Source organism: Kitasatospora sp. NPDC043949, assembly GCF_056435365.1.
The window spans coordinates 55,830-113,249 of record NZ_JBWKEQ010000016.1; the positions used below are offsets into that span (position 1 = coordinate 55,830).

Consider the following 57,420-nt stretch of genomic DNA (forward strand, 5'->3'; position numbering starts at 1 on the left):
CGGACGTCCTCGCCCGGGCCCGCAACCTGGTCGATCCGGTCCTGCGGGCCGCCGTCGACTCACTGCCCGGCGCGATGCGCAAGGTCGCCGGCTACCACTTCGGCTGGTGGGAGGCGGACGGCTCGCCCGTCGAGGCCCCCTCCGGCAAGGCGATCCGGCCCGCCATGGTCCTCGCCGCCGCCCAGGCGCTCGGCGGCACGGCCGCCGAGGCCACCGCCGCGGCCGCCGCCGTCGAGCTGGTGCACAACTTCACGCTGCTCCACGACGACGTCATCGACCGGGACGAGACGCGCCGCCACCGGCCCACCGCCTGGCGGGTGTTCGGCACCACCGAGGCCATCCTGGCCGGGGACGCCATGCACTCGCTGGCACTGCGCCTGCTCGCCGAGGACGCCCACCCGGCCGCCCGCAGTTCGGTCCGCCGGCTCACCGACTGCGTGGTCGAGCTGTGCGAGGGCCAGCAGATCGACTGCGCCTTCGAGCAGCGCAGCGACGTCTCGCTCGCCGAGTGCCTGGCGATGGCGGAGGCCAAGACCGGCGCCCTGCTCGGCGCCGCCTGCGCGATGGGCGCCCTGTACGGCGGCGGGTCGGAGGAGGCCGTGCAGGCGATGGACGGCTTCGGCCGGGAGATCGGCCTGGCGTTCCAGCTGATCGACGACCTGATCGGCATCTGGGGCGATCCGGCGGTGACCGGCAAACCGGTGGGCGCGGACCTGGTCGCCCGGAAGAAGTCGCTGCCGGTGGTCGCGGCGCTGGGCTCCGGCACCCCCGAGGGGGCCCGGCTCGCCGGGCTGTACGCCCTCGAACGCCAGCTCAGCCCTGAGGAGTTGGCACAGTGCGCGGCGTCCGTCGAAGGCGCCGGCGGCCGCGGCTGGGCGCAGGGCGAGTCCTGCGAGCGGATGGCGGCGGCGATGGCGCAGCTGGCCACGGCCGTTCCGGAGCCGTCGGCGGCCGACGAACTGCTGGTGCTAGCCGAACTGGTCACCCGCCGCAGCCACTGACCGGTCTCGTCTGACCGGTCTCGTCCGACGGGGCTGGTCCGACCGGACTCGGCTGACCGGACTCGTCGGGAGCGGGAAGTCGGCCGGCCCGACTTCCCGCTCCGGGCCCGGAGCCGCAGCGCCGGTGGCCGGTGGCTGTCGGGCGCCCGGGAAGCGTCGGGCCACCCGACATGCTGACCCGCCCCGCCCCGCATAGCATCCCCTATGTACTCGTATGTCCAGAATTCCGGTGCGCGCCTGCGCCGCCGGCCTTCCGTGTACTGGGGAGAGCGACGAGCATGGCCAACCCGGCACTCGTGGACCCGGCCACGATCCGCGCGACCGCCGCCGAGGCCTGGATCCGTGGCTACCCGATCCTGCGGAACTATCGCACCCTGTACGCACAGGCACTGGACGACGCGGACCCGGGGTACGTCGGCGGCTTCGGCGTCTTCCGCCACCGCTCGCAGCCGTTCACCCCGGCCGACACCGACGTCGCCTCCCCCGACAACGACACACTGCACTCCTGGGCCTGGCTCGACCTGCGCGCCGAGCCGTGGGTGGTGTCCGTCCCGGCCGCGGACCGCTACTACGTCCTCCCGCTGCACGAACTCGACACCGTGTACGCCGGGTTCGTCGGTGCCCGGAGCACCGGCCAGGAGGCCGGCGACTACCTGGTGGCCGGCCCCGACTGGCAGGGCGAGCCCCCGCCCGGCGTCCGGGGAGTGCTCCGCACCGCCACCCGCCTGGTCGGCATCCTCGGCCGAACCCACCTCACCGGCGACACCCCCGCGGACGTCGCCGACCTGAAGGCCGTCCAGCAGCAGTACCGGCTGCGCCCGCTGCACGAGTACGCCGGCACCCCGGCGCCCGCCCCCGCGTCGGAGCCGGTCTGGCCGGTCTGGCGCGAGGAGGTGCTGGACACCGTCGAGTTCCTCAGCTTCCTCGACTTCCTGCTCGGCTTCTTCCCGCTCCGCGGGCCCGTCGAGCTGCCGCCCGCCGAGGTCGACCTGCGCGGCCGCCTCACCGACCTCGGCGTCGACGGGCGCGGCGAGTTCGAGCCCGCCACGCTGCCGATCGAGGTCCGGGCCGAGATCGAGCGCGGCATCGCGGACGGCCGCGCACGGCTGGAGCGCGCCGCCGCCGAATCCGAACCCACCAGCCCGGCCGCGCTCTTCGGCACCCGTGAGCGGATCGGCGGGGACTTCCTCCGACAGGCCCTCGGCGCCAGGCTCGGCCGCTACGGGCTGCCCACCGAGGAGACCTGGTGCGGCGGTTGGGCGGCGGACAGCGCGGGCAACCGGCCGCCGAACGCCAGCGACCGCGATTACGTCGTCCGCTTCGGCCTGGACGACCTGCCGCCGGCCCGGTACTTCTGGTCCGCCACCATGTACGCGCTCCCGGACCGCCTGCTGGTCGACAACACCCTGGACCGCTACGCGATCGGCGACCGCACCCCCGGCCTGGTCCGCGACCCGGACGGCGGACTCACCCTCCACCTCCGGCACAAGCGGCCCGCCGACGCCCAGCAATCCGCCAACTGGCTGCCCGCCCCGGACGGCCCGTTCACGGTCGTCGTCCGGCTCCACGGCCCGGACCGGTCCGTCCTCGACGGCCGTTGGCGCCTCCCGCCGCTCGACCCGAGCTGACCCGCAGCGCAGAAAAGCGCAGAAATCCGCACCGCAGAAATCCGCACCGCAGCGACCGCGCCGACCGGACGAAGGACACCCCGATGAACCACCCCGAGCTGGAGGCCCTGGCCGCCGACGCCTACGTCTACGGCTACCCGCTCGTCGCCGACCTCACCATGGTCGAGCGCTTCTCCAGGGGCGGCCTGGGCACCCTGCCGGCGGCGTCGTTCAACCACTTCAGCCACGCCACCCGGCTGGCCGGGCCCAAGGACCACTTCGTCTCGGTCAACAACGACACCCTCTACTCGATCGCCCAGCTCGACCTCTCCGAAGGCCCGCAGGTGCTGCGCGTCCCGGACACCGCGGGCGCCTACTACGTGCTGCAGGTCGTCGGCGCGTGGACGGACAACGTCGCCTACGTCGGCAGCCGAGCCACCGGCACCGGCGAGCAGACCTGGCTGATCGTCCCTCCCGGCTGGCACGGCACCCCGTCCGACCCGGCCCGGGTGATCGAGGCGCCGACCAGGGTGGCGACCGTCGTCGGCCGCTTCGCCTGCACCGGGCCGGACGACCTCCCCCGGGTCAAGGCCCTCCAGAAGGCCCTCACCCTGGAGCCGCTGGAGCCCGGCGGGCTGGTCGCCGGACTGCCCGAGCCCGATCCGGAGGTGCCCGAGCGGCTGGCCTTCTTCGAGCGGCTTCGGGTCTGGATGCAGGCCTTCCCGCCGGCCGGTCCTGACGTCGAGTACCAGCAGCGCTTCGCCCCGCTCGGCCTGCTCGACGAGGGCACCTCGCCGTACCGCGCGGCCGCCGCGGACTGGACCCTCGCGCTGGCCAAGGGCCTGGCCGCCGGCCGCGAACGGGTCGAGGACGCCACCCGCCCGCCCGAGGACCACCCGCCCGGCGAGTGGCGCTCGGCGCTCCACCTGTTCGACTACAACATCGACCACCTGGGCCCCGGCACCCTCGACGACCCCGAGTGGCGCATCCCCGACCGCCGCGCCGGCTACCTCAGCCGGGCCGCCGCCGCCCGGGCCGGCCTCTGGGGCAACCACGCCTACGAGGCCTCGTTCGCGATGACCTACGATGACTCCGGCGGCCGCCCGCTCAGCGGCGCGCACCGCTACACACTGCGGTTCGACCAGCCACCGCCCGCCGAGGCGTTCTGGTCCGTCACGATGTACGCGCTGCCGGACTACTACCTGGTGGACAACCCGATCGAGCGCTACGCGATCGGCGACCGCACCCCGGGCCTGGTGTACGGCGCGGACGGCTCGCTCACCCTGACGCTCCAGCACGAGCAGCCCGAGGACGAGGTGGAGGCGGCTAACTGGCTGCCCGCCCCGGTCGGCGAGTTCCGGCCGATCATCCGGCTCTACCAGCCGAAGCCGGCCGTGCTGGACGGCAGTTACCGGGTGCCGCCGATCGACCGGAGCTGACCGCCGTCGCCGCCGGGCGCGGACGTCGAGGGGGACACCGGCCGCTCAGTGCGGGGCCGGGGTCGCGGTGCCCGTCGCGGTGCCCGTCGGGGTGCCCGAGGGCGGTGGCGAGGACGGGTGCGCGGACGCCGACGCCGACGCCGACGCCGACGCCGACGCCGAGGACGACGCCGACGCCGACGACGAGGGAGCGCCGGCCGACGGCGACCCCGACGGGGACGGAGCCGCCGTGGCCGTCACCGACGGCTGCGGGGAACTGCTCGGCGGCGGGTCCGCCGTGGCCGACGCCGACGCCCCCGGTGCGGCGGGGGAGGAGGCCGAGCCGCCCCGGTTGTGCGGTCCGCCCTCCAGGGTGACGACCGCCTGCGAGGGCGGCAGCGCGATCCGGGCGGTCCAGTGCGCCGTGGGCGCGAGGTCCTCGTCCACGGTGACGGTCACGGTGATCCGCTGGCCCGGTGCGAGGGTGCCGGAGTCGCGGCTGAGCCGTAGCCAGGCGGCGTCCGTCACGGCGTGCCAGTGGATCTCGGTGGTGCCGGAGTCGGTGAGGGTGAGGATGGTCCGGCTGCCGTACTCGGCGGCCTCGACGGTGAGGAGTCCGACCGGGGCCGGTTCGGCTCCGCCCGGGCCGCCCCCGGTCGGCGCCTGTCCGACGGCGGGGGCGGGGGCGGCGACCAGGGCCGGACTGCCGATCGGGGTCGCCCCGCGGGCCGGTACCGGGACCGCCGGGCCCTGGAGGGTCAGCCGTGGAAAGGCAAGGGGCAACGTTTCTGCACCGATCACCCCGGCACCCACCGCCCCCGCACCCGCCAGCTCCATCCCCGGCACCCCCGGCAGCCCCGTGCCCGCCGGTGCGCCCGCCGTCGGCCACGGCTTCGACGGCTGCTGCCCGCCCGTCCGCCCGGCCTCCTCGACCCGCACCGTGGACACCGCGGACGCCGTCCCCGACCCGCCGCTCCGGTGCCCCGCCCACAGGGCGACCACCGGCGCCGCCAGGACGGCCGCGAGCACCCCGGTGGTCACCACCCGCCGACGCACCGCCAGTGCCCGGCCCGCGTCCGGCGCCCGGTGCCGGGGGAAGCCGCCCTGGTCGAACCGCAGCCCCGACTCGGCCGCCGGCACCGCCCCCGCCCGCCGCACCGCACCGACCGCCGACGGCAGGTGGCCGATCACCGACGGCAGGTGGGCCGCTCCGGCGCCCGGGGGCGCCGGAGCGGGGGCGGGAGCCGCCAGCAGCGGCAGCCCGGACATCCCCGCCGCGCCCTCCGTCGCCGCACCGGCCACCCGCCCCGCCGTCCCCCGGCAGGTCGGGCAGTCCACCACGTGCTGCACCAGCTCCCGGCGCAGCGCCGGGCCGAGCACCCAGTCCCGCCAGGACTCCGCCCCGGCCCCGCCGAGCCGGTCCAGTTCCGGGCAGCTGCCCACCCCGAGCACCAGCAACGCCGCCCTGGTCCTGGCCACCTCCGCCTCGGCGGCGGCGAGCAGCGCGCGGGTCCGCTCGAACGGCAGGCCCAGCACCGCCGCCACCTCGTGCGGGGTCAGCCGGTGCCGGACGGACAGCTCCAGCGCCTCGCGCTGCTCCGGGTCGGTGCCGGCCGCCTCCGGCCAGGCGAGCGAGGCCAGCTCGCGCCGCCGCCGGGCCGCCTCGGCCTCGGTCGGCTCCGCCGTGGCGTCCCGTCCGGCGCCGCCCGCGAGCCGCCGCAGGCAGCAGTACCGGGCCAGCGAGAACAGCCAGGCCCGGACCAGCCCGGGCTCGGTCAGCCGGGCGCCGTGCCGCCGTGCCAGTTCGCGGGCCTCGCGCAGGGCGCCGGTGGCCGCGTCGTGCTCGCACAGCACCGAGAGGCAGTAGGTGAACAGGCCGTCCACCTGCCGGTCGTACGCCGCCAGCACGGCGGCCGGCGGCCCTTCAGTACGCGTTGTCACCCGTCCGACGGTAGAGACGGCGGGCGGCGCACCCCGGCCGTTCGCCGTGTATGTACTTCTTTCGGGTAACAACATCGCCCATCTGTGTGGGTTTGGGCCCGGCTCCGGTGGAGCAAGGCGTTGTCGGACCCAGGCGCTACGGTGGGCCGCATGGCTGCCCGTACCAAGACCACCGCCAAGCCGCGCCCGGCGTACCGCTGCACCGAGTGCGGCAACCAGCTGCCCAAGTGGGTCGGCCGCTGCCCGGAGTGCAACGCCTGGGGCACGGTCGAGGAGTACGGCGCGGTGCCGATCCGGACGACCGCCGCGGGCCCGGTCAGCTCGCCGGCCCGTCCGATCGGCCAGGTGGACGGCCAGGTCGCGACGGCCCGCTCGACGGGCGTGCCGGAACTGGACAGGGTGCTCGGGGGCGGGCTGGTCCCCGGCGCGGTCGTCCTGCTGGCCGGCGAGCCCGGCGTCGGCAAGTCCACCCTGCTGCTGGACGTGGGGGGCAAGGCCGCCACCGACCGGCACCGCACGCTCTACGTCACCGGCGAGGAGTCGGCCGGTCAGGTCCGGCTGCGCGCCGACCGGATCAACGCGCTCTCCGAGCACCTCTACCTCGCCGCCGAGTCCGACCTCGGTGCGGTGCTCGGGCACATCGACGCGGTCAACCCCGGTCTGCTGATCCTGGACTCGGTGCAGACCATCGCCTCCGCCGAGCTGGACGGCGCCCCCGGCGGTCCGGCCCAGGTCCGCGAGGTGGCGGGCGCGCTGATCCGGGTGTCCAAGGAGCGCGGCATGGCGACGCTGCTGGTCGGCCACGTCACCAAGGACGGCCAGATCGCCGGCCCGCGCCTGCTGGAGCACCTGGTGGACGTGGTGCTCAGCTTCGAGGGGGACCGGCACGCCCGGCTGCGGCTCATCCGCGGGATCAAGAACCGCTACGGCGCCACCGACGAGGTGGGCTGCTTCGAGCTGCACGACGAGGGCATCGTCGGCCTGGCCGATCCGTCCGGCCTCTTCCTGACCAGGCGTGACAAGCCCGTCCCGGGCACCTGCCTCACCGTCACCCTGGAGGGCAAGCGCCCGCTGGTGGCGGAGGTGCAGGCGCTGATGGTGGATTCGCAGATCCCGTCCCCGCGGCGCACCACCTCGGGCCTGGAGTCGCCCCGGATCGCGATGATCCTGGCCGTGGTGGAGCGGCACGGCGGGGTGAAGCTCGGCAAGCAGGACATCTACACCGCGACGGTGGGCGGGGTGAAGCTGAGCGAGCCGTCCGCCGACCTCGCGATCGCGCTCGCGGTGGCCAGCTCCTCCTCGGACACCCCGCTGCCCAGCAACCTGGTGGCGATCGGTGAGGTCGGCCTGGCGGGCGAGGTACGGCGGGTGACGGGGGTGCAGCGGCGGCTGGCCGAGGCGCACCGGCTGGGCTTCACGCACGCCCTCGTCCCGCCGGATCCGGGCAAGGTGCCGCCGGGCATGAAGGTGGTCGAGGTGGCCGACATCGGCGAGGCGCTGCGGGCCATCCCGGGCCGCCGCCGGGCCGCCGCCAAGCCGCGTGCTGAGGCACCGTCGGCGCCGCCGGCCCCGCGCGCGGCCCGGGTCGTCGCGCACCCGGAGGAGCTGATGGAGGGCTGGGAGCCGCTCGACTCCGACGAACTGCGCTGACCCAAGCCCTGTCGATGCCGCACGCAGTTAGACTTTCCCCAGTCTCATTGGCCAGAAGGCAGTACCGAGCGGTACTGAGCGACAGAGCAACAGACCGCGGACCGGCGCACGGCGCGAGGCGCGCGGCACGGGGTCGACCGGAGGAGTCACGTGGCAGCCAGCGACCGGGGGGCGGACAAGGCCTCCCGTGAGGAGGCCCTGCTGCGGGCCTCCCTCAGTGCCATCGCACCCGGCACGGGGCTGCGCGACGGCCTGGAGCGGGTGCTCCGGGCCAACACCGGCGGCCTGATCGTGCTCGGTTTCGACAAGACGGTCGAGTCGATCTGCACCGGCGGCTTCGTCCTGGACGTCGAGTTCACCGCGACCCGGCTGCGCGAGCTGTGCAAGCTGGACGGCGCGGTGGTGCTGGACAAGGACATCACCAAGATCGTCCGGGCCGGCGTGCACCTGATGCCGGACTCCACCATCCCCACCGACGAGACCGGCACCCGCCACCGCACCGCGGAGCGGGTCAACCGGCAGACCGGCTTCCCGGTGGTGGCGGTCTCGCACTCGATGCGGCTGATCGCGATGTACGTCAACGGCACCCGCCGGGTGCTGGAGGACTCCACCACCGTCCTGTCCCGCGCCAACCAGGCGCTGGCCACCCTGGAGCGCTACAAGCTGCGGCTGGACGAGGTGGCCGGCACGCTGTCCGCGCTGGAGATCGAGGACCTGGTGACGGTCCGGGACGTCACCGCCGTCGCCCAGCGGCTGGAGATGGTCCGGCTGATCGCCACCGAGATCGCCGGCTACGTGCTGGAGCTCGGCATCGACGGCCGGCTGCTCTCGCTCCAGCTGGACGAGCTGATCGCGGGCGTGGAGCCGGAGCGCGAACTGGTCGCCCGGGACTACTTCCCGGAGCGGGCCGCCAAGAAGGGCCGGACGGTCAACGAGGTGCTGGCCGACCTGGAGGCGCTCACCCACGCCGAGCTGCTGGACCTTCAGACGGTCGCCAAGGCGCTCGGCTACTCGGGCTCCCCGGAGTCGCTGGACTCGGCGGTCTCGCCGCGCGGCTACCGGCTGCTGGCGAAGATCCCGCGCCTGCCCAACACAGTGATAGAGCGCCTGGTCGAGCACTTCGGCGGCCTGCAGAAGCTGCTCGCCGCCAGCATCGACGACCTGCAGACGGTCGAGGGCGTCGGCGAGACCCGGGCCCGCTCGGTCCGCGAGGGCCTGTCCCGGCTCGCCGAATCGTCCATCCTGGAGCGCTACGTCTGACCCGGCGCCACGTCCGGCCTGACGCACCGCCGCGCACGGCCCCCGGGGAACGCCCCGGGGGCCGTCGCGCACCCCGCCGAGTCCACCCCCGCCGAGCCATCCCGACCGGCGCGCCTCGACCAGCGCACCCGGACCAGCGCACCCTGGCCGGCCCGTGAGACGCCGAAGCCCCCGGCCGCGTCGGCCGGGGGCTTCGAGTCGAGTCGAGTCGAGTCGAGTCGAGTCGAGTCGAGTCGAGTCGAGGGGGCTCAGCTGTCCAGGCGGATCGAGGAGCGCGCCGAGACCTGGCCGCCGGAGAGCCCGGTGAGGTCGGCGACCACCAGGTAGGTGCCCGCCGCGGGGGGCGCCGGGTCGGCGGTGGCGCACTGCGGCTTGCTGCGGCTGCGGTCCCAGGTGAAGGTCTCGGTCAGGCCGTTGTTGGCCGGGATCTGCACCCAGCTGCTGCCGCGGTCGGACGGGCAGTCGCCGGAGGACCAGACCCGGTCGCCGTTGCTGGCGGTCACGGTGATCGCGGAGGCCGTCCGGCCCAGGTCCACCCGGCAGTTGGCGCCGGAGGCGTTCTTCACGGTGAGCGAGAGCCGCGGCTTGTCCTTGGGCTGGTACGAGTTCTGCGCGCTGGCCAGCTCCAGGGTGACCTGCGAGGAGACGCAGACCGGAAGCGCCATCACCTCGGGCGTGTTCACCACCGGGGCGCCGCCGCCCGAGCCGCCGGAACCGCCGGCCGCGGCGCCGCCCGCCGCCGCACCGCCACCCGTGCCCCCGCCGGTGGCAGGAGCCGGGTTGGCGCCGCCGCCGGTGCCGCCGGTGCTGAGGCTGACCTCGCCGCCGCCGGAGCCGGCCACCGGGCCGCCGCTCGCGTTGCCGCCGCTGCCGCCGCCGGGGCGCGCCGCGGGGCCGCTCGGGGACGCGCCGGGTGTGATGGACTGGGCGGGGGTCTGGCTCTGGGACGGAACGGCCTGCGCGGCCTTGCTCGATGAGCCGCCGTCACCGCCCCCGTCCTGATCGATCATCAGCCAGGCGATCAGGGCGGCGACCGCCGCGACGGCGACGAGCACGACGACGCGCCGACGCCAGTAGATCGAGGCCGGCAGCGGTCCCACGGGTTGACGCAGAGAGGGCACGCCCAAACTCTACGAGACTGTGTGTGCCGCTTGACGCACCAACACCGCACAGTCGCCCCTTCCTTCACATGATCCGCCATTTGCGCCGTTCGAGGGAGCTTCGAAGCGGTGGTTCTCCGGGAGATCCGCAGGGATATCCGGAGTTCTTTTCTCCGCTTCGGTCGCGCCCGTCGACATGGGAGGATCGAAGGGCCATGGCTGCCATCACTGTCACCCCCGCCCCCGTCCCCCCGGCAGGCGCCGCGCCGGACGCCGTCCGGCTTTCGATGCCCCTGCCGCTGCTGCACGCGACCGTCCTCGACTGGTACGAGGCCGACAAGCGCGACCTCCCCTGGCGGACGCCCGAGGCGACGCCCTGGGCGATCATGGTGAGCGAGTTCATGCTCCAGCAGACTCCGGTGAAGCGGGTGCTGCCCGCCTGGGAGGCGTGGCTGACCCGCTGGCCAACCCCGGCCGACCTCGCGGCCGAGGCGCCCGGCGAGGCGGTCCGGATGTGGGGCCGGCTCGGCTACCCGCGCCGCGCGCTGCGGCTGCACGCGGCCGCGGTGGCGATCACCGAGGAGCACGGCGGCGAGGTGCCGGACGACCACGCCACCCTGCTCTCGCTGCCCGGGGTGGGGGAGTACACGGCCGCCGCGGTCGCCTCCTTCGCCTTCCGCCAGCGGCACGTGGTGCTGGACACCAACGTCCGCCGGGTGTTCGCCCGCGCGGTGTCCGGCGTCGAGTACCCGGCCCAGGCCACCACGGCCGCCGAGCGCCGGACGGCGACGGCGCTGCTGCCCGACGACGCCGAGACCGCGGCCACCTGGGCGGTCGGCGTGATGGAGCTGGGCGCGCTGGTCTGCACCGCGCGCGGCCCGGAGTGCGGGGGCTGCCCGCTGTTCGCCCACTGCGCCTGGCAGCGGGCCGGCCGCCCGCCGTACGAGGGCCCGGCCCGGCGCGGCCAGACCTACGAGGGGACGGACCGGCAGGTGCGCGGCAAGCTGCTCGCGGTGCTGCGGGAGTCGCACGGCTCGGTGCCGCAGGCCCGGCTGGACGCGGTCTGGCCGGACGCGGTGCAGCGGGCCCGGGCGCTGGACGGCCTGGTCGCGGACGGCCTGGTGGAGCCCGTCGAGCAGGGCGTCTACCGGCTTCCCCAGTAGTCGGCCACGAACGCGGGACGGCGCCCCCGGAGGAGTCCTCCGGGGGCGCCGTCGTGTCGGCGGGAGGGCGGTCAGACGGCCGCCGCCTCCAGCGAGGCCTCGGCGGACTTGTCCGCCTTGCCCGTGCCGGTGCCGCGCAGCGGCACCTCGCGCATGAACACCGCGGCGGCGATCGCGACCACGGCCACCCCGGCACCCCACAGGAAGACGGTGTGCATGCCGTTGGATACCGCGTGGTGGTAGGCGTCCTGGATGTTCTCGGGGAGCTTGCGCAGGTCCGCCGGGCTCATCTGGCCCGGGTCCTTCACGCCGCCGCCGGCCGCCGCGTGGTCGCCCAGCCGCTCCTTCATGGTGTCGGTGACCCGGTTGTTGAACAGGGCGCCGAACAGCGCGACACCGAAGGAACCGCCGATGGTGCGGAACAGGGTGGCGGTGGAGCTGGCCACGCCCATGTCCTTGAGCTCGACGCTGTTCTGCGCGACCAGCATGGTGATCTGCATCAGGAAGCCCATGCCGGCGCCGAGCACGACCATCCAGCAGGCGGAGGTGAAGCTGCTGGTCGTGGTGCCCATGGTGGAGAGCAGCACCATGCCGACGGTCATCACGATGGTGCCGATGATCGGGAATATCCGGTACTTGCCGGTCTTGGTGACGGCCTGGCCGACCACCAGCGAGACGACCAGCATGCCGAACATCATCGGCATCAGCAGCAGGCCGGAGTTGGTGGCCGAGGCGCCCTGGACGATCTGCTGGTAGAGCGGCAGGAAGACGGTCGAGCCGAACATCACGAAGCCGACGATGAAGCCGATGATCGAGACCAGGGTGAAGTTCAGGTTCTTGAACAGGCTCAGCGGCAGCATCGGCTCCTGCACCCGCTGCTCGACGTAGCAGAAGGCGATCAGCGTCGCGGCGGCGAGCGCGGCGAGGCCCAGGATCTGCTTGGAGCCCCAGTCGTACTGCTGGCCGCCCCAGGTGGTGATCAGGACGAGCGAGGTGATGCCCGTCGTGAGCAGGATGGCGCCCCAGTAGTCGATCCGGGCGTTGTTGCGGACCTTCGGCAGCTTCAGGGTGACGACGACCACGGCGAGTGCGATCACGCCGAGCGGCAGGTTGATGTAGAAGGTCCAGTGCCAGCTCAGGTGGTCGGTGATGAAGCCGCCGACCAGCGGGCCGCCGATGGTGGCGAGGGCCATGACCGCGGCGAACATGCCCTGGTACTTGCCGCGGTCACGCGGCGCGACCAGCGCACCCATGATCGACATGACGCCGACCATCAGACCGCCGGCGCCCAGGCCCTGGAGGGCGCGGAAGCCGATCAGCTCGTTCATGTTCTGCGACAGGCCGGACAGCGCCGAGCCCACCAGGAAGATCACGATCGAGGTGAGGAAGGTGCCCTTGCGGCCGTAGAGGTCGCCGAGCTTGCCCCAGATCGGGGTGGAGGCGGCGGTGGCCAGGGTGTACGAGGTGACGACCCAGGACAGGTGCTCGGCGCCGCCGAGGTCGCCGACGATGGTCGGCATCGCGGTGCCGACGATCAGGTTGTCGAGCATGGCCAGCAGCATGGTGACGACCAGGCCGACCATGACGAGGCGGATCTCGCGGGGCGACCGCGGCTGCTCCTCCTCGGCTGACTTCTCCTCCGGTACCGGGCCGGTGGTCTTGGACTGTGACATGAGGTGGTGTCTCCCGGAGGGGTTTTTCGGACGGGCGGAGGCCGCGCAGTGATTCACTTACTTGACGCCCGGCTAGTTTGTGGACCGTCGGCACGGTAAGTTGTTTACTAGCCGGTCGTCAAGCCAGTTTCCCGCCCGGCTGCCTGGGCAGGGAGAATGGGCCCGGGGCGGACGCCACCGGGGTCCGCAGCAGTCACCGACGCACTCATGAGGCAGGCCATGGGCACTCCGCACAGCCCCCGCAGCGACACGCGGTCCCGCATCATCGAGGTGTCCCTGGAGCTCTTCTCCGAGCAGGGCTACGAGCAGACCTCGCTGCGCGAGATCGCCGACCGCCTCGGTGTCACCAAGGCCGCGCTCTACTACCACTTCAAGACCAAGGACGACATCGTCCTGGGCATCGTGGAGCGGATGGCCGCGCCGATCGACGAGACCATCGCGTGGGGCCGGCAGCAGTCCTGGAGCCCGGAGATGCGCGACGAGCTGATCCGCCGCTTCGCCGACGGGATGGCCGAGCGGGCGCCGCTGCTGCGCTTCTTCCACGAGAACCAGCCCGCGCTGCGCGAGTCCGCGGCCGGGCTGGCGTTCAAGGACCGCATGATCACGATGATCCAGCTGGTGCACGGGCCGGACGCCGACTTTCGGGAGCGGCTGCGCGCCACGATGTCGCTGTTCACCGTCCACTCGGCGATGTTCCTGCTCAAGCAGGACGCCGCGGACTGCGACCACGGCGACAACGTGTGGGGCGAGTCCTCGCCGCCGGCGGCCACCCTGGAGGAGGCGATCGGGGCGGCCCGGGAGGTCGCGCTGGAGATCGGCGGCCGGATCGGCCACCCGGCCCCCGCCCACTCCTGAGCGGACGGGCGGGCGGACCGGTGGCTGGGGCCGGGCTCAGAACGCGGTGACGCCGTGCCCCGCGAGGTACGCGATCGGGTTCACCACCGCGCCGTAGCGGTTGCTGGTGCGGATCTCGAAGTGCAGGTGGGGTCCGGTCGAGTTGCCGGTGCTCCCGGACCGCCCGATCTGCTCGCCCGCCGACACCTGCTCCCCCGGCGAGACCCCGAGCGAGGACAGGTGCGCGTACTGCGCGTAGTGCCCGTCCTCCAGCCGCAGCACGACCTCCTTGCCGTACGAGCCGTCCCAGCCGGCCGACACCACGGTCGCGTTCCCGACCGCCAGCAGCGGCGTGCCCGGGTCGACCGCGAAGTCCACCCCGGTGTGGTACCCGGCGGCGTACTCGGAGTTGGCCACCCCGTACGGGTTGCTGGTCGGCGCGTCCGGCACCGGGGCCGACCACTCCGGAGCCGGAGCGGGCTCCGGTGCGGGCGCGGCCTCGGGCTCCGTCGCGGGGGCCTCGGCCGGCGCGTCGGCGACGGGCGGCTCCACCGGCAGCAGGTTGGCGGCCACCGCCACGAACTCCTGCGCCGAGTCGCCGTCGTTCGGCAGCCGGTACGGGCTCGGCCCGGCCACCTGGACCAGCCCCGGGCTGGGCACGGCGGCCTGCGGCGCGGTGAAGGCCGAGCTGCCGGGCGTGGTGGGCCGGACGGTCTGCGCCGAGGCGCTGCCGGGCGCGGCCACCAGCAGTGCGCCGGCGAGCAGCACCGCGGCCGCCCCGGCGGCGACCACCGCGCGCTCCCGTTCGGCCTGCGGGTGCCCGCCGGGCAGCGGGTGCCGGGGCGCGGCGAGCGCGCGCAGCGGCGCGGCATGGGTGCGGGCGGCATGGCCGAGCCGGGGCTGCCAGGCCGCCGCCTGGGCCGCCGTTCGGGCGGCGAGCCGGCGCAGGACCGGCCCCACGGGCGGGACAGAGGACATCGGTAGCCGTACCTCACGGTGGACGAGGGCAGCACGAAGTGCCCGTTCGGGCGCGTGCTGAGCGGGGGACCACTCAGGTGTAACGGTCACCGAGCGGAGTCCCAAACGGCGTGACGTACTACGGCGTGTAGTCAGCGTCGCGCCGGAGATTCAAGCTGACGGAGTAATGATCATGAGATCCGATCGTCTACCACCGGCCTGTGGCGGGCCGCCCGCGCCCGCGGCCGGGCTACTACCGCCGGTCGTACCGCGCCCGACGGGAGCCCGGCCGGTGTGACCAGCGCCATGCCCGTCCGGGGTTTGGGTCGGCCGCGCACCCCTTTCCGCCGTCCGCCCCGCTGACCTGGCGGGCCCGCTGGGGGACCATCGACGCATGTATGGCAACAGGAGCGAAGACCTCGACGGCAATGACCGCCCGAGCCTGCCGGACCGCCGCTTCGCCGCCCTGCGCGGCTGCGAGCGGATCCTGTCCGGCGACCGGCCGCAGAGCATGCGCGAACGCCTCGCCGCCCTCGCGGGGGAGGGCGGCGGCCATGACCTGGACCACCGCCCGGACCAGTACGGCGACGGCGTGGTCCGCACCCTCGAACGCACGGTCGCCGACCTGCTCGGCACCGAGGACGCGGCCTTCTTCCCCACCGGCACCATGGCCCAGCAGGTCGCCCTGCGGATCCACGCCGAGGCGGCCGGGCTGCGCACCGTCGCGACCCACCCGCTGGCCCACACCGACCAGCACGAGCGGCACGCGCTCGGCGTGCTGACCGGCCTGCGCAGCGTCTGGCCGACCATGGCCCCGCGCCAGCCCACCGTCGAGGAACTGCGCTCCTTCGACGAGCCGTACGCCGCGCTCAGCCTGGAGCTGCCGCTGCGCGAGGCCGGCTTCGTGCTGCCCGACTGGGCGGCGCTGGCGGCGCTGGCCGGGGTCGTCCGGGAGGAGTGCGGCGCGGCCCTGCACCTGGACGGTGCCCGGATCTGGGAGTCGGTGTTCCACCTCGGGCACCCGCTGCCGGAGATCGTCGCGCTGGCCGACTCGGTCTACGTGTCCTTCTACAAGACGCTCGGCGGCATCAGCGGCGCCGCGCTGGCCGGTTCGCGGGGCTTCGTCCGCACCGCCAGGGCCTGGCGGCACCGGTACGGCGGCCAGCTCTACCAGCAGTGGCCGGCGGCTCTCGCCGCGCTGGCCGGGCTGGACGCCCGACTCCCGCTGCTGGAGCGGTACGTGACGCACGCCAAGGTGGTCGCCGAGGCGCTGGACGCGGCCTTCGCGGCGGTCCCGGGCGCCCGGGTGCACCCGGCCCCGCCGCACACCCACCAGTTCCAGTTCTGGCTGCCGTACGCCGCCGGGGAGTTGGACGAGGCCGGGCTGGGGCTGGCCGAGGAGACCGGGGTCGCCCTGTTCGGCGGCTGGCGCGAGCGGGACCTGCCGGGCCTGGCGATGACCGAGGTCACGGTGTCGGCGTCCGCGCTCGACTGGACGGCGGCGGACGTCGCCGAGGCGGCCGCCGCCTTCCTGGACCGGCTGCCGGCCCGGGGCGCCGGGGCCGGTGGGAGCCGCAGCGGGGCCTGACCGGAAAGCGTCCGGCCCGCCCCCGCGCGATGCGGGGACGGGCCGGACGTGGTGGGTCAGAACCGCCTGGTCACAGGCTGATCGCTACTGCTCGACCGATCAGTTGTCGACCGGGCGGACCCGAATCCAGGTCTCCAGGTAGTTCGAGGACTCGTTCTCGACCTCGATGCTGGTACCGGTCTTCGGGACGTCCACGCCGCTGTACGGGTTGTCCTTGGACCACCACGACTTCAGGTCCGAGAACTCGTCGACGCCCTTGGCCTTCGGGACGACCGTCTCGACGCCGTTCTTGTGCAGGGTCAGCTGGCTGGTCTTGCGCGAGCCGAAGGTCGAGTCGTAACCCTGCATGCGCGGACGCAGCAGGGCGCCGTCGCTCCACTTGAGCGGGGTCGGGTGCGAGTCGATCGGCAGGATCAGACCGTGGCCCGGGTGGGCGCTGACGTTGTTGTTGGGCTGCGACTCGTCCCAGAACCAGATCAGCAGACCGGGCTGGTACGGGTAGTACTCGACCCACTTCGGCCGGCTGTTACCCCAGCCGAAGTTGTACGGGCCGGTCTTCAGGGTCTGGTCGAAGGAGACGTACTGGCGGTTCTCCGCGATGTAGTACTGCCCGTAGTCCTTGGTGTAGCTGCCGGCGAAGCGGGTGAAGCCCTTGGCCACCCAGCCGTTGTCACCGTTCTCGACGTCGTCGCTGAAGACCGTCGAACCGTCGGCGGTCACCGAGATGTCGTCGACGGCGAAGCCGCGGTAGTGCAGGCCACCGTCGGTGGTGTTGTGGAAGCGGACCTTGACGGCCTTGCCGGCGTAGGCGTCCAGCGAGAAGGACACGTCGCCCCAGGCGGCGGTGAGACCGGTGAGGGCCGCGCGGCCGCCGGCGTCCTTCGTGATCGGCTTGCCGTTCCAGGTGCCGTCCAGGGCGGTCCAGTTGGTGCCGCCGTCGGTGGAGACCTCGGCGAAGGCGTAGTCGAAGTTCGCCTCCAGCTCGTACCAGGCCTTGGCGTTCAGGCTGGCCTTGGTCTTGCCGGTCAGGTCGATGTCACGGGTGAGCGTGACGTTCAGGTTGTCGTCGCTGCCGCTCCACCACTCGCTCTTGCCCGAAGCGGGCTTGTTGATGTCGGTGGGGATGGTCTTCTTCGGCAGCTCGACGACCAGGGCCTGCGGGAGGCTGCTGTTGTACTCGACCGGGCCGATGTGGTGGGTCGACTCGGTGCCGGCCTTGGCCTTGTCGAACTTCAGCCAGCCGAGCTTGAGCTTGCTCCAGGCGTCGAGGTCGTTCGGCATGTCACCGATGGCGCCCTTGCCCTCGCCGAGCCAGGAACCGGAGGACATCAGCGACCAGAAGCCGACCGAGTTGTCGATGCCGGTGCCGGCGGTGTCGTAGAGGTCCGGCAGACCGAGGTCGTGGCCGTACTCGTGGGCGAAGACGCCGAGGCCGCCGTTCTCCGGCTGCATCGTGTAGTCGCCGATCCAGAAGCCGGAGTCGCCGACCTGGACGCCGCCGAGCTTGTTGTCGGCCGGGCCCGCCTGGCCGTTCAGGTTGCCGTAGGCGTACGCGCGGTGGGCCCACAGGGCCTTGCTGCCCTGCTTGCCGCCGCCGGCCGACTTGTCCTCACCGGCGTGCACGATCTGGAAGTGGTCGATGTACCCGTCGGGCTGGTTGAAGTTCCCGTCGTTGTGGGAGCCGTAGCGGTCCCACTGGTCGTACGACGCCAGGGTGGCCTTGAGCTGCTCCTTGGTCTGCCCCTTGGCCAGCTGGTCCTTGTACCAGATGTCCACGGCGTCGCGGATCAGGTCCTGGGCGCTGTCGCAGACGTTGGAGCCGCAGTAGTCCGAGCCGTACCGGGCCTCGTTCCACGGCACCCGCACCCAGTCCGAGACCACGCCGTCGACCGAGTAGCGGCCCGAGGACTGCTTCTCGTAGAAGGTCTTCAGCGAGGGCTTGTCCTTGGAGAAGTACAGCTCCTGGAAGTGCTGCTGGTTGTAGTCGGCCTGCCAGGCGGTCGAGTTGTCGTTGGCGCGGTCCGGCTTCTCGATCTCGTTGTGCTTCGGGCCGGGCTCACCGCCGTACATGACCTTGCCGTCTTCGGTCTTGGTGGTGTTGTCCACCTGGTCGCCGAAGTCGACGAGGATGGTGAAGATCTTGTCCGTGCGCTCGCGACCGAGCTCCACGTACTTGTCCTTGCCCAGCTTGATGCTGCTGCTGCCGTTGTGCTGCTCGACCTGGGCGGTGCCCGCGATCAGCTGCTCGGTGGCGGCCTTCTGCTCGGCCTCGACCTTCTCGGTCAGCGGGCCCGGCAGGTTGTGCTCGATGTTGGCGGACTGGACGGCGTCGGCCGGGTCCCTGGGTGCGGGAGCCGAGCCCGCGGCGACGGCGGTGGCCGGGAACAGGCCCGCGCCGAGCGCGACTATGACCGCTGCGGCCGTGGCAGCCGCAGCGGATCTCCTGATGTTCTTCAAAGTTGTGACGTCCTCCCCGACCGGGGCCAGCTCTTGGCCAAAGCCCGGCAAACCAAAATGAAAGACAGGTGGACGTCATTTGATACAAGCGTGGACAGAAAAGATAGCCCTTGACCATGACATGGCCACGGCGCTATCCTGCGCAACTTCCGATCAGCTGACCATATGTCAACCGTATGTCCGTTAAAGCTTACTGAGAAATCGGACGCACCCGCACCAGCCCGCCGCGAGGCCATCCGCCCTCGCCCACGGGCGCCCCCGGTCCGGTCGGCCGGAACGCGCCGAGCCCCCGGCGCGGACGCCGGGGGCTCGGTAGCTGTGAAGTTGTCTGTTAAATGTTGCTACTTCGTCAGGTCCGGGCCGGACGAGGCGACCGCGGCCGGGGTGTCCGCGACGGCCGACTTCTCCTCACCGCGGAAGGTGAACTTGGCCTCCTTGCCCTCACCCTCGACACCGACGACCACGATGTGGCCGGCCCGCAGCTCGCCGAAGAGGATCTTCTCGGAGAGGTGGTCCTCGATCTCGCGCTGGATGGTGCGGCGCAGCGGCCGGGCGCCCAGGATCGGGTCGTAGCCGCGCTTGGCCAGCAGCTTCTTGGCCTCGACGCTGAGCTCCAGGCCCATGTCCTTGTCCTTGAGGCGGCCGTCCACCTTCTCGATCATCAGGTCGACGATCTGGATGATGTCTTCCTCGGACAGCTGGTGGAACACCACGATGTCGTCGACGCGGTTCAGGAACTCGGGGCGGAAGTGCTGCTTGAGCTCCTCGCCGACCTTCGCCTTCATCCGCTCGTACCCGGTCGTGGAGTCACCCGTGGCCGCGAAGCCCAGGTTGAAGCCCTTGGAGATGTCCCGGGTGCCGAGGTTGGTCGTCATGATGATGACGGTGTTCTTGAAGTCGACCACGCGGCCCTGGGAGTCGGTCAGGCGACCGTCCTCCAGGATCTGCAGCAGCGAGTTGAAGATGTCCGGGTGGGCCTTCTCGACCTCGTCGAAGAGGACGACGGAGAACGGCTTGCGGCGGACCTTCTCGGTCAGCTGGCCGCCCTCCTCGTAGCCCACGTACCCGGGGGGCGAACCGAAGAGCCGGGAGACGGTGTGCTTCTCGGAGAACTCGGACATGTCGAGCGCGATCAGCGCGTCCTCGTCGCCGAAGAGGAACTCGGCGAGCGTCTTGGACAGCTCGGTCTTACCGACGCCGGACGGGCCGGCGAAGATGAACGAGCCGCCGGGGCGCTTCGGGTCCTTGAGGCCCGCACGGGTGCGCCGGATGGCCTGGGAGAGCGCCTTGATGGCGTCCTTCTGGCCGATGACGCGCTTGTGCAGCTCGTCCTCCATGCGCAGCAGCCGCGAGGTCTCCTCCTCGGTCAGCTTGAAGACCGGGATGCCGGTGGCGGTGGCCAGGACCTCGGCGATGAGCTCCTCGTTGACCTCCGCGACGACGTCCATGTCGCCGGCCTTCCACTCCTTCTCGCGCTTGGCCTTGGCCTGAAGGAGCTGCTTCTCGTCGTCGCGCAGGGACGCGGCCTTCTCGAAGTCCTGCGCGTCGATCGCGCTCTCCTTCTCGCGGCGCACGTCGGCGATCTTCTCGTCGAACTCGCGCAGGTCCGGCGGCGCGGTCATCCGGCGGATGCGCATTCGGGAGCCGGCCTCGTCGATCAGGTCGATCGCCTTGTCCGGCAGGAAGCGGTCCGAGATGTAGCGGTCGGCCAGGGTGGCGGCGGCGACCAGCGCGGAGTCCGTGATGGAGACCCGGTGGTGGGCCTCGTAGCGGTCGCGCAGACCCTTGAGGATCTCGATGGTGTGCGGCAGCGACGGCTCGGCGACCTGGATCGGCTGGAAGCGGCGCTCCAGCGCGGCGTCCTTCTCCAGGTGCTTGCGGTACTCGTCCAGGGTGGTCGCACCGATGGTCTGCAGCTCGCCGCGGGCCAGCATCGGCTTGAGGATGCTGGCGGCGTCGATGGCGCCCTCGGCGGCGCCCGCGCCGACCAGGGTGTGCAGCTCGTCGATGAACAGGATGATGTCGCCGCGGGTGCGGATCTCCTTGAGCACCTTCTTCAGGCGCTCCTCGAAGTCACCGCGGTAGCGCGAGCCGGCCACCAGGGCGCCCAGGTCCAGCGTGTAGAGCTGCTTGTCCTTGAGCGTCTCCGGGACCTCGCCCTTGACGATCGCCTGCGCCAGGCCCTCGACCACGGCGGTCTTGCCCACGCCGGGCTCGCCGATCAGGACCGGGTTGTTCTTGGTGCGGCGGGACAGCACCTGCATGACCCGCTCGATCTCCTTCTCGCGCCCGATGACCGGGTCGAGCTTGGCCTCGCGGGCGGCCTGGGTGAGGTTGCGGCCGAACTGGTCCAGGACCAGCGAGGTCGACGGGGTGCCCTCGGCGGGCCCGCCGGCCGTGGCCGACTCCTTGCCGCCGCCGGTCTGGTAGCCGGAGAGCAGCTGGATGACCTGCTGGCGCACCCGGTTGAGGTCGGCGCCCAGCTTGACCAGGACCTGGGCGGCGACGCCCTCGCCCTCGCGGATCAGACCGAGCAGGATGTGCTCGGTGCCGATGTAGTTGTGGCCGAGCTGCAGCGCCTCCCGGAGCGACAGCTCCAGGACCTTCTTCGCCCGCGGGGTGAAGGGAATGTGGCCGGACGGGGCCTGCTGCCCCTGGCCGATGATCTCCTCGACCTGCTGGCGCACGGCCTCAAGGGAAATCCCGAGGCTCTCCAGGGCCTTGGCGGCGACGCCCTCGCCCTCGTGGATCAGACCCAGGAGGATGTGCTCGGTGCCGATGTAGTTGTGGTTGAGCATCCGGGCTTCTTCCTGAGCCAGGACGACAACCCGCCGCGCGCGGTCGGTGAACCTCTCGAACATCGTTTATCGCTCCTCAGAGCGGTCGGGCAGTTCGGGGTCGGTCCCCGCCCTGTCCTTCCGCATGCTAGTCCCGCTCAGCGGCGCGGCCCACGGATTCACTCCCCGGTACGGGAGCGAGATGCTGCGCGACCAGCCGACACCAATCCCAACCTGATGCTGGGAAACGGTGTTCCCACAGGTGGCCCGGATGCACCGGATACCGCTACGCCATCGGCGAACAAGAGCCGCCGGGGCGGAGCCGGGCCGTCTCCGGCCGGTCACGCATACTGCCCCTGGACGGGTCGAAGAACCCGTCCACCTGCATTCATACCCGGTATCGGGGCGCTTCTCGCGCAGTTTCCGCGGTGGCGGTGTTCGCCTGGCGAGAAGTCGCGTCGCGGCGACGGCGGTTCGGCACGGCCGGTGCGGCAGGTACGCCGCCCGGTGGTGCCGGCGTTACCGCTTCGCCCTTACAGCGTTGCACAGCTCGTGATTGTTCCGCCGCCCGAGCCCGCGCCCCGGACGCCCCCCGGTACCGGTGGCCCTGCGGCCCCCGGGGTGCGCGCCGCGGGGCGCGGAGGAGAGTCCTCCGCGCCCCGCGCGTGTGTCGTCGGCGCCGTGTGCGGCCGCCGGGGCCCCGCATCCGCTCCGGCGTTCCGGTGGCGCCGGGGTCAGGACGCGTTGGCCTTGTCGTAGGCCTCGCGGACGGTGCTCGGCACCCGGCCGCGGTCGTTGACCTCCATGCCCTGCTCCTTGGCCCACGCGCGGATCTTCGCGGTGTCCGGCGCGCTGCCGGAGGGGCGCGGCGCGGTGCCGCGACCCGGGCGCCGCGGGCCGGCGAGCCGGCCGCTCTGCTTGCGGCCCTTCTCCACGTACGGCGCCAGCAGACCGCGCAGCTTGTCCGCGTTGACGCTCTTCAGGTCGATCTCGTAGGCAACGCCGTCGAGCGCGAACGTCACCGTCTCGTCCGCCGAACCACCGTCGAGATCGTCTTCAAGAATGACCTGCACCCTCTGTGCCACGGGCTTCCCTTTCCGCTAAACGACCCATTGCCTAAGGAAAGGAAAGCGCCTTTCTCCGGAAAACACAAACCCTTGACCGGCGCGGAGCCGCTCAGAGGTGCAGCAGCATGCGCGAGTTGCCCAGTGTGTTGGGCTTCACCCGCTCCAGGTCAAGGAACTCCGCGACACCTTCATCGTACGAGCGGAGAAGTTCTTCATAGACATCCGTAGCGATCGCCGCCGGGTCTGTCGTACCATCATCGGTTTCCTGAAGCTCTCCGATCTCGACGAAACCGTGTTTCGCGAAGAACGGAACCTCGAACGTCAAGCAGAAAATCCGACGGACGCCGAGCCAGCGCGCGGTCTGCAGCAGCTTCTCCAGCAGCAGATGTCCGACCCCGAAGCCCCGGCAGGACGGATCGACGGCGAGCGTGCGGACCTCGGCCAGGTCCTCCCACATCACGTGCAGGGCGCCGCAGGCCACCACCGCACCGGTGTCGTCGCGTTCGGCGACCCAGAACTCCTGGACGGATTCGAACAGTGTGACTGTGGGCTTGTCGAGCAGAATGCCGTCGCGCGAGTAGGCGTCGATGAGCCCGCGTACGGTCCGCACGTCCGTGGTCCGCGCACGGCGGATGGTGACCTCCATGGCCGGGACGTTATCGTGTCGCGCCCGGCGGGGTCTCCCCGGTATCCGGTCCCGGCTCCGCGGATTCGGCGGGGGGCGGATCCGGCGGGAACAGAGCGGTGACCCGCAAGGCGTCCCGCAGCGCCTCGCGCTGCCCGGGCGACATCAGGCCGAAGAAGTGCACCAGGGCCGCGGCCGGATTGTCACTGGTGGCCCACGCGTCGTTCATCAGCGCCGCGGTGTACGCCTCGCGGGACGAGACCGGTTCATATCGATAGGCCCGGCCGACCCGCTCGCGGCGCAGCCAGCCCTTTCTGTGGAGCTTGTCCAGGACGGTCATCACCGTGGTGTACGCGATTTCGCGTTCCGACTGCAGATCCAGGAGAACCTCGCGAACCGTCACCGGCCGGTTCCACTGCCACACCCGGGTCATGATGGCGTTCTCAAGTTCACCGAGTTGCCGGACCATAGTGCGGCCAGGATAGGGAGTGAATGGGGCAAATCTTGTGAAGTGCGCCAAACCGGCGCGCCGCCACCCCCGGAATCGGGAATGGCGGCGCGCCGGTGGTTCGGCGGCTGACGGTGTCAGTCGCGGGTTCGCTCGCGGGTCAGTCGAGGTCTTCCTTGGCCTTCTGGGCTCCGCCCTGGCTGCGGATGATGGCCCGCACCAGGAATCCGAAGCCGATCGCCATGACCAGCGGCGGCACGATCGCGCTGACGTAGTCCATCAGTCACTCCTCCTCGGTCTTCTCCGCCGTCGCGGCGGAAGCCTTCGCCTCCGGCTTCACCAACGGGAAGAGCACGGTCTCCCGGATGTTCTTGCCGGTCAGCAGCATGATCAGGCGGTCCACCCCGAGGCCGAGGCCGCCGGTCGGCGGCATCGCGTACTCCAGGGCCCGCAGGAAGTCCTCGTCGATCTGCATCGCCTCGACGTCGCCGCCGGCCGCCAGCAGGGACTGCGCGGTCAGGCGGGCGCGCTGCTCGACCGGGTCGACCAGCTCGGAGTAGGCGGTGCCGATCTCGGTACCGAAGATCACCAGGTCCCACTTCTCGGCCACGCCCGGCACCGAGCGGTGCTGGCGGGTCAGCGGGGAGACCTCGGTCGGGTAGTCCTTGATGAAGGTCGGCCGGACGGCGTTCTCCTCCAGCAGGCGCTCGACCATCTCCAGCACGATCTGACCGTGGCCCCAGTCCTTGTCGAACGGGATGCCGTGGTCGAAGGCCAGCTTGCGCAGCTCCTCGACGCCGGTCTCCGGGGTGACCTCGACGCCCAGGCGGGCGGAGATGCCCGGGTAGACGGAGACCTCCTCCCACGGCTCGGCCAGGTCGATCTCGTGCTCCACGCCGTGCGCGTCCAGGCCCTTGATCACCGTGGTGCCCAGCGCGTCCCGGGCCGCGTTGACGATCGTCTCGCGGATCAGCTCGGCCTGGGTGTCGTAGTCGCCGTACGCCTCGTACGACTCCAGCGAGGTGAACTCCGGGTTGTGGGTGGAGTCCGCGCCCTCGTTGCGGAAGTTGCGGTTGATCTCGAAGACCTTCTCGGCGCCGCCGACCACCAGCCGCTTGAGGTACAGCTCGGGGGCGATGCGCATGTAGAGGTCGATGTCGTACGCGTTGATGTGCGTCTTGAACGGGCGGGCGTTGGCGCCGCCGTGCACCGGCTGCAGCATCGGGGTCTCGACCTCGATGTAGCCGCGGTCCTCGTAGGTGCGGCGGATCGAGCGGACCACCTTGCTGCGCAGGTGCAGGATCTCGCGGGCCTCGGGGTTGACGATCAGGTCGACGTACCGCTGGCGGACCCGGGCCTCCGGGTCGGTCAGGCCCTTGTGCTTGTCCGGCAGCGGGCGCAGGCACTTGGCGGTGAGCTCCCAGCGGTCCACCATCACGGACAGCTCGCCGCGCTTGGAGGTGATCACCTCGCCCTCGACGCCGACCTGGTCGCCCAGGTCGATGTCCGTCTTCCAGGCCGCCAGCCGCTCCGCTCCCAGCTTGTCCAGGGAGAACATCACCTGGAGGTCGCCGGTGCCGTCGCGCAGCGTGGCGAAGCAGAGCTTGCCGCCGGTGCGGGAGAGGATCACCCGGCCGGTGACGCCGGCCCGCTCACCGGTCGCGGTGTCGGGTTCCAGGTCCGGATGCTTGGCGCGCAGGTCCGCGATGGTGCTGGTGCGGGGGAAGCCGACCGGGTAGGGGTCGACACCGGCCGCCCGGAGCCGGTCCAGCTTCTCGCGCCGGACGCGCATCTGCTCGGGAAGGTCGTCGGTCGCGGGGATGGGGCTCTGATCGCTCACCCCACAAGGGTAGCCAGCCACACACCGTGCTCCGCCACGGGATAACGCAGGAGGGGGGCCGCGTCGGCGGTCCCCCTCCTCGGGTGCGGGCGGCTCAGCCGGTGCCGGTGGCGAGTTCGATCTCGTCGGGGTCCGGCGCGGCCGGGGGCGCGGGGTGGGCGGGGGGCTTGGGGCGGCGCCCGAAGAGTTCGGCCGGGGTGGGCATCCGGTGCGGGCGGGGCGGGTTCTGGGGGGCGGTGGGCCGCTCGGCGGGGGAGTCGGTGCTGCTCATCGTGATCCGTCCTCCAACAGGGGTGGGGAGACTGCTCGGGGGTGCGGCGGGGCTCGGTACGACGACGAGGTGGCGGGGCTGCCCGGTGGTGAGGGCGAGCCGCTCGCGGACGGCGGCCTCGGCCAGCGCGTGGCAGCGGCCGGCCAGCCGGGAGCGGCGGGCGCGTTCGCCGTGGCCGCACGGCTGGCGGGTCAGCCCGCGCAGCGCGGTGAGGTCCTCCGGGCCGGGCAGGTAGCCGTCGGTCACGGCTTCCTCCAGGCGTTCCAGGTAGCCGGGGGCGCTGCCGGGCAGGGCCGCCCGGTAGCGCCCGAGGTCGGCGAGCAGGAAGGCGCGCAGCCGGCCGCCCTCCTGGACGGCCTCGTCGATCGCCTCGGTCAGACGCAGCGCGTCCTGGACGTCCTCCGCCCACAGCTCGGCGCCCGGGCCGGCGAACACCGGACGGTCGGGGAGCTGGAGGTGGACGGGGACGGCGGGGTGCAGGGCTTGGGCGAGGGCGCGGCGCAGCACGCGGACTTCGTCGGCGCTGAAGGCCATGCCGCCGCGCGATCCGTGTGGCGTAGGCATGGGCTGACACTACGTGAGGAATATCCGATTTGTCGGTAGCGTCGCGCCGACGCCCCACGTTCGGCCCGGCGGAATCGGCCGCGGGAGTGGGGGAGGACGCGCGTCGGCGCCCCCCGGACGGACCGGGGGGCCCCGACGGTGGGCCCCGGGGGCCGGTCAGGCCGGGCGGTTGCGCTCGAAGACCAGGCGCAGGCCGATCAGGGTGAGCCAGGGCTCGTGGACGTCGATGGTGGAGGCCTCGCCGAGGACCAGGGGGGCCAGGCCGCCGGTGGCGATCACCTGGACGTCGTCCGGGTCCTTGGACAGCTCCTTGGCCATCCGGTCGACCAGGCCGTCGACCTGGCCCGCGAAGCCGTACAGGATGCCGGACTGCATGCCCTCGACGGTGTTCTTGCCGATCACGTTGCGGGGCCGGGCCAACTCGATCTTGCGCAGCTGGGCGCCGCGGACACCGAGCGCCTCCACCGAGATCTCGATGCCGGGGGCGATCGCGCCGCCCACGTAGTCGCCGCGGGCGTTGACGGCGTCGAAGGTGGTGGCGGTGCCGAAGTCGACCACGATGCACGGGCCGCCGTACAGGTGGTTGGCGGCCAGGGCGTTGACGATCCGGTCGGCGCCGACCTCCTTGGGGTTGTCCATCAGGACGTGCACCCCGGTCTTCACGCCGGGCTCCACGATCACCGCGGGGACGTCGCCGTAGTAGCGGCGGGTCACCTCACGGAGCTCGTGGAGCACGGCGGGAACGGACGAGCAGATCGCCAGGCCCTCCACCGTGGCCTCCCGGACTGCGGTGTGGTTGCCCATCAACCCCTGTAGCAGCACTGCCAGTTCATCGGCCGTGCGGCGCGAATCGGTCGAGATCCGCCAATGTTCCACCACGTCCTCGCCGTCGAACAGGCCGAGCGTGGTCTGGGTGTTGCCGACGTCGATGGTGAGGAGCATGGGGCGCTTTCTGCGAGTCGGGACGAGAGGTCAGGCGCGCAGGTCGAGGCCGATGTCCAGGATCGGCGAGGAGTGGGTGAGCGCGCCCACCGCCAGGTAGTCGACACCAGTCTGGGCGACCTCGCGCGCGGTGGCCAGGGTCAGGCCGCCGGAGGCCTCCAGCTTCGCCCGGCCGGCCACCAGCTCGACGGCCTCCTTCAGCTGCGGGACGGTGAAGTTGTCCAGCAGGATCAGGTCGGCCCCGGCCGCCAGTACCGGCGGGATCTGCTCCAGGGTGTCGACCTCGATCTCGACCGGCAGGTCGGGGTAGGCGGCCTTGACGGCCCGGAAGGCCTCGGCGACGCCGCCGGCCGCGACCACGTGGTTGTCCTTGACCAGGGCGGCGTCGGACAGGGCCATCCGGTGGTTGGCGCCGCCGCCGCAGCGCACCGCGAACTTCTCCAGCGCGCGCAGGCCCGGGGTGGTCTTGCGGGTGTCCCGGACGACGGCGCCGGTGCCCTCCAGGGCGTCGGCCCAGGCGCGGGTCGCGGTGGCGATGCCGGACAGGTGGCAGAGCAGGTTGAGCGCGCTGCGCTCGGCGGTGAGCAGGTCGCGGGTGCGGGAGCGGACCGACAGCAGGACCTGGCCGGCCTCGACCCGGTCGCCGTCCTGGACGTGCCGCTCGACCTCGAACTCCTCCTCGCAGATCAGCGAGACGACCGCCTCGGCGATCCGCAGGCCGGCCACCACGCCGGCCTGGCGGGCGGTGAAGTCGGCGGTGGCGACGGCCTCGGCGGGCACGGTGGCCACCGAGGTGACGTCCTCGCCGCCGGCCAGGTCCTCGGCCAGTGCCAGGGTGGCGATGTCCTCGACCTCGATCGGGTCCAGTCCGGCCTGCTCCAGGAGCTCGGCCAGCTGCGGGTCCAGGCCGGTCTCGTAGCCCTCGCCGTCCCCGCAGGCGCAGCCGTCGCCGCAGCCGCCCTGGGCGTCGGCCAGGGGGAGTTCCTCGTGGGAGTGGGTCATGGTTCTACTGCTCCTCAGGGGTGCTGACGGGGCCGCCGGAGGCGGTGAGGGTGGTGATCAGGTGGCGCCGCCAGTGGGCGTCGTCGCGCTCGGGGAAGTCCTCGCGCCAGTGGCAGCCGCGGGTCTCCTCGCGCTGCGCGGCGGCCGCGACCAGCGCGGTGGCGACCAGCAGCAGGTTGGCGGCCTCCCAGGTCTCCACCCGCGGGTCGGCGGGCTTCTCCTCGGCGACGTGCGCGTGGGCCTGCTCGGTGAGCAGGGCCAGCCCGGCGGCGGTGCCGGCCATCGTGGCGGCCGAGCGCAGCACGCCCGCGCCGCGCGACATCAGCCGCTGGATCTCGGCGCGCGACTCGGGGGCGGGCAGCGGCACCGGCCGTGCGGCGCGGGCGGCGGCGACGTCCACGGCGCGCTCGGGCAGTGCGCCGCGGCGGTGGCGGTCGGCGAGGTCGGCGGCGATCCGCTCGGCGAAGACCAGGCCCTCCAGCAGCGAGTTGGAGGCCAGCCGGTTGGCGCCGTGCACCCCGGTGCAGGCGACCTCGCCGCAGGCGTACAGGCCGGGGACGCTGGTGCGGCCGTGCCGGTCGGTGCGGATGCCGCCGGAGGCGTAGTGCGCGGCCGGGGCGACCGGGATCGGCTCGGTGACCGGGTCGATGCCGTGCGCGCGGCAGGAGGCGAAGATGGTCGGGAAGCGCTGCTGCCACATCTCGGCGCCGAAGTGCCGCCCGTCCAGGTACATGTGCTCGGCGCCCTGCTCCTGCATGCGCCGGGTGATCGCCTTGGCGACGATGTCGCGCGGGGCCAGTTCGGCCAGCTCGTGCTGCCCGAGCATGAAGCGGGTGCCGTGCGCGTCCACCAGGTGGGCGCCCTCGCCGCGGACCGCCTCGGAGACCAGCGGCTGCTGGCCCTCGGCCTCCGGGCCGAGCCAGAGCACGGTCGGGTGGAACTGGACGAACTCCAGGTCGGTGACGGCGGCGCCGGCCCGCAGGGCGAGCGCCACGCCGTCACCGGTGGAGACCGCCGGGTTGGTGGTGGCGGAGAAGACCTGGCCCATGCCGCCGGTGGCGAGGACCACCGCGCGGGCCCGGACGGCGCCGACGCCGTCGCGCTGGCCCTCGCCCATCACGTGCAGGGTGAGGCCGGCGGCGTGCCCGTCGGCGTCGGTGAGCAGGTCGAGGACGAGGGCGTGCTCGATCAGCTCGACGCCGGGGTCGTTGCGGACGGCTTCCACCAGGGCGCGCGATATCTCGGCGCCGGTGGCGTCCCCGCCGGCGTGCGCGATCCGGCGGCGGTGGTGGCCGCCCTCGCGGGTGAGCAGGATCTCGCCGTCGGCGCCGCGGTCGAAGGCGGCGCCGACGGCGATCAGCCGGCGGACGGCGTCCGGGCCCTCGGTGACCAGGGTGCGCACGGCCTCCTCGTCACAGATCCCGGCGCCGGCCACCAGGGTGTCGTCCAGGTGCTGCTCGGGGGTGTCGCCCTCGCCCAGGGCGGCCGCGATGCCGCCCTGGGCCCAGCGGGTGGAGCCGTCGTCCAGCATCGCCTTGGTGACCACCATGGTCCGCAGGCCGGCCTTGCGGGCGTTGAGGGCGACGGTGAGGCCGGCCACCCCGGAGCCGACCACGACCACGTCGGTGGTGGCGGTCCAGCCGGGAGCCGGGGCGGTGAGGCGGTGCGTGGCGGACATGGCGTCAGTGGCTCCTTCAGCGCGCGGCGGTCGGGGCCGCGCCGTTGCCGTCACCGTACGCCCCGTCGCCGCGGAGCAGTCCGGTGCCCTCCGGGGCCTCGGCGGGGTCGCCGCCCAGGCCGGTGATCCGGTTCCGCTCGTCCACGAAGACGATGCTCGGTTCGTAGCCCTTGGCCTCGGCCGTGTCCATCTGCCCGTAGGCGATGAGTATGACCAGGTCGCCGGGGTGGACCAGGCGAGCGGCGGCGCCGTTGATGCCGATCACGCCGGAGCCGCGCGGGCCGGCGATGGTGTAGGTCTCCAGCCGGGCCCCGTTGTCGATGTCGACGATGTGGACCAGCTCGCCGGGGAGCAGGTCGGCGGCGTCGAGCAGGTCCTCGTCCACCGTGACGGAGCCGACGTAGTGCAGGTCGGCCTGGGTCACGGTGGCCCGGTGGATCTTGGACTTGAGCATGGTGCGGAGCATTGCGGGTCACGCCTCCTGTGAGTGCATGCCTGAAAGGGGAGCTCTTGCCGAACGGTTCCGTGCCGGGTGGCCGGTTGCCTAGCGGCAGATGACGTGGACGTTGTCGATCAGGCGGGTGGAACCCACCTTCGCGGCGACGGCCAGCACCGCCGCGCCCTGGAAGTCGTCCGCCGCTTCGCTGAAGTCGTGCGGGTCGATCAGGGCGAGGTAGTCGAGGGTGATGCCTTCGGCCGCGTCCAGGACGGCCGAGGCGGCCTCGCGGACGGCCTTCGGGCCCTGGGCGGCGGCGTCCCGGCCGGCGAACAGCGCCTTGGAGAGGGCGAGGGCCTGCTCGCGCTCGTCGGTGGAGAGGTAGCGGTTGCGCGAGGAGCGCGCCAGCCCGTCCTCCTCGCGGGCGGTCGGCACCCCGACCACCTCGACGTCGAAGTCCAGGTCGGCGACCATCCGCTGGATGATCGCGAGCTGCTGCGCGTCCTTCTCGCCGAAGAACGCGAAGTCCGGGTCGGTGATGTGCAGCAGCTTGGCGACGACGGTCAGCACGCCGTCGAAGTGGCCGGGGCGGGTGGCGCCCTCGAAGCGCTCGCCCATCGGGCCGGCCGACAGGCGCACCTGCGGCCGGCCGTTCGGGTACACCTCGTCGACGGAGGGCGCGAACACCACGTCGGCGCCGTTCTCCTCGGCCAGCTTCACGTCCTCGTCCAGGCTGCGCGGGTAGCGCTCCAGGTCCTCGGCCGGGCCGAACTGCAGCGGGTTGACGAAGACCGTCACCGCCACCCGGCCCTCCTGGCCGACCTGCTTGCGGGCGGCCCGGATCAGCGCGGCGTGGCCCTCGTGCAGCGCGCCCATGGTCATCACGACGGCGTTGTCGACCGGGCGCTCGTCCGGCCAGAACGCGGCCTCGAAGTCGTCCACGGTGCGGGTGACGACGGCCCGGTGGACCTTCGGCGCCCGCTGGGTCCTGACCGGCTGCTTTCCGCGTGCCATTAGCGATTCTCCTCGTTCAGTACGTCCAGCAGCGCCGCCGCCGACGCTTCGTCGATCGTCCCGTTGGCGAGCGCCCGCTGCGCGGTGGCGCGGGCCATCGCCCGGTAGGCCGCCGGGATGTCCGGGGACACCGTACTGAGCTGCGCCAGGTGGCGCCGCACGGTGCCCGCGTCGCCCCGGGCGACCGGGCCGGTGAGGGCCGCGTCGCCGGAGCGCAGGCTGTTGTCCAGGGCGGCGCCGAGCAGCGGGCCGAGCAGCCGGCCGGGCTCGGCGACGCCGGCCGTGCGCAGCAGGTCCATCGCCTGCGCGACCAGGGTGACCAGGTGGTTCGCGCCGTGCGCGAGGGCCGTGTGGTAGAGCGGGCGGACCTGCTCCGGCACCCACTCCGGCTCGCCGCCCATCTCCACCACCAGCGCCTCGGCGACCGGCCGCAGCTCCTCGGGGGCGGTCACCCCGAACGGGCAGCCGGCCAGCCGGTCCAGGTCGACGGAGGTGCCGGTGAAGGTCATCGCCGGGTGCAGCGCCAGCGGCAGTGCCCCGGCCAGGGTGGCGGGCTCCAGGATGCCGACGCCGTGCGCGCCGGAGGTGTGCACCAGCAGCTGCCCGGGGCGGACGGCGCCGGTCGCGACGAGGCCGGCCACCAGGTCGGCCAGCGTGTCGTCCGGCACGGTGAGCAGCACCAGGTCGGCGGCGGCCAGCACCTGCGGCGGGGTGACGATCCGCACCCCCGGCAGCAGCGCCTCGGCGCGGCGGCGGGAGGTGGCGGACACCCCGGAGGCGGCGACCACGGTGTGCCCGGCGAGTTGCAGGGCGGCGCCCAGCGCCGGGCCGACCCGGCCGGTGCCGACCACGCCGACGGCCAGCCGGGCCGGGCGGTTGCCGGGGTCGGTCGGGTCGTCGGCGTAGCCCGGGTAGCTCGGGTCGTTCAGGTGGCTCGGATCGCCGAAGCCGTCGGCGAGCGGGGCGAACCCGCCGTCGGCGGCGTGGTCGGCACTGTCGGACGTGTTCACGGCCCGGCCCTCGTCCTTAGCTCCTCGTTCCGGTCCTCTTCGGGTACCGGACGTACCGGCCCATTCTACGGGCGCTCAGCCGGTCCTCCACGGGGTGCTCCACGGGATGCCCGGGGATGCCCGGGGGCGCTCAGTCCGTCGCCCCGGCCCGGATCAGCCCGGCCTCGTAGGCGAGCACCACGGCCTGGACCCGGTCGCGCAGGCCGAGCTTGGCGAGGATCCGGCCGACGTGGGTCTTCACGGTGGCCTCGGAGAGCACCAGCCGGGCCGCGATCTCGCCGTTCGACAGCCCCTGGGCGACCAGCAGGAACACCTCCCGCTCCCGCTCGGTCAGCGGCCCGAGGGCGTCCGCGCCGGGCGCGCTCTGCGGAGTCGGCAGCACCTCGGCGAAGCGGTCGATCATGCGGCGGGTGGTGGTCGGCGCGACCACCGCGTCCCCGCCGTGCACCGCGCGGATCGCGGCCACCAGCTCGGTCGGCGGGACGTCCTTGAGCAGGAAGCCGCTGGCGCCGGCCTTGAGCGCGGCGAAGGCGTACTCGTCCAGGTCGAAGGTGGTCAGGATGAGCACGTGCGGGGCGTTGGGCACGGGGCTGCCGTCCTCGGCCAGGCAGATCCGGCGGGTGGTCTGCACCCCGTCCAGGCGCGGCATCCGCACGTCCATCAGGATCACGTCCACCTCGGTGTGCCGCAGCTGCTCCAGGGCCCGGGCGCCGTCGCCGGCCTCGGCGACGATCTCGATGTCGCCCTGCGACTGCAGGATCATCCGGAAACCGGTGCGCAGCAGTTCCTGGTCGTCGACCAGCATCACGCGGATGGTCAAGGTGGCTCCTTCGGGGGGCGTCGGGGGGACCGGGGGGTTAGTGGGCCGCCTTGAGCGGCAGGATGGCGCGGATCCGGAAGCCGCCGCCGGGGCGGGGGCCCACGTCGAGGCTGCCGCTGACCATGCCGACCCGCTCGCGCATGCCGATCAGGCCGTGGCCGAGGCCGTCCGTGCCGCCGGTGGCCAGTTGCTCGTCGGTGCTGCCGCGGCCGTCGTCCTCGACGAGGACGGCCAGCTCGCGCTCGCCGAAGTCGACCGCGACCCGGGCGTGCACGTCGGGGCCGCCGTGCTTGCGGACGTTGGTCAGCGCCTCCTGGACGATCCGGTAGACCGTCAGCTCGACGCCGCGCGGCAGCTCGCGCGGATGCCCGGAGGTCGCGTAGTCCACCTGAAGCCCGGCCGTGCGGACCTGCTCCAGCAGCTCCGGCAGTTCCTCGACGCCCGGCTGCGGCACGTACTCCTCGGCGGTGTCGGCGGTGCGCAGCACGCCCAGCAGGCGGCGCATCTCGACCAGCGCCTGCCGGCCGGTGGACGCGATCGTGCCGAGCGCCTCCTTCGCCTGCTGCGGCGAGTTGTCGAGCACGTACGCGGCGCCGTCGGCCTGGACGATCATCACCGAGACGTTGTGCGCGACCACGTCGTGCAGCTCGCGGGCGATCCGGGCGCGCTCGGCGGCCACCGCCACCTTGGACTGGGCGTCCCGCTCGCGCTCCAGCCGGGCGGCGCGGTCCTCCAGCTCGGTCAGGTAGGCCCGGCGCACCCTGGTCAGCCGCCCCCACGCCCAGCACAGGATGAACGGGGTGCTCATCAGCAGCGTGATCAGCGCCGCCTCGCCGAAGGAGTACGGGCGGGTGTGGAAGTCCCCGGCGCCGTTGGAGACCGTCTTCAGCGGGTGGAGCTGCCAGAACACCAGGGGCCCGGCGGCCAGCCCGGCGACCAGCGCCAGCCGGGACGTCCACTTCTGGCCGAAGGCGGCGCCGGTGTACGCGAACACCAGGTAGGCGATGGAGGAGGCGGCCGGGAGGACGTCGGCGGCCACCTGGCCGAGGCCCAGGCCGGTGGCGGCGGCCACGGTGACGTCGGGGAAGCGTCGGCGGAAGACCATGAGCGCGGGCAGCAGCACCGCGATCAGGATCTGTGCGTCGAAGCGCCAGCCGTCGCTGGAACTGTCGTTCGGCAGCAGGCTGGCGAAGAGCACCATCGCAGCCCAGGCGGCGTCGACCACCACGGGGTGACGGCGGAGCCAGGCGTTGAGTCGATGCACGTCTCCAGCCTAGGCAGTCACCTGGCGTGTTCAGGTCCGCCGGTAGGGCGATCCGTCCTACTCCGTAGGTCGGAGACGCACCGTACCGGTGGGGAGGGCGCGCCCGGCTCCGGGTAGCGTCCCGCGCTATGACTTGGATGCGGTGGGCGCCCGCCATGGAGCAGGCCCTGTACGACCCGGACGGCGGCTTCTACCGCAGGCCGGAGGGCCCCGCCGGGCACTTCCGCACCTCGGTGCACGCCTCGCCGAGGTTCGCCCGCGCGGTGGCCCGGCTGCTACTGGAGGTTGACGCCGCCCTGGGCCGTCCGGAGGAGCTGGCCCTCGTCGACGTCGGGGCCGGACGCGGCGAACTGCTCACCGGGGTGCTGGCCGAACTGCCCGGCGAGGTGCTGGCGCGGCTGCGCCCGTACGGCGTGGAGATCGCGCGGCGCCCGGCGGGCCTGCCGTCCACAGCCCTGTGGACGGACGAGGTGCCGCGCGGCCTCACCGGGCTGCTGTTCGCCAACGAATGGCTGGACAACGTGCCGCTGGACGTCGGCGAGGTCGACGAGGACGGGGTGCTGCGCTACTGGGAGGTGGACACCGCGACCGGCGGGGAACGGCTCGGCGGGCCCGCCTCGGCGGCCGACGCGGCCTGGGCCGAGCGCTGGTGGCCGGTCGGGCACCCCGGGGACTTCGTGGAGTTCGGCGGCCCCCGGGACGCCGCCTGGGCGCGGGCCGTCGCCGGGCTGGAGCGCGGCCTGGCCGTCGCCGTCGACTACGGGCACACCGCCGACCGGCGCCCGCTGTTCGGCACCCTCACCGGCTTCCGGGGCGGCCGCGAGGTGTCGCCGGTGCCGGACGGCTCCTGCGACGTCACCGCGCACGTCGCCCTGGACTCCGCGGCGGCGCCCGGCCTCCACAGCCTGTGGACAACCCAGCGGGACGCCCTGCGCGCCCTCGGCGTGAGCGGCGCCCGGCCGCCGCTCGCGCTCGCCTCCACCGACCCGGCCGGCTACCTGCGGGCGCTCGGCGGGGCCGGCGAGGGCGCCGAACTGACCGACCCGGCCGGGCTCGGCGCCTTCGGCTGGCTCGCCCAGGCCGTCCGCATGCCGGTACCGGAGGCCCTGGCCGCCCTGCCGGGGTGGCAGACTCTGACCTCATGAGGGAGACCACGGTCGGCATCGGGGCGGGAGCCGAGAACTTCACCGGCGAGGCGGGCACCACCGACATGGTGCTCAACATCGGCCCGCAGCACCCCGCCACGCACGGCGTGCTGCGACTGCGGCTGGTGCTCGACGGCGAGCGGATCATCACCGCCGAGCCGGTGATCGGCTACATGCACCGGGGCGCGGAGAAGCTGTTCGAGGCCCGCGACTACCGGCAGATCATCATGCTGGCCAACCGGCACGACTGGCTCTCCGCCTTCGGCAACGAGCTCGGCGTCGTCCTCGGCGTCGAGCGGATGCTCGGCATGGAGGTGCCCGAGCGGGCGGTGTGGATCCGCACCCTGCTCGCCGAACTCAACCGGGTGCTCAATCACCTGATGTTCCTCGGCTCCTACCCGCTGGAACTCGGCGGCATCACCCCGATCTTCCACGCCTTCACCGCCCGCGAGGACCTCCAGCACGTCCTGGAGGAGGCCTCCGGCGGGCGCATGCACTACATGTTCAACCGGGTCGGCGGCCTCAAGGAGGACATCCCGGCCGGCTGGCTCGGCCGCGTCCGCACCGCCGTCGCCACCGTCCGCTCCCAGCTGCCGGTCTTCGAGGACCTCGTCCTCGGCAACGAGATCTTCCGTGCCCGCACCGCCGGCGTCGGCGCCCTCACCCGGGCCCAGGCCGAGGCGTACGGCGTCAGCGGGCCGATCGCCCGCGCCAGCGGCCTCGATTTCGACCTGCGCCGCGACGAGCCCTACCTCGCGTACGGCTCCGACGAACTGCGGCAGGTGCTCACCGTGGTCACCCGCGAGGAGGGCGACTGCCTGGCCCGGTTCGAGTGCCTGCTGGAGCAGACCCTCAACTCGCTGGACCTCGCCGACGCCTGCCTCGACAAGATCGCCACCCTGCCGCCCGGCCCGGTCAACCAGCGGCTGCCCAAGGTGCTCAAGGCCCCCGAGGGCAGCACCTACTCCTGGACCGAGAACCCGCTCGGCATCAACGGCTACTACCTGGTCTCGCGCGGCGACAAGACGCCGTGGCGGCTCAAGCTGCGCTCGGCGTCCTTCAACAACGTCCAGGCGCTGACCGAGCTGCTGCCCGGGACGCTGGTCGCGGACATGGTGGCGATCCTCGGGTCGATGTTCTTCGTCGTCGGGGACATCGACAAGTAGGGCCCGGCCCTTCGCGGGCCGGGGCCGCGCGGGCCCGGTGCTTCCCGGGCTCAGCCCTTCTTCGGCCGCTTGGCCGGGTCGGCCGGGTGCGGGGCCACCTTGCGGTCGCCCTTGGTGGCGATCCGCTCCGCGCACAGGCCGGCCAGCACGTCGTACGCCGCCCTGCCCATCAGCTCGGTCAGCTCGGGGCGGTAGCTGACGTACACCGGGTCCGGCCCCTGGTGCGCCGCCGGGCTGCCCGTGCACCACCAGTGCAGGTCGTGGCCGCCCGGGCCCCAGCCGCGGCGGTCGTACTCGCCGATCGAGACCTGGAGGTAGCGGGTGTCGTCCGGCCGGTCGATCCAGTCGTAGGTGCGGCGGACCGGCAGCTGCCAGCAGACGTCCGGCTTCGTCTCCAGCGGCTCCCGGCCCTCCTTGAGCGCCAGCGCGTGCAGCGCGCAGCCGGCGCCGCCCGCGAAGCCGGGGCTGTTCACGAAGATGCAGGCCCCGTTCACCCGGCGGGTCTGGCGGTCGCCGTCCTCGTCGAGCATGGTGACGCCGCCGTCGGACGTGATCCGGCCCGCGGCGTCGGTGCCGTGCGCGAAGTTCTCCCACAGCTCGGGCGTCAGCCGCTTCGCGTGGCCGAGGACGCGCTTCTCGTCGTCCTCGTCCGAGTAGTGCGCGCCCAGCGTGCAGCAGCCGTCCGACTCGCCGCGGCCCTCGCGGATGCCGTGGCAGCCCTGGCCGAAGACGCAACCCCAGCGGGAGGTCAGCCAGGTGAGGTCGCAGCGGAACACCTGCTCCTCGTCGTCGGGGTCGGCGAACTCGACCCAGGCGCGCGGGAAGTCGAGCGGGACCTCGTCACGGGGGATCCCGCCGAGCGGGGCCTCGCCGCGCAGGGTCGGCATCGCCAGGTCGACGGGGGCGGGGGAGGCCTTGGACTTCTTCTTGGACGTTTCTGCTGGTGCCACCCGGCAAGGGTAGAGCCTTCGGGGCGGCCTGCCCGGACCCGTCCGGGTGATCCGGGGTGCGCCGCGGCGCCGGTGGCGGCCGGCCGACCGCAGGCTGGAGGGAACCGGGCGGCACTGTCGGGTTGTCAGATCAGTTTGATGATCTCGCGTTGACCCGTATTGGATGCCCTGGAACACCCCGGATCACCACTGGAGCACCGAGCCGTGACCGCCTCGCCCCGCGCCGCCCAGACGGCCGTCCTCGCCGCCCTCGCGGTCCTGGCCGCCGGGTGCGCCTCCGCGCCCGCGCTGCGGGCCCGGTCGGCCGCCGCCGCTCCGCTGTGCGACGCCCCGGTGGTGATCGGCCACCGGGGCGCCCCGCGCAACGCCCCCGAGAACACCATGGCCTCCTTCGAGACCGCCCTCGACCAGGGCGCCGACTGGCTGGAGACCGACGTCCAGACCACCAGGGACGGCGTCCCGGTGCTGATGCACGACCCCACGGTGGACCGCACCACCAACGGCAAGGGCGCCATCGCCGACCTGACCGCCGCCCAGATCGCCGCCCTGCGGGTGACCGTCGGCCCCGGCCCCACCGAGCCCGTCCCCACCCTCCAGGAACTGCTCAAGCGCCTCTCCGACAGCAACGCCACCCTGCTGATGGAGATCAAGTGGCAGCGCGCCGAGGACGTCACCCGGATCGCCCGGATCGCCGCCGCCAGCGGTGCCCGGGTCGTCCTCTACTCGTTCTCGGCGGAGCACCTGCGCCAGGCCCACGCCGCCGCGCCCGCCCTGCCGGTCGTGCTGATCCAGGGCTCCGCCATCGCCGAGGACCCGGGTGACCTGCCGCTGCGCGGCATCGCTCTGGACGCGGCGCTGGCCAGCGCCTCCCGGATCGCCGCCGAGCGCAAGGCGGGCCGCGAGGTGTACGTCTGGACGCTCGACGACGAGGAGTCCTGGCAGCTGATGTCGGCCCGGGACGCCGACGGCCTGATCACCGACACCCCGGGCCGGGCCCGCCGCTGGGTGGACACCAACTGCCGCCCCGAGCGCCGGGCCGGACCGCGCGGCCACTGACGCGTCCGGTCGCCGGAGGCGGGGTACGGCCGGGACCGGTGTGAAGACGGTCGAGACCGGTTTCGCCCGGGGCCGGATCGCGTAGCGTGGAGAGTTATGCGACTCGGTGTACTCGACGTAGGTTCCAACACCGTCCACTTCCTCGTGGTGGACGCCCATCCGGGTGCCGCCCCGCTGCCCGCGTACTCGCACAAGGCCGAACTGCGGCTGGCCGAACTGCTCGACGGCGACGGCGCGATAAGCGAGGCAGGCGTCGAGCGGCTGGTCGGCCACATCGCCTCGTCGCTGCGGGTCGCGGAGGACAAGGGGGTCGTCGACATCCTGCCGTTCGCCACCTCCGCCGTCCGGGAGGCCGCCAACGGCGAGGAGGTGCTGCGCCGGGTCGCCACGGAGACCGGGGTGGAGCTGCGGGTGCTGTCCGGGCAGGACGAGGCCCGGCTCACGTTCCTGGCCGTCCGGCGCTGGTTCGGCTGGTCCTCGGGCCGACTGCTCAACCTGGACATCGGCGGCGGCTCGCTGGAGATCGCCTGCGGCCTGGACGAGCAGCCCGACGTCGCCTGCTCGCTGCCGCTGGGCGCCGGCCGGCTCACCGCCCGCTGGCTGCCCGGCGACGTCGCCGACCCGGACGGGCTGCGCGGGCTGAGACGCCACATCCGGGCCGAGATGGCCACCGTCGCGGGCGAGGTCGCCCGGCTCGGCGCGCCGCAGCACGCCGTCGCCACCTCCAAGACCTTCAAGCAGCTGGCCCGGATGACCGGCGCCGCCCCCGCCGACGCCGGCCCGTACGCCGACCGTCGGCTCACCCGCAGCGGGCTGTCCGCCTGGCTGCCGCGACTGTCCTCGATGACCGTCGAGGAGCGGGCGCGGATCCCCGGCGTCTCCGAGGGCCGCGCCAAGCAGTTGCTGGCCGGGGCGCTGGTCGCGGACGCCGCGATGGACCTGTTCGGCCTCGACGAGCTGGACGTCTGCCCGTGGGCGCTGCGCGAGGGCATCATCCTGCGCCGCCTGGACGCCATGGACGGCTCCGCCGACCGCCGCCGCCCGGCCCTCACCCCGTAGGGCCCCCGCGCCGCAGGGCTCCACACCGTCGGCCCCATGGCCCGTCCGGCGGCTCCCGCCGGGGCCGGCCGGGGATCCGGTCCCGTTCGGAGCGCGGTCCGCTTACGCTGTCTCCCGTGGCGCAACCAGCGGGCGAGGACGGGACGCGGGAGGGCCGCGCTCCCGGGGACGGGCAGCCGCGGCCGGACGGCCCGCGCCGCAAACTCGGCAAGGCCGTCAAGGGCGCCACCGGGGCGCAGGCCGCGAAGGCCGTCGAGGCGGCCCGGCGCACCGGGCGCAAGAGCGCCGCGCGCAAGGCCACCGAGAAGCCGTCCGCGCCCGAGGCGAAGCAGCCCGCGGGAGGCGCGTCCGAGGCGAAGACGCCCGCCGGGACGAAGTCTGTCGGGACGAAGTCCGAAGTGAGCAAGCCCGCCGGGACGAAGCCCGCGGGGACGAAGCCCGAAGCGAGGAAGTCCGGAACGCGGAAGGCCGCCGCGACCGCTGCCCCCCGGGAGACCCGCACCGCCCGGGCCGCCGGCGCCGCCAAGGCCGCCGTCCAGTCGGTGCGCTCGGTCAAGGCCGCCCGCCGCGACGCCGCCCGCCCGCCGCTGCTGCGGACCACCGACCGGCTGGTGCTGCCCTCGCACCCGGCCCTGCACATTCCCGACACCAAGGTGGTCCTGTCCACCGCGTCGGTGTACCCGGCGGGCACCGCCGTCGCCTTCGAGCTGGCCGCCAAGCTCGGCTACGACGGGGTCGAGGTGATGGTCTGGAACGACCCGGTCAGCCAGGACATCGAGGCCCTGCGCCGTCTCTCCGACGCCCACCAACTGCCGATCCTGGCCGTGCACGCGCCGTGTCTGCTGATCACCCAGCGGGTGTGGACCACCGACCCGTGGACCAAGCTGGTCCGGGCCCGGGCGGCGGCCGAGAAGCTCGGTGCGAGCGCCGTCGTGGTCCACCCGCCGTTCCGCTGGCAGCGCCAGTACGCCCGGGACTTCGTGACGGGCATCAACCGGATGGCGGGCGAGACCGACGTCCGCTTCGCGGTGGAGAACATGTACCCGTGGCGCTACCGCGACCGCGAGGTGCTGGCCTACGCCCCGGGCTGGGACGTCACCGACGAGGAGTACCGGCACTTCACCATCGACCTCTCGCACGTCGCCACCTCCCGGATCGACGCGTTCGCCATGGTCGAGCGGATGGGCGACCGGCTCGCCCACATCCACCTCGCCGACGGCAGCGGCTCCGGCAAGGACGAGCACCTGATCCCGGGCCGTGGCAAGCAGCCCTGCGCCGAACTGCTGGAGCACCTGGCCCGTACCGGTTTCGACGGCCACGTGGTGCTGGAGGTCAACACCCGCCGCTCCGCGTCCCCCGCCGAACGCGAGGCCGACCTGGCCGAGGCGCTCGCCTTCACCCGCTTGCACCTGGCCACCCCCTCGCGCGTACGCTGAGGAACCGCGCCCGGCTGGGTGCGAACTTCCTTGCTTAAGGGGAGAGATGACGGACCAACAGGACTTCCGGGAGATCGCCGAGAGCTTCGGCGGGGTCGCCGCCGAGTACGACCGGGCCCGCCCCGGCTACCCGGACGGGCTGTTCGAGGCGCTGGAGCGGCTGTCCGGTCGCAGCCTCAAGGGGGCCCGGGTGCTGGACGTCGGCGCCGGCACCGGCATCGCCACCCGGCTGCTGGCCGCGCGCGGCGCCGACGTCGTCGCGGTGGAGCCCAACGCGGGCATGGCCGCCCAGTTCCTGGCCTCCTCGGCGGGCCTGCCGCTGGTCAGGGCCGGCGGTGACGAACTGCCGTTCCACGACGACTCCGCGGATCTGATCAGCTACGCCCAGTCCTTCCACTGGACCCGCACCGAACGGGCCATCCCCGAGGCGATCCGGGTGCTGCGGCCCGGCGGCGCCCTCGCCGTCTGGTGGAACGTGCACGACGAGACCGTGCCCTGGGTCCGGGCCCGGGTGGAGCGGCTGAGCGCCGCGCTGCCCAACTACCACGGCTACGGCCGGATCGCCGAGTTCACCGCCCTGCTGGCCCCGGCCGGGCTGAGGGTCGAACGCGCGGTGCTGCGCTGGGAGCGGCGGATCACCGTCGACCACGTGCTCGACGACCTGGTCTCCCGCTCGTTCATGGCCGCGCTCTCCCCCGCCGAGCGCGAACCGGTGCTGGCCGTCGAGCGGCAGGCGATGATTGCCGAGTTCCCGGACGGCCGGGTGGTCGAGCCCTACGTCCTGGAACTGGCGGTGGGGATCACCCCGGCCTGACCCGCGCCCGGACGGCCCGCGCCCGGACGGCCCGCGCCCCGCCTGACCCGCACCCCGCCTGACCCGCACCCCGGCCCGACCCACGCCCGGACGGCCCGCCCGCGTGACCGCATCGCGGACGGACCGTCCGCCGCCTGGACGGCGGGCGTAGGCTCGGTAGCCACAGCGGCCCCCGCATCCTCCTACCGGCGGGGCGCCGGCGAGAGCCCCGAAGGAGTGGAGCACAGTGCCCGAGCTGAGGTCCCGTACGGTCACCCACGGTCGCAACATGGCAGGCGCCCGGGCGCTTCTCCGGGCCGCCGGCGTAGCCCGCGAGGACTTCGGCAAGCCGATCATCGCGGTCGCCAACTCCTTCACCGAGTTCGTCCCGGGCCACACCCACCTCCAGCCGGTCGGCCGGATCGTCTCCGAGGCGATCAAGCAGGCGGGCGGCATTCCGCGCGAGTTCAACACCATCGCCGTGGACGACGGCATCGCGATGGGCCACGGCGGCATGCTCTACTCGCTGCCCTCGCGCGACCTGATCGCCGACTCGGTCGAGTACATGGTCAACGCGCACTGCGCCGACGCGCTGATCTGCATCTCCAACTGCGACAAGATCACCCCGGGCATGCTGATGGCCGCGCTGCGCCTGAACATCCCGACCGTCTTCGTCTCCGGCGGCCCGATGGAGGCCGGCAAGGCCACCCTCGTCGACGGCACCGTGCGCAGGCTCGACCTGATCGACGCGATCTCCCAGGCGGCCAACGAGAACGTCTCCGACGAGGACATCGCGATCATCGAGGAGAACGCCTGCCCCACCTGCGGCTCGTGCTCCGGCATGTTCACCGCCAACTCGATGAACTGCCTCACCGAGGCCATCGGCCTCTCGCTGCCCGGCAACGGCTCCGTCCTCGCCACCCACACCGCCCGCAAGGCCCTGTACGAGCGGGCCGGGCGGACGGTCGTCGAGATCGCCGACCGCCACTACGGCCAGGACGACGCCTCGGTGCTGCCCCGCGCGATCGCCACCCGCGCCGCCTTCGAGAACGCCATGGCCCTGGACATCGCCATGGGCGGCTCGACCAACACCATCCTGCACCTGCTCGCCGCCGCCCAGGAGGCCGAGCTGGACTTCGACCTGCGGGCCATCGACGCCGTCTCCCGCCGGGTCCCCTGCCTGTCCAAGGTCGCGCCCAACGGCTCGTACTACATGGAGGACGTGCACCGGGCCGGCGGCATCCCCGCCATCCTCGGCGAGCTGTACCGCGGCGGAATGCTCAACGAGGACGTCCACACCGTCCACTCCGACTCGCTCGCCGAGTGGCTCAAGACCTGGGACGTGCGCGGCGGTTCGCCCTCCGCCGAGGCCGTCGAACTGTGGCACGCCGCCCCCGGCTGCGTCCGCTCCGCCGAGGCCTTCTCGCAGTCGGAGCGCTGGGAGTCGCTGGACACCGACGCCGCCGGGGGCTGCATCCGCAGCGTCGAGCACGCCTACTCGGTCGAGGGCGGCCTCGCCGTCCTGCACGGCAACCTCGCCGAGGACGGCTGCATCGTGAAGACCGCCGGCGTCGACGAGTCGATCTGGACCTTCAGCGGCCCGGCCGTGGTCGTCGAGTCCCAGGACGACGCCGTCGAGGCGATCCTCGCCAAGCGGGTCAAGGAGGGCGACGTCGTCGTCATCCGCTACGAGGGCCCCAAGGGCGGCCCGGGCATGCAGGAGATGCTCTACCCGACGTCCTTCCTCAAGGGCCGCGGCCTCGGCAAGGCCTGCGCGCTGGTCACCGACGGCCGCTTCTCCGGCGGCACCTCCGGCCTGTCCATCGGCCACGCCTCCCCGGAGGCCGCCTCCGGCGGCACCATCGCCCTGGTCGAGGACGGCGACACCATCGCCATCGACATCCCGGGCCGGAGCATCTCCCTGGAGGTGCCCGACGAGGTCCTGGCCGAGCGCCGCCGCGCCCTGGAGGCCGCGGGCGGCTACCGCCCGAAGAACCGCGACCGCCAGGTCAGCCAGGCCCTGCGCGCGTACGCCGCGATGGCCACCTCCGCCGACAAGGGCGCCGTCCGCGACGTCACCAAGCTCGGCTGAGTCCCGCAGCACCGCAGGAGCCGTCCCGCAGGCCGGGGCGGCTCCTCGCGCGTTGGGTGATAATCGACCCCGTGAGCGAGCAGCCCCCCACCCCCGCACCCAAGCCCGCCGGCGCCCCCGAGCCGGAGCCGATCCGCTGGTTCGGCACCAGCTGGGTGAACCGGGACAACGGCTACTGGCTGCGCCGCGTCGCCGTGTCGGCCGGCGCGCTGGTCACGACCGCCGCCGCCGTCCTGCTGCTGCGCTTCGGCGTCGAGGGCGTCGCCCTCTCCGACGGCGGCGGCTTCCTGAACGGGCTGCTGACGGCCGCGATCGCGGTCTGCTCGATGATGTGCGTCATGCGCACCTGGAAGGTCCTCACCGAGGGCAAGGACCAGTTGAGCGGCTGGATGGCCGAGGACAAGTCGCTCGGCGCGGTCTGGCTCATCGGCGGCGCCGGCAGCCTGGCCGCCTACTTCGCCCGCAGCCTGGTCGAGGCCCCCGGCGAGGCGGTCAGGCGCTCCTCGTACGAGCGGGCCGTCGCCCAGTACGAGAAGCGCCAGGCGGGCCGCAGCGGCCGGCCCGGCGCCAAGGCGCCGGGCCGGGGCAAGCGCCGGGGCTGAGCCTCAGAGGCGGCTGGCCGCGCCGCACTCGTCGGCGGTCGACAGGTCCTTGCGGCGGTCGTACGGGTCCGTGGTGGGGCCGGTCGGACGGCTGCCCGGGGCGTCCGGCGACTGCGCCGCGAACTGGTCGAACTGCGGGTGGTAGTAGCCGTCGTAGACGTCGCAGGACGAGTTGGCGGACTCCGAACCGCCGCCCTCGCCGAACACGAGCTTCTTCGGGTTGGTCCGGTAGCGGGCCGGGTCGTAGAAGCGGAAGTTCTCGACCCGGCGCACGATCGTGCGCGTGGTCCAGGTGTCCCCGGTCACGTCGGCCGCCGGCACCAGCAGACCCACCGGCCTGGCCGTGCCGTCCTTCGGCGCGGCCGGCTTCGTCGGCGGCTGTCCGCCCGTCGGCGGCTGGGGTGACGCGGCGCGCTTGGCGGCGTCCGGGCCGGGGCGCATCGCGTACACGTAGCTGAAGTCGGCGTGGACGAGGAGGCCCTTGTCCCCGTCGCCCTCGAAGGTGATCCGGCCCTGCACCTTGACCGCGTCGCCCACCTGGACGGCCTCGCGCTGGTCGAAGCGGCTGAACCAGGTGGTCGGGTCGGTGTCCTTGGAGGGTTTCGCCAGCGCGTTGATCGCGCGGTCCCGGTCCTCCCGGTCCAGCAGCGCCAGGGCGGCTTCCGGCCGGCCGCCCGCGATCACCTGCGGGTCCAGGTTGGCGGCGGTCAGGTAGTCCTTGACCAACTGCAGCTGGGCGCCAACCTGTTCGGCGGAGAACACGCCGGTGGCCCGGGCGTCGGGCAGGACGAAGGCCTCGGCGCCGTTCGGCCAGCCCTCGGCGATGGAACCGGCCCACGGGTGGTCCACGGTCGGCTGCTGCTCGTCGACCTTCGGCGGTGCGGCGGTCGGCTTGGCCGTCTCCGGGGCGACGGTGGGCGCGGGGGCGTGGGCCGTCGAGGAGTCGCCGCCGTAGTGGTCGGAGTACCAGCTGCGCAGCCCGTCGAGGTTCAGGGCCGCGAGCAGCACCGCGATGGTCAGCACGACGTACAGCGGCGCGCGCCAGTCCAGCCGGCGGCGGCGCGGGCGCGGGTTGCCCCACGGGTCGGTCACCGGGGGCTTCGGCGTGCGGCCGAACCGGCGGCCGGCCTTGGCCGGGCCGTCGTCGACCGAGCGGCGGCCGCCCGGGTCGACCGGCGGGGTGTGCTTCCACCGGGCGGCCAGCATCCGGGTGCGCCCGGACTGCTCGGTGACGGCGGCCCCCTTGACGAACTCCTCGTCCAGGACGAGGTCTGCGAACGGGTCCTTCCCGCCCGCTCCGGACGGGTCGGACCCGCCCGGCTCGCGGCCCTCGGCGGGGCGCGGTTGTGGATCTTCGGCTGTCGGCATCGCGCCAGTATGCCGACGGGGTGTGACGATTCGTCGATCGGGGGCACACCTTGTGGTGAACTCGTGCGCGGGCGCGGTGATCCGTCCCGGTCTGTTCCGTTCCGGCCGTTTCCGGCGCGCTCTGCGGGGGCGTCAGTCCTTGGTGCGGGCCTGCTTCACCGATCCCACGATCCCGGCGACGGCCAGCAGGATGCCGGCCGGCAGCAGCGCCAGGAAGAACGCGCCGAACAGGCCCGCGTCCCCGAGCAGCAGTTGCGCCAGCATGTCCAGCACCAGCAGCCCGCCGGCCGCCGGGAGGGCCGACTGCCACGGGTGGTCGTTCGCCCAGCGGCGCAGCCGCCGTTCGGAGGTGTCGCGGCGCAGCTGCCCGCCGACGGTGCCGACCAGGAAGAAGAAGAACAGGGCCCAGCCGGCCGGCCCGGCCAGCATGCCCAGGGACCAGTGCCCGGAGATCGCGTCGATCCCCAGGGCGGTCGCACCCACCACCGCACCGACCCCCGCGGCCGTCCGCCACGGTCCCACGGTCGCCGAGGCGACGGCGAGTTGCCGGTTCTCACGTCGGGACATTTCGTCGTGTGCCATGACTCCACGGTGCTCCCGTGCGGCGCCGGAGGCCATAGGGGAAACCCCCGAGATTCTCCCTAGGGACGAGGTGGGGCAACCCGTCGCCGACCACGGGCTGGACGGTCCCTGCGGGTGCCCCCGTGCGGTGCGAGGATGGCCGCAGTACCGAGGTAAGGAGCGGCCATGGGCGCCAGCGCAGCACACGGACAGAAGATCGCCTTCCTGGGCACGGGCAAGATCGGCGAGGCCCTGCTCTCCGGCCTGCTGCGGGCCGGCAAGGACCCGGCGGACGTCCTGGTGACCGCCCGCCGCCCCGAGCGCGCCGCCGAACTCGCCGCCCGCTACGGCGTGGTGGCCGCCTCCAACGCCGAGGCCGCCAAACTCGCCGACACCCTGATCCTCGCCGTCAAGCCGCAGGACATGGGCACCCTGCTGGAGGAGCTGGCCCCGCACGTCGGCGCGGACCGGCTGGTGATCTCGGCCGCGGCCGGCATCCCCACCGCCTGGTTCGAGGAGCGGCTGGCGGCCGGCACCCCGGTGGTCCGGGTGATGCCCAACACGCCGGTCCTGGTGGACGAGGGGATGAGCGTCATCTCCGGCGGCTCGCACGCCACCGAGGAGCACCTGGAGCGGGCCGAGGAGATCTTCAGCTCGGTCGGCAAGGCGCTGCGGCTGCCCGAGGCCCAGCAGGACGCGGCCACCGCGCTCTCCGGCTCCGGCCCGGCCTACTTCTACTTCCTGGTCGAGGCGATGACGGACGCGGGCATCCTGCTCGGCCTGCCCCGGCAGGTGGCGCACGACCTGATCGTGCAGTCCGCGATCGGCGCCTCGGTGATGCTGCGCGACTCCGGCGAGCACCCGGTGAAACTGCGCGAGGCCGTCACCTCCCCGGCCGGCACCACCATCGCGGCCATCCGCGAGCTGGAGAACCACGGGGTGCGGGCCGCGCTGCTGGGCGCCCTGGAGGCGGCGCGGGACCGCTCCCGGGAGCTCGCCTCCGGGGGGAAGTAGCCGGCTGGGTAGGCTCGACGGCATGGCCTACGACCTGGTGATCTTCGACAACGACGGTGTCCTGGTGGACAGCGAGCCGCTCTCCAACCGGGTGCTGGCCGCGTACCTGACCGAACTCGGCTACCCGACCACGGTCGAGGACTCCTACCGGGACTTCATGGGCTGCGCCGCCCACCGCATCCACGACGTGATCGCCGAGCGGTACGACGCCGCGACGCTGCCGGAGGGCTTCGACGAGCTGTTCCACGGCCGGGTCTTCGACGCGTTCGGCACCGAGCTGACGGCCGTCCGGGGTGCGGAGCAGCTGCTGAAGGAACTGCGGCAGCGCTCCGTCCCCTACTGCCTGGCCTCCTCGGCGCACCACGTGTGGATCCGCACCGCGCTGGACGTCACCGGCCTGCGCGGGTACGTCGCCGAGGAGCGGATCTTCAGCGCCCAGGACGTCGGCGTGGGCAAGCCCGCGCCGGACCTCTTCCTGCACGCCGCCCGCACCCTCGGCGTCGACCCGGCCCGCTGCCTGGTCGTCGAGGACAGCCCCAACGGCGTGCTGGCGGCCCGGGCCGCGGGCATGGACGTGTACGGCTACACCGCGCTCACCGACCCGGCGAAGCTGACCGCCGCCGGGGCCACCGGGCTGATCGCCGACCTCTCCGAGGTCACCGCCCTGCTCTGACCCGCCCTGCTCTGACCCGCCCTGCTCCGACCCGCCCTGCTCCGACCCGCCCTGCTCCGACCCGCCCTGCTCCGACCCGCCCTGCTCCGACCCGCCCTGCTCCGACCCGCCCTGCTCCGACCGGTTCCGCCCGGCCCTTCCGTCCGGCTGCGGAAAGTCCCTGCGCGACCCCTCCCGCAATCGCGGTCCACCGCCTACGCTCTCGCCAACATCGTCGTACCGGCCAGTAGCGAGGTTCGCCATGAGTGCCGCGTCACCCGCGATCCCGCCCGGCCTGCGCGCCGGGCGGGCCGCGCTCGCCGTCAGCTTCCTGCTCCAGGGCACCACCTTCGCGCTGCTGGTCACCTGCATTCCGGAGATCCAGCACCGGTACGGGCTGAGCGACGCGCTGCTGCCGCTGTTCCTGGCCGCGGTGCCGATCCTCGCCGGGGTCGGCTCGATCACCTCCGAACAGCTGGTGAAGCGCACCGGCGCGCGGGCCGTGCTGCGGGTCGTCCAGCCGCTGGTCTGCCTCAGCCTCGCGGGCGCCGGCCTCGGCGACACGCTCTGGCAACTCGCCGTCGCGCTCGGGGCGTTCGGCCTGCTGGTGGGCGCGCTCGACGCGAGCATGAACATGCTGGGGGTGGGCCTGCAACACCGCTACGGCCGCTCGATCATGATCGGCTTCCACGCCGCGTTCAGCCTCGGCGGCATCCTCGGGGCGGCCCTCGCCGGCCTCGGCTCGCACTACGGGCTCGGCCTGCCGGTGCTGTTCGGCACGGTCGCGGCGGTGATCGCCCCGCTGGCCCTGCTGACCGGCACCCGATTCGCCGGACCGGCCGAACTCGGGGACGCCGTCCGGGAGGCCGCCGAGGCCGCCGCGCGGTCCATCCCCTGGCGGCCGCTGCTGCCGCTGTGCCTGGCGATGGCCTTCGCGTACATCGCGGACGCCTCGGTCTCCAACTACAGCGTCAAGTACCTCACCGACGGCCTGGGCAGCGCCGCGGACGTCGCCAAGCTGTCCTACCTCGGCTACATGGTCGCGATGCTGCTGGGCCGCGCGCTGGGCGACCGCGCGGTGCAGCGCTGGGGCGCCGTCCCGGTGGTCCGGGCCGGTGCCGGGCTGGCCGCGCTCGGCTTCGCGCTGGCCGCCGCCGCGCCCGCCGCCTGGGTGGGGATCGCCGGGTTCACCGTGCTCGGCTTCGGCATCTGCGCCATCATCCCGCAGGTGTTCGCGGCCGGGGGCCGGCTGTTCCCGGCCGACTCGGACGCCGCGGTGGCCCGGCTGAACCTCTTCAACTACGTGGGCTTCCTGATCGGTTCGCCGCTGGTCGGGACGATCGCCGACGCGAGTTCGTACCGCTGGGCGCTGCTCGCCCCGATGCTGCTGGTGCTCGCCGTCCTGCCGCTGGCCGAGCGCTTCGCCCCGGCCCCGGCGCTCGCCCCCGCCACGGTGTGACGGGGGCGGGGGCGGGGGCGAGCGGGGGCGGGAAGGGAGGTCAGCCGATCACGGTGGCCAGCTCGGGCAGGCCGTTGGCCCACAGCTGGTCCTTGATGCCACCACCCGACTGGTAGTACTCGTAGTAGACGTACGGTGCCCAGTTCAGGGTGTACGGCCCGGTCCAGGTCGGGGCCGAGGTGATCTGGACGGTGACCGCGACGGTGCGGGTCTCGCCCGGGGCGATCGGCGCCCGGAAGTGGAAGTTCGCGTTGTTCCCGTTGACGGCGCAGTCGGTGGAGTCGCCGGAACACCCGGTGACCGTGAACGCGCCGGCCTCCTGGTTGGCCGGCCAGATCGGCTGGATGAACTCGTAGGCGAAGTAGATGTCGGTGGTCTCGGTGTTGGTGAGCGAGAGCGTCAGGGTCAGCTGGTCGCCCGCCGCCGCCGTCTTCTTGTCGACGGCGAACGAGCTGCCGCTGACCGCGGCGGAGGCCGGCTGGGCGGCAAAGAGCAGGCCAAGTCCCAGTAATGCAGCGAGAATTACCCCAAGGCGTTGCGCGCTGAATGGCTTCATGGCGGAGAGGATATGAAGTCGTGAAGGTTTTGTCTGTAGGGCCTCCGCGGGGGCCCTGAGCCCCGCCCCCGGCGCGCCCTGGACAAGGCCCGGCCACCCCCACCCGCTACGGTGGAGGCCATGCCCGACGCCGAGCGTGACACCCCCTGCGGCCTGCACCTCTTCTGGGACGAGGCCGTCACCGCCTACGACTTCGGCCCCGGCCACCCGATGGACCCGACCCGGCTGGCGCTCACCATGCGCCTGGTCGAGGCCCTCGGACTGGACGCCGGGCCCGGGGTGACGGTGCGGGCCGCACCGCCCGCCGGCGAGTCCACCCTGCGGCTGGTGCACACCCGGGAGTACGTCGAGGCGGTCAAATACGCCGCCGCCCACCCCGACGAGTCGGATCCCCGGCACGGGCTCGGCACCGACGACAACTGGTCCTTTCCCGCCGTGCATTCGGCCTCCGCGCTGATCGCCGGTCAGTCCGTGGCCGCCGCCGAGGCGGTCTGGCGCGGGGAGACCCCGCACGCCGTGAACTTCGCCGGCGGGCTGCACCACGCGATGCCCGCCAAGGCCTCCGGCTTCTGCGTCTACAACGACCCGGCGCTGGCCGTCGCCCGGCTGCTCGAACTCGGCGCCGAGCGGGTCGCCTACGTCGACGTGGACGTCCACCACGGCGACGGCGTCCAGCAGGCCTTCTGGAACGACCCCCGGGTGCTCACGATCTCGCTCCACGAGCACCCCGCCACGCTCTTCCCGCAGACCGGCTGGCCCACCGAGACCGGCGGCCCGGACGCCCCCGGCTCCGCCGCCAACCTGCCGCTGCCGGCCGGCACCGGCGACGCCGGCTGGCTGCGCGCCTTCCACGCCGTGGTGCCCGAACTGCTCACCGCCTTCCGCCCGCAGGTCCTGGTCACCCAGCACGGTGCCGACACCCACCTGGAGGACCCGCTCGCCCACCTCGCCGTCACGCTGGACGCCCAGCGGATGATCGCCGAGGAACTGCACGACCTCGCCCACCGGCTCACCGGCGGCCGCTGGATCGCCACCGGCGGGGGCGGCTACGCCGTCGTGGACGTCGTCCCGCGCACCTGGACCCACCTGGTCGCCACCGCCGCCGGACGGCCCGTCGACCCGGCCACCGAGACCCCCGAGTCCTGGCGCGCCGAGGTCTACCGCCGCACCCGCCGGCCCGCCCCGCTGCGGATGACCGACGGCGCCCGACCGGTCTGGCGCGACTTCGACGCGGGTTACGATCCGGCCGACCGACTCGATCAGGCCATCCTCGCCAGCCGCCGCGCGGTGTTCCCCCACCTCGGCCTCCTGGCCTGAGGCCGGCCTCCCCGCCCAGGTGCGGGTGGGCCGTGCGTACGCCCACTCCCGCGTTCCGCCGAGTGACTACGTACTGCAACAGTCCTATCTCTCACCGTACGAGGACCGCACCTCCCCTCTTCCCACTGGTACCACCCATAACTACTCTGGGGATACACGTGTGCCGGTGGAGTCACCGGAGGGGAAGCCGGTGCCTTGCACACGGGTGAAGGGTCGGGTGATGGTCATGAGTTCCGGCGAACGCCCCTTGCAGGAAGTCGTCTTCCTGACCGTGGCGGAGGTTGCCTCGGTCATGCGGGTGTCGAAGATGACGGTGTACCGGTTGGTGCACAGCGGAGAGCTGCCGGCCATCAGGGTCGGGCGGTCCTTCCGGGTGCCCCAGCAGGCGGTGCACGAGTACCTCAAGGAGTCCTACGTGAGGCTTGAGAGCGCGTAGTTCCGGGTGGGCGGGGGTGGGGCCGCAGCTGCGGATCCCACCCCCGTTCGCCGGGGATTCCCCGCGAGTTTCCCGGTCACCGGGAGCACGATTACGGCCCTGGGCCCGTGGACGGTAGGCTAGGCCGTCCGTCAGTCGTATGGACTCCGTCTCTCACGGGCGAGAGTCTCAGTGAGCGAGGGTTGTTCCGTGGGCTCTGTCATCAAGAAGCGTCGCAAGCGTATGGCCAAGAAGAAGCACCGCAAGCTTCTGAAGAGGACCCGCGTTCAGCGTCGCAACAAGAAGTAAGCGCCCCCGGCCGCGCTCAGCGCGCCCGGCGCTTCCACCGCCCGCCCAGGCCTCGGCCTGGGCGGGCGGTGTCGTTTCACGGCCCGGCAGGGCGGCACGGTACGGTGCACGCAGGCCGCTCGGGCCGAGGGAATGGGGTGCACACCGTGGGCGTGGTCGTGCTCGTCACCGGCGTGGCACGCCATCTCGGTGCCCGCTTCGCCGCCGAGGTCCGCCGTCGTCCGGGTGTGGACCTGGTGGTCGGCGTGGACGTGCAGCCGCCCCGGCTGCCGGTCGAGGAGCCGGAGGGACCGGCCGCCGAGTACCGCTTCCACCAGCTCGACCTGCGCCGCCCGGCGGTCTCCCGGGTGATCGCCGAGCACCGGGTCGACACCGTGGTCCACCTCAGCGTCAGCGCCACCGGCCTGGGCTCCACCAACCGCTCCGCGGTGAAGGAGTCCAACGTCATCGGCACCATGCAACTGCTCGGCGCCTGCCAGAAGGCGCCCGGGGTGCGCCGGTTGGTGGTGAAGTCGACCACCGGCGTCTACGGCTCCGCGCCCCGCGACCCGGCGGTGTTCACCGAGCGGATCCAGCCGAAGAACCCGCCCGGCGGCGGCTTCGCCAAGGACGCGGCGGAGGTCGAGGGCTACGTCCGCGGCTTCGCCCGGCGCCGCCCGGACGTCGCGGTGACGGTCCTGCGCTTCGCCAACATCGTCGGCCCCGGCGCGGACACCCCGCTCAGCGAGTACTTCGCGCTGCCCGTGCTGCCGACCGTCCTCGGCTACGACCCCCGGCTCCAGTTCGTGCACGAGGACGACGCCGTCGCGGTGCTCTGCCGGGCCGCCGCCGAGGCCGAGCCGGGCACCGTCAACACCGGGACCTTCAACGTGGCCGGGGAGGGCGTCCTGCTGCTCTCCCAGTGCGCCCGCCGGCTCGGCCGGCCGACCGTGCCGCTGCTGCTGCCCGCGGTCAGCTGGATGGCCGGGCTGGCCCGGCAGACCCGGCTGCTGGACGTCTCGCCGGAGCAGCTGCGGCTGCTCACCCACGGCCGGGTGGTGGACACCGCGCGACTGCGCGAGACGCTCGGCTACCGCCCGGCGTTCACCACCCCGGAGGCCTTCGCCGACTTCGCCGCCGCGCAGGGGCCCGGCCTGCTGCCGCCCGAGCGGCTGGCCGTCGTCACCGACCGGCTGGCCGCCCTGCTCGGCCCGGTGCGGGCCCCGGCCGCCGGCGTCCCCACCGTCCGTACCGACCGCCCCCGCCGACCCAGGAGCTGAACCCGCGATGAGTGCCGCAGCCGAGAACGCGCCGGGCGAGGCCAGGGTCATCCCGATCGAGTCCGCCCCCAGCTGGACCTCGCCCGACGACCCCGGGCCCGCCGACCGGCTCGCCGACGCCGTCGGCGGGGCGTTGTCCGGGCAGCTCGGTTCGGCGGCCACCCGGCTGTTCGGCAAGGGCTGGGAGGGCCGGGCCGCGGACGGGCTGGCCTTCCTGCGCCGCCGGATCACCGGCGACTACGAGGTGGACGAGTTCGGCTTCGACCGGGAGCTCACCGAGGAGGTGCTGCTCGCCCTGCTGCGCCCGCTGGCCGAGAAGTACTTCCGGATCGAGGTCCAGGGCGTCGAGAACATCCCGGCCGAGGGCGGCGCGCTGATCGTCGCCAACCACTCCGGGACGATCCCGCTGGACGCCCTGATGACCCAGGTCGCCATCCACGACCACCACCCGCACCACCGGCACCTGCGGATGCTCGCCGCCGACCTGGTGTTCGTGCTGCCGGGCGTCAACGAGCTGGCCCGCAAGGCCGGCCACACGCTGGCCTGCAACGAGGACGCCCAGGCGCTGCTGGAGCGCGGCGAGGTGGTCGGGGTCTGGCCAGAGGGCTTCAAGGGCATCGGCAAGCCGTTCGCCGAGCGGTACAAGCTCCAGCGCTTCGGGCGCGGCGGCTTCGTCTCCTCGGCGCTGCGCGCGAAGGTGCCGATCGTGCCGTGCTCGATCGTCGGCGCCGAGGAGACCTACCCGATGATCGGCAACGTGAAGACGCTGGCCCGGCTGCTGGGCCTGCCGTACGTGCCGATCACGCCGACCTTCCCGTGGCTGGGGCCGCTGGGCGTGCTGCCGCTGCCGACCAAGTGGACCATCCGGTTCGGGGAGCCGATCGCCACCGACGGGTACCCGGCGGAGGCGGCGGACGACCCGATGCTGGTCTTCGACCTGGCCGACGAGGTGCGCGAGACGATCCAGCACACGCTCTACAAGCTGCTGGTGCAGCGGCGGTCGGTGTTCTTCTAGGTTTCCCGCGACCTTCGGGGGCCTCCCGTGGCCTCCGAGGCACGGCCGAGGGCCCCGGCGATCCCTGGAACTCCAGGGATCACCGGGGCCCCGCGTCGTCCGGTCAGCCGCCGAGGAGCCGCAGCCCGGGCAGCAGGCCCGGGATCAGCGGGGGCACCTCGACGCCCTGCGGCTGGCCGGCGGCCGGGGCGCTGGGCGTGCCGGAGGGCGGCTGCGGTGCCTGCGGCGGGGCCGGGGCGGCGCTCGGCGAGGTCCTGCCGCCGGTGAGCCCGCTGGTGAGGTCCCCGACGAGCCCGTTGACGGCGTCCGGCGCGCTGCTGGGCAGGGTGCTCGGCAGGCCGCCGCCCTTGGCGCCGGTGCCGCCGGGCGTGCTGGCGCCGGTGCTGGCGGGGGCCCGCTCGGTGCCGCCGGGGCGGTTGTTGCCGCCGCTGGTCGCGCCGGTGGCACCGCCCTGGGCCGGGCCGTCGCCGGGCGCGGGGCCGGAGCCGTTCGCCGGGGTGTCGACGGGGGCGCCGCCGGTGGCCGGGCCGGCCGTGTCGCCGCCCGCTCCGGTGCCGGCCGGGCCACCGCTCTTGGCGGCGGGCTGGGTCAGGCGCAGGGGCGCGACGTCCTCGCTTATGTCGTCGAAGAGCTGGTCGACCAGGTGGGCCTGCTGGGTCAGCTGGACGGGCAGCTGGCCCGCCAGTTCGGTCCAGCGGCCGTCCTCGCCCCGGGCGAAGCCGGCCAGGGCGCGCATCGGGCCGAGCGAGCCGTTGCTGCGGTAGACCGAGCGGAGCAGCTCGCGGCCCTTGATGGCGTCGGCGTGCATGTCGTCCAGCGCGCGGCGGACCCGTTCGACGGTGCCCGGGCTGAGCCCGGTGGCCGGGCCGGGGTGGCCGACCAGGGTCTTGGCCTCGCCGAGCCTGGTGGCGGCGTTGTCGAGCAGCAGTTCGCCGCGCTCGGAGTCGGTGTCCGCCAGGTCGAGCCTGAGCCCTTCGAGGCCGCGCTTCATGCCGTACAGCGTGTCCCCGGGGAGGGCGTTGGAGCTGGCGGCGGCGGCGCCGGCGAGGCTGCCGACGGCCAGTCCGGCGACCAGCCCGCCGATCGCGAACCGGCGGCTCCAGCGGCCGCGCGGCGCCGTCCGGATGGCCCGGTGCCGGCGTTGGCGGGGCACCGTGGCGCCCGGTCCGCCGGCGAAGGCCTGCTCGAACGCGGCCATCAGCTGGGCGCGTTGGACGGTCCGTACCTCCGGGTCCAGCGCCGGTCCGGGCATCGCGCCCAGTGCGTCGGTCAGGCCGACCAGTTGGGCCATCGCGACCGGACCGGCGCCGGTGGCAGCGGTGTTCGCCGATTCGGCGTCCGCTGCGCCGCGCTGCTCCGCCCGGTGGGCCTCCAGCGCCTCGGCGAAGGCCTTCGCCCGTCGGTGCTCCAGCACGTTTGCCGTCACGGGCCACACCTCCCTTCGTCGTTGTCGACACCCCGGCCTGCCGGACGGTTGCCTCGGCGGGCCAAAGCCACTCCATCGGGTGACAGGTCGCAATTCGGCTTGACCGTACGCCTGGTGGGGACTTGCATGCTGGCCAACGAGTGGTGCGGGCGGTGGGTTACGCACGGCTGATCATCGGATCGACCGTTCACCCGGACGTGTCGGTCGGGTGCGGACGGTGACGGCCCGTCGGGCCGCCCGCCGGCTATGCCGCCCCCGGTCACCGCGGCCTCACCGGGCGTCCGGCGGCAGCAGTCGGGCCAGGGTGCGGACGGCGCGGTACTGGAGGGTCTTGATGGCACCCTCGTTCTTGCCCATGATCCGCGCGGTCTCGGCCACCGAGAGCCCCTGGAGGAAGCGGAGCGTCACGCACTCCTGCTGCTGCGGGTTGAGCCGGTGCACCGCGTCCAGCAGGGCGGCGTTGGAGAGCGACTCCAGCACCGACTCCTCCGGGCTGCGCTCGCACTCGTTGGAGTCGAGCATCTCGCCGGTGGTCACCTCCAGCCGGAAGCGGCTGGACTTGAAGTGGTCGGCGACCAGGTTGCGGGCGATGGTCACCAGCCAGGCGCCGAAGTCCCGGCCCTGCCAGGTGAAGGTGCCGATCCGGCGCAGCGCGCGCAGGAACGTCTCGCTGGTGAGGTCCTCGGCGGTGGCCCGGCTGCCGACCCGGTAGTAGATGTAGCGGTAGACGGTGTCCGAGTAGTGGTCGTAGAGCCGGCCGAAGGCCTCGCTCTCGCCGGCCTGGGCCCGCTCGACCAGCTCCATGATCGGGTTGTGCTCGGTCTCGTAGCCGGGGCTCGGCGCGGTCCGGGCGCGGCCGCGGCCGACGCCGGTGCTGCCGGTGCGGCCGCGCGAGCCGGTGCCGGTGGAGCCGGCGGCGGTGGTGCGCAGCGCCAGGCCGGAGCCGTGCGGGTGTCCGAACGGGGCTCCGGCGGGCACGAGTTGGGGCGAGGCGGCGAGCTGGCTGCGGAGCAGGTTGCGCAGCAGGTCCAGGCCGGTGGAGATCTGCCGGTCGGCGACGGGGCGGCCGCGGAGGCCGGTGCGGGGGCGCAGGGGCGCGGACGACGGGCGGGAGGGTGCAGGCGCGTCGTTCCGGACGGGTGGGTACACGGGACTCCCAGAGGCAGAACTGTGGACGGATCACCTCCGCCTGCGCGGAGAGCACTCCCGCGCCGCCCGTTCGAGCGGGGCGCGTGGGTGACGTGCATCCAGGAGAGAATAACGCTTTGTGCAATGACAGCTACACCGTGTGGTCGAAGTGGTCGTTTGGGATCCATTTATCGCGCATATTCGGCTGACACTGACCGGACCTGTCATCGTTCAT

Annotated in this window: 49 protein-coding genes (1 of these 49 cut by a window edge); 24 read left to right on the forward strand and 25 right to left on the reverse strand. The window is 73.2% G+C overall.

What is annotated here, in order from left to right; genetic code table 11:
- The 3 genes from AC07AL_RS15710 to AC07AL_RS15720 all read left to right on the forward strand — a co-directional run.
- Positions 1–1,001, forward strand: the 3' portion of a protein-coding gene (locus AC07AL_RS15710; protein WP_363631739.1) for a family 2 encapsulin nanocompartment cargo protein polyprenyl transferase. The gene continues 49 nt to the left of window position 1, outside the view; only the last 1,001 of its 1,050 coding nucleotides appear in the window; its start codon lies beyond the left edge, outside the window; its stop codon occupies positions 999–1,001.
- Between the two features lie 278 nt (positions 1,002–1,279).
- Positions 1,280–2,629: a DUF1254 domain-containing protein gene (locus tag AC07AL_RS15715; RefSeq protein WP_478317653.1), complete on the forward strand. Its 1,350-nt coding sequence runs from the start codon at positions 1,280–1,282 to the stop codon at positions 2,627–2,629.
- 83 nt (positions 2,630–2,712) lie between these two features.
- Positions 2,713–4,047 (forward strand): DUF1254 domain-containing protein, encoded by a 1,335-nt coding sequence (locus AC07AL_RS15720; RefSeq protein ID WP_363582171.1) that lies wholly within the window; start codon positions 2,713–2,715, stop codon positions 4,045–4,047.
- A gap of 45 nt (positions 4,048–4,092) precedes the next feature.
- Here the strand turns inward: AC07AL_RS15720 and AC07AL_RS15725 are convergent, their stop codons facing one another.
- Positions 4,093–5,967 carry a BACON domain-containing protein gene (locus AC07AL_RS15725; protein WP_478317656.1) on the reverse strand — a complete coding sequence of 625 codons (1,875 nt, stop codon included), beginning with the start codon at positions 5,965–5,967 and terminating at the stop codon, positions 4,093–4,095.
- Between the two features lie 150 nt (positions 5,968–6,117).
- Between AC07AL_RS15725 and radA the strand changes: the two genes are divergently transcribed.
- Together radA and disA are read left to right on the forward strand one after the other, a co-directional pair.
- Positions 6,118–7,617, forward strand: a complete 1,500-nt coding sequence (gene radA / locus AC07AL_RS15730) for a DNA repair protein RadA (protein WP_478317658.1) — start codon at positions 6,118–6,120, stop codon at positions 7,615–7,617.
- A gap of 201 nt (positions 7,618–7,818) precedes the next feature.
- Complete coding sequence (gene disA, locus AC07AL_RS15735; RefSeq protein ID WP_063351299.1) at positions 7,819–8,877, forward strand: DNA integrity scanning diadenylate cyclase DisA; 1,059 nt, start codon at positions 7,819–7,821, stop codon at positions 8,875–8,877.
- 248 nt (positions 8,878–9,125) lie between these two features.
- Here disA and AC07AL_RS15740 read toward each other — a convergent pair whose 3' ends face one another.
- On the reverse strand, positions 9,126–9,998 hold the full coding sequence (locus AC07AL_RS15740; RefSeq protein WP_363589023.1) for a hypothetical protein: 873 nt from the start codon (positions 9,996–9,998) through the stop codon (positions 9,126–9,128).
- A 194-nt stretch (positions 9,999–10,192) separates the two neighbouring features.
- On the opposite strand from AC07AL_RS15740, the gene AC07AL_RS15745 reads away from it, so the two are divergent.
- Entirely contained in the window at positions 10,193–11,140 is a 948-nt protein-coding gene (locus AC07AL_RS15745) for an HhH-GPD family protein (RefSeq protein ID WP_400809970.1), read from the forward strand.
- A gap of 71 nt (positions 11,141–11,211) precedes the next feature.
- Here the strand turns inward: AC07AL_RS15745 and AC07AL_RS15750 are convergent, their stop codons facing one another.
- Entirely contained in the window at positions 11,212–12,813 is a 1,602-nt protein-coding gene (locus tag AC07AL_RS15750) for an MDR family MFS transporter (protein WP_363589021.1), read from the reverse strand.
- Positions 12,814–13,032: 219 nt separating this feature from the next.
- Here AC07AL_RS15750 and AC07AL_RS15755 point away from each other — a divergent pair, with 219 nt between their 5' ends.
- Entirely contained in the window at positions 13,033–13,668 is a 636-nt protein-coding gene (locus tag AC07AL_RS15755) for a TetR/AcrR family transcriptional regulator (protein WP_363589019.1), read from the forward strand.
- Between the two features lie 36 nt (positions 13,669–13,704).
- On the opposite strand, the gene AC07AL_RS15760 is transcribed toward AC07AL_RS15755, so the two are convergent.
- Positions 13,705–14,625, reverse strand: a complete 921-nt coding sequence (locus tag AC07AL_RS15760) for a M23 family metallopeptidase (protein ID WP_363589017.1) — start codon at positions 14,623–14,625, stop codon at positions 13,705–13,707.
- 373 nt (positions 14,626–14,998) lie between these two features.
- Here AC07AL_RS15760 and AC07AL_RS15765 point away from each other — a divergent pair, with 373 nt between their 5' ends.
- Positions 14,999–16,192 (forward strand): threonine aldolase family protein, encoded by a 1,194-nt coding sequence (locus AC07AL_RS15765; protein WP_363632233.1) that lies wholly within the window; start codon positions 14,999–15,001, stop codon positions 16,190–16,192.
- A 99-nt stretch (positions 16,193–16,291) separates the two neighbouring features.
- Here AC07AL_RS15765 and AC07AL_RS15770 read toward each other — a convergent pair whose 3' ends face one another.
- The 15 genes from AC07AL_RS15770 to AC07AL_RS15840 form a co-directional block, all read right to left on the reverse strand.
- A complete protein-coding gene (locus AC07AL_RS15770) occupies positions 16,292–18,649 on the reverse strand; it encodes an immune inhibitor A domain-containing protein (RefSeq protein WP_400809974.1) in 2,358 nt (785 codons plus the stop codon).
- A 341-nt stretch (positions 18,650–18,990) separates the two neighbouring features.
- Positions 18,991–21,510, reverse strand: coding sequence for an ATP-dependent Clp protease ATP-binding subunit (locus AC07AL_RS15775; RefSeq protein WP_350878400.1), 2,520 nt, complete (start codon positions 21,508–21,510; stop codon positions 18,991–18,993).
- 650 nt (positions 21,511–22,160) lie between these two features.
- The gene (locus AC07AL_RS15780; protein WP_350878401.1) at positions 22,161–22,511 is read right to left on the reverse strand and encodes a histone-like nucleoid-structuring protein Lsr2; all 351 of its coding nucleotides are present in this window, start codon (positions 22,509–22,511) and stop codon (positions 22,161–22,163) included.
- Positions 22,512–22,602: 91 nt separating this feature from the next.
- Positions 22,603–23,139: an amino-acid N-acetyltransferase gene (locus tag AC07AL_RS15785; RefSeq protein WP_350878402.1), complete on the reverse strand. Its 537-nt coding sequence runs from the start codon at positions 23,137–23,139 to the stop codon at positions 22,603–22,605.
- 10 nt (positions 23,140–23,149) lie between these two features.
- The gene (locus AC07AL_RS15790) at positions 23,150–23,587 is read right to left on the reverse strand and encodes a BlaI/MecI/CopY family transcriptional regulator (RefSeq protein WP_363589010.1); all 438 of its coding nucleotides are present in this window, start codon (positions 23,585–23,587) and stop codon (positions 23,150–23,152) included.
- Positions 23,588–23,849: 262 nt separating this feature from the next.
- Complete coding sequence (gene lysX / locus AC07AL_RS15795; RefSeq protein ID WP_079135798.1) at positions 23,850–25,406, reverse strand: bifunctional lysylphosphatidylglycerol synthetase/lysine--tRNA ligase LysX; 1,557 nt, start codon at positions 25,404–25,406, stop codon at positions 23,850–23,852.
- A 94-nt stretch (positions 25,407–25,500) separates the two neighbouring features.
- On the reverse strand, positions 25,501–26,241 hold the full coding sequence (locus AC07AL_RS15800; protein WP_363589008.1) for a hypothetical protein: 741 nt from the start codon (positions 26,239–26,241) through the stop codon (positions 25,501–25,503).
- Between the two features lie 156 nt (positions 26,242–26,397).
- Complete coding sequence (locus AC07AL_RS15805; protein ID WP_363589006.1) at positions 26,398–27,183, reverse strand: type III pantothenate kinase; 786 nt, start codon at positions 27,181–27,183, stop codon at positions 26,398–26,400.
- A 30-nt stretch (positions 27,184–27,213) separates the two neighbouring features.
- Positions 27,214–28,185 (reverse strand): carboxylating nicotinate-nucleotide diphosphorylase, encoded by a 972-nt coding sequence (nadC, locus tag AC07AL_RS15810; protein ID WP_063348830.1) that lies wholly within the window; start codon positions 28,183–28,185, stop codon positions 27,214–27,216.
- Positions 28,186–28,189: 4 nt separating this feature from the next.
- Positions 28,190–29,863: an L-aspartate oxidase gene (locus tag AC07AL_RS15815; RefSeq protein ID WP_363617793.1), complete on the reverse strand. Its 1,674-nt coding sequence runs from the start codon at positions 29,861–29,863 to the stop codon at positions 28,190–28,192.
- Positions 29,864–29,879: 16 nt separating this feature from the next.
- A complete protein-coding gene (panD, locus tag AC07AL_RS15820; protein ID WP_363587738.1) occupies positions 29,880–30,329 on the reverse strand; it encodes an aspartate 1-decarboxylase in 450 nt (149 codons plus the stop codon).
- 78 nt (positions 30,330–30,407) lie between these two features.
- A complete protein-coding gene (panC, locus tag AC07AL_RS15825) occupies positions 30,408–31,313 on the reverse strand; it encodes a pantoate--beta-alanine ligase (RefSeq protein WP_363587740.1) in 906 nt (301 codons plus the stop codon).
- A complete protein-coding gene (locus AC07AL_RS15830; protein ID WP_363587795.1) occupies positions 31,313–32,242 on the reverse strand; it encodes a Rossmann-like and DUF2520 domain-containing protein in 930 nt (309 codons plus the stop codon). The genes panC and AC07AL_RS15830 overlap by 1 nt, the downstream gene beginning before the upstream one ends.
- Before the next feature lie 211 nt (positions 32,243–32,453).
- Positions 32,454–33,143 (reverse strand): response regulator transcription factor, encoded by a 690-nt coding sequence (locus tag AC07AL_RS15835; protein WP_350878413.1) that lies wholly within the window; start codon positions 33,141–33,143, stop codon positions 32,454–32,456.
- Between the two features lie 37 nt (positions 33,144–33,180).
- Positions 33,181–34,407, reverse strand: a complete 1,227-nt coding sequence (locus AC07AL_RS15840; RefSeq protein ID WP_363587743.1) for a sensor histidine kinase — start codon at positions 34,405–34,407, stop codon at positions 33,181–33,183.
- A 128-nt stretch (positions 34,408–34,535) separates the two neighbouring features.
- Between AC07AL_RS15840 and AC07AL_RS15845 the strand changes: the two genes are divergently transcribed.
- Positions 34,536–35,552 carry an SAM-dependent methyltransferase gene (locus AC07AL_RS15845; protein WP_363587745.1) on the forward strand — a complete coding sequence of 339 codons (1,017 nt, stop codon included), beginning with the start codon at positions 34,536–34,538 and terminating at the stop codon, positions 35,550–35,552.
- Positions 35,549–36,718, forward strand: coding sequence for an NADH-quinone oxidoreductase subunit D (locus AC07AL_RS15850; protein WP_363587747.1), 1,170 nt, complete (start codon positions 35,549–35,551; stop codon positions 36,716–36,718). The genes AC07AL_RS15845 and AC07AL_RS15850 overlap by 4 nt, the downstream gene beginning before the upstream one ends.
- Positions 36,719–36,768: 50 nt before the next feature.
- Here the strand turns inward: AC07AL_RS15850 and AC07AL_RS15855 are convergent, their stop codons facing one another.
- Complete coding sequence (locus tag AC07AL_RS15855; RefSeq protein ID WP_363632237.1) at positions 36,769–37,605, reverse strand: DUF3109 family protein; 837 nt, start codon at positions 37,603–37,605, stop codon at positions 36,769–36,771.
- A gap of 267 nt (positions 37,606–37,872) precedes the next feature.
- Here AC07AL_RS15855 and AC07AL_RS15860 point away from each other — a divergent pair, with 267 nt between their 5' ends.
- From AC07AL_RS15860 to AC07AL_RS15885, 6 genes are all read left to right on the forward strand, one after another.
- Entirely contained in the window at positions 37,873–38,724 is an 852-nt protein-coding gene (locus AC07AL_RS15860) for a glycerophosphodiester phosphodiesterase (RefSeq protein ID WP_363587749.1), read from the forward strand.
- A 96-nt stretch (positions 38,725–38,820) separates the two neighbouring features.
- Positions 38,821–39,783 carry a Ppx/GppA family phosphatase gene (locus AC07AL_RS15865; RefSeq protein ID WP_363587751.1) on the forward strand — a complete coding sequence of 321 codons (963 nt, stop codon included), beginning with the start codon at positions 38,821–38,823 and terminating at the stop codon, positions 39,781–39,783.
- A gap of 608 nt (positions 39,784–40,391) precedes the next feature.
- Positions 40,392–41,219, forward strand: coding sequence for a sugar phosphate isomerase/epimerase family protein (locus AC07AL_RS15870; protein WP_363587799.1), 828 nt, complete (start codon positions 40,392–40,394; stop codon positions 41,217–41,219).
- A gap of 46 nt (positions 41,220–41,265) precedes the next feature.
- Positions 41,266–42,033, forward strand: a complete 768-nt coding sequence (locus AC07AL_RS15875) for a class I SAM-dependent methyltransferase (protein ID WP_363632231.1) — start codon at positions 41,266–41,268, stop codon at positions 42,031–42,033.
- Between the two features lie 226 nt (positions 42,034–42,259).
- Entirely contained in the window at positions 42,260–44,104 is a 1,845-nt protein-coding gene (ilvD, locus tag AC07AL_RS15880; RefSeq protein WP_363617801.1) for a dihydroxy-acid dehydratase, read from the forward strand.
- A gap of 71 nt (positions 44,105–44,175) precedes the next feature.
- A complete protein-coding gene (locus AC07AL_RS15885) occupies positions 44,176–44,706 on the forward strand; it encodes a hypothetical protein (RefSeq protein ID WP_363587757.1) in 531 nt (176 codons plus the stop codon).
- 3 nt (positions 44,707–44,709) lie between these two features.
- Here the strand turns inward: AC07AL_RS15885 and AC07AL_RS15890 are convergent, their stop codons facing one another.
- Both AC07AL_RS15890 and AC07AL_RS15895 read right to left on the reverse strand, forming a co-directional pair.
- Entirely contained in the window at positions 44,710–46,074 is a 1,365-nt protein-coding gene (locus AC07AL_RS15890) for an SCO2583/SCO2584 N-terminal domain-containing protein (protein WP_478317662.1), read from the reverse strand.
- A 132-nt stretch (positions 46,075–46,206) separates the two neighbouring features.
- Entirely contained in the window at positions 46,207–46,656 is a 450-nt protein-coding gene (locus AC07AL_RS15895; RefSeq protein ID WP_159398487.1) for a hypothetical protein, read from the reverse strand.
- A gap of 165 nt (positions 46,657–46,821) precedes the next feature.
- Between AC07AL_RS15895 and proC the strand changes: the two genes are divergently transcribed.
- The 3 genes from proC (at position 46,822) to AC07AL_RS15910 (ending at position 49,760) form a co-directional block, all read left to right on the forward strand.
- On the forward strand, positions 46,822–47,649 hold the full coding sequence (gene proC, locus AC07AL_RS15900; RefSeq protein ID WP_063348845.1) for a pyrroline-5-carboxylate reductase: 828 nt from the start codon (positions 46,822–46,824) through the stop codon (positions 47,647–47,649).
- Between the two features lie 22 nt (positions 47,650–47,671).
- Positions 47,672–48,322 (forward strand): HAD family hydrolase, encoded by a 651-nt coding sequence (locus tag AC07AL_RS15905; protein ID WP_363632228.1) that lies wholly within the window; start codon positions 47,672–47,674, stop codon positions 48,320–48,322.
- 241 nt (positions 48,323–48,563) lie between these two features.
- Entirely contained in the window at positions 48,564–49,760 is a 1,197-nt protein-coding gene (locus AC07AL_RS15910; protein ID WP_363617805.1) for an MFS transporter, read from the forward strand.
- Between the two features lie 40 nt (positions 49,761–49,800).
- On the opposite strand, the gene AC07AL_RS15915 is transcribed toward AC07AL_RS15910, so the two are convergent.
- A complete protein-coding gene (locus AC07AL_RS15915) occupies positions 49,801–50,316 on the reverse strand; it encodes a hypothetical protein (protein ID WP_363587765.1) in 516 nt (171 codons plus the stop codon).
- A gap of 120 nt (positions 50,317–50,436) precedes the next feature.
- Between AC07AL_RS15915 and AC07AL_RS15920 the strand changes: the two genes are divergently transcribed.
- The 5 genes from AC07AL_RS15920 (at position 50,437) to AC07AL_RS15940 (ending at position 54,631) form a co-directional block, all read left to right on the forward strand.
- Positions 50,437–51,633 carry an acetoin utilization protein AcuC gene (locus AC07AL_RS15920; RefSeq protein WP_363587767.1) on the forward strand — a complete coding sequence of 399 codons (1,197 nt, stop codon included), beginning with the start codon at positions 50,437–50,439 and terminating at the stop codon, positions 51,631–51,633.
- 226 nt (positions 51,634–51,859) lie between these two features.
- Positions 51,860–52,069 (forward strand): helix-turn-helix domain-containing protein, encoded by a 210-nt coding sequence (locus tag AC07AL_RS15925; protein ID WP_063351305.1) that lies wholly within the window; start codon positions 51,860–51,862, stop codon positions 52,067–52,069.
- A 189-nt stretch (positions 52,070–52,258) separates the two neighbouring features.
- Positions 52,259–52,357 (forward strand): 30S ribosomal protein bS22, encoded by a 99-nt coding sequence (locus AC07AL_RS15930; RefSeq protein WP_003948845.1) that lies wholly within the window; start codon positions 52,259–52,261, stop codon positions 52,355–52,357.
- Positions 52,358–52,503: 146 nt separating this feature from the next.
- Positions 52,504–53,616: an NAD-dependent epimerase/dehydratase family protein gene (locus AC07AL_RS15935; protein ID WP_478317674.1), complete on the forward strand. Its 1,113-nt coding sequence runs from the start codon at positions 52,504–52,506 to the stop codon at positions 53,614–53,616.
- Positions 53,617–53,623: 7 nt separating this feature from the next.
- Complete coding sequence (locus AC07AL_RS15940) at positions 53,624–54,631, forward strand: lysophospholipid acyltransferase family protein (RefSeq protein ID WP_363587769.1); 1,008 nt, start codon at positions 53,624–53,626, stop codon at positions 54,629–54,631.
- Positions 54,632–54,734: 103 nt separating this feature from the next.
- Here AC07AL_RS15940 and AC07AL_RS15945 read toward each other — a convergent pair whose 3' ends face one another.
- Both AC07AL_RS15945 and AC07AL_RS15950 read right to left on the reverse strand, forming a co-directional pair.
- Positions 54,735–56,057 (reverse strand): DUF5667 domain-containing protein, encoded by a 1,323-nt coding sequence (locus tag AC07AL_RS15945; RefSeq protein ID WP_478317663.1) that lies wholly within the window; start codon positions 56,055–56,057, stop codon positions 54,735–54,737.
- 270 nt (positions 56,058–56,327) lie between these two features.
- Complete coding sequence (locus AC07AL_RS15950) at positions 56,328–57,149, reverse strand: ECF subfamily RNA polymerase sigma factor, BldN family (protein ID WP_363587803.1); 822 nt, start codon at positions 57,147–57,149, stop codon at positions 56,328–56,330.
- Positions 57,150–57,420: the final 271 nt, after the last annotated feature.

Bases quoted from the DNA above. Each gene is read 5' to 3' on its own strand.
- AC07AL_RS15715 (WP_478317653.1), top strand. From the start codon at position 1,280: ATGGCCAACCCGGCACTCGTGGACCCGGCCACGATCCGCGCGACCGCC.
- AC07AL_RS15720 (WP_363582171.1), top strand. From the start codon at position 2,713: ATGAACCACCCCGAGCTGGAGGCCCTGGCCGCCGACGCCTACGTCTAC.
- radA (WP_478317658.1), top strand. From the start codon at position 6,118: ATGGCTGCCCGTACCAAGACCACCGCCAAGCCGCGCCCGGCGTACCGC.
- AC07AL_RS15745 (WP_400809970.1), top strand. From the start codon at position 10,193: ATGGCTGCCATCACTGTCACCCCCGCCCCCGTCCCCCCGGCAGGCGCC.
- AC07AL_RS15750 (WP_363589021.1), bottom strand. From the start codon at position 12,813: ATGTCACAGTCCAAGACCACCGGCCCGGTACCGGAGGAGAAGTCAGCC.
- AC07AL_RS15755 (WP_363589019.1), top strand. From the start codon at position 13,033: ATGGGCACTCCGCACAGCCCCCGCAGCGACACGCGGTCCCGCATCATC.
- AC07AL_RS15760 (WP_363589017.1), bottom strand. From the start codon at position 14,625: ATGTCCTCTGTCCCGCCCGTGGGGCCGGTCCTGCGCCGGCTCGCCGCC.
- AC07AL_RS15765 (WP_363632233.1), top strand. From the start codon at position 14,999: ATGTATGGCAACAGGAGCGAAGACCTCGACGGCAATGACCGCCCGAGC.
- AC07AL_RS15775 (WP_350878400.1), bottom strand. From the start codon at position 21,510: ATGTTCGAGAGGTTCACCGACCGCGCGCGGCGGGTTGTCGTCCTGGCT.
- AC07AL_RS15785 (WP_350878402.1), bottom strand. From the start codon at position 23,139: ATGGAGGTCACCATCCGCCGTGCGCGGACCACGGACGTGCGGACCGTA.
- AC07AL_RS15790 (WP_363589010.1), bottom strand. From the start codon at position 23,587: ATGGTCCGGCAACTCGGTGAACTTGAGAACGCCATCATGACCCGGGTG.
- AC07AL_RS15800 (WP_363589008.1), bottom strand. From the start codon at position 26,241: ATGCCTACGCCACACGGATCGCGCGGCGGCATGGCCTTCAGCGCCGAC.
- AC07AL_RS15805 (WP_363589006.1), bottom strand. From the start codon at position 27,183: ATGCTCCTCACCATCGACGTCGGCAACACCCAGACCACGCTCGGCCTG.
- nadC (WP_063348830.1), bottom strand. From the start codon at position 28,185: ATGACCCACTCCCACGAGGAACTCCCCCTGGCCGACGCCCAGGGCGGC.
- AC07AL_RS15815 (WP_363617793.1), bottom strand. From the start codon at position 29,863: ATGTCCGCCACGCACCGCCTCACCGCCCCGGCTCCCGGCTGGACCGCC.
- panD (WP_363587738.1), bottom strand. From the start codon at position 30,329: ATGCTCCGCACCATGCTCAAGTCCAAGATCCACCGGGCCACCGTGACC.
- panC (WP_363587740.1), bottom strand. From the start codon at position 31,313: ATGGCACGCGGAAAGCAGCCGGTCAGGACCCAGCGGGCGCCGAAGGTC.
- AC07AL_RS15845 (WP_363587745.1), top strand. From the start codon at position 34,536: ATGACTTGGATGCGGTGGGCGCCCGCCATGGAGCAGGCCCTGTACGAC.
- AC07AL_RS15850 (WP_363587747.1), top strand. From the start codon at position 35,549: ATGAGGGAGACCACGGTCGGCATCGGGGCGGGAGCCGAGAACTTCACC.
- AC07AL_RS15855 (WP_363632237.1), bottom strand. From the start codon at position 37,605: ATGCCGACCCTGCGCGGCGAGGCCCCGCTCGGCGGGATCCCCCGTGAC.
- AC07AL_RS15865 (WP_363587751.1), top strand. From the start codon at position 38,821: ATGCGACTCGGTGTACTCGACGTAGGTTCCAACACCGTCCACTTCCTC.
- AC07AL_RS15875 (WP_363632231.1), top strand. From the start codon at position 41,266: ATGACGGACCAACAGGACTTCCGGGAGATCGCCGAGAGCTTCGGCGGG.
- AC07AL_RS15890 (WP_478317662.1), bottom strand. From the start codon at position 46,074: ATGCCGACAGCCGAAGATCCACAACCGCGCCCCGCCGAGGGCCGCGAG.
- AC07AL_RS15895 (WP_159398487.1), bottom strand. From the start codon at position 46,656: ATGGCACACGACGAAATGTCCCGACGTGAGAACCGGCAACTCGCCGTC.
- proC (WP_063348845.1), top strand. From the start codon at position 46,822: ATGGGCGCCAGCGCAGCACACGGACAGAAGATCGCCTTCCTGGGCACG.
- AC07AL_RS15905 (WP_363632228.1), top strand. From the start codon at position 47,672: ATGGCCTACGACCTGGTGATCTTCGACAACGACGGTGTCCTGGTGGAC.
- AC07AL_RS15910 (WP_363617805.1), top strand. From the start codon at position 48,564: ATGAGTGCCGCGTCACCCGCGATCCCGCCCGGCCTGCGCGCCGGGCGG.
- AC07AL_RS15915 (WP_363587765.1), bottom strand. From the start codon at position 50,316: ATGAAGCCATTCAGCGCGCAACGCCTTGGGGTAATTCTCGCTGCATTA.
- AC07AL_RS15920 (WP_363587767.1), top strand. From the start codon at position 50,437: ATGCCCGACGCCGAGCGTGACACCCCCTGCGGCCTGCACCTCTTCTGG.
- AC07AL_RS15925 (WP_063351305.1), top strand. From the start codon at position 51,860: ATGAGTTCCGGCGAACGCCCCTTGCAGGAAGTCGTCTTCCTGACCGTG.
- AC07AL_RS15940 (WP_363587769.1), top strand. From the start codon at position 53,624: ATGAGTGCCGCAGCCGAGAACGCGCCGGGCGAGGCCAGGGTCATCCCG.